The organism is Bacteroides sp. HMSC067B03 (assembly GCF_001811315.1).
Lineage (GTDB): Bacteria > Bacteroidota > Bacteroidia > Bacteroidales > Bacteroidaceae > Bacteroides > Bacteroides faecis.
Window position 1 is genome coordinate 106,106 of the sequence record NZ_KV804369.1, and the last position, 57,671, is coordinate 163,776.

Sequence of the window (57,671 nt, forward strand, 5' to 3'; positions counted from 1 at the left end):
TAGGGTCGCGAGTTCGAGTCTCGTTTTCCGCTCAAGATAAAGAGGTTGTCGGTCGATAAGACTGGCAACCTTTTTTTTGTTTCTGCACTTTCTTTCTGATCCCTGTTCTTGAGGAAATTCCAGGGATAAACTCCCGTTGTTGTCCGACAGGTATCTTTTGAATTTTATTGGAAGTTTACCGGACTATTTTATCAATAGTTTGGATAGAAAAGCGTAATTTTGCAATCACAAAAGTCGACGTACTTCCCCCAAAAAGAGTGTCATCGACTCACACAGACCTATAATTAATTTAAGAACTTGTGATATGTTAACACAAATCATTAATGCACGCATCCTGACCCCTCAAGGTTGGTTAAAGGATGGGTCGGTACTTATTCGTGATAATAAAATTCTGGAAGTGACCAACTGCGATCTGGCAGTTATCGGAGCAAAACTGATTGATGCCAAGGGCATGTATATCGTTCCGGGAGGAGTGGAAATTCATGTTCATGGAGGTGGTGGAAGGGACTTTATGGAAGGGACCGAAGAGGCTTTCCGGACAGCAATTAAAGCTCACATGCAACACGGAACTACCAGTATTTTTCCAACTCTCTCTTCTTCTACTATTCCTATGATCCGCGCAGCTGCAGAGACTACCGGGAAAATGATGGCAGAACCGGACAGTCCCGTACTCGGACTACATCTGGAAGGGCATTACTTCAATATGGAAATGGCCGGCGGACAGATTCCGGAGAATATCAAAGATCCCGATCCGGAAGAATATATCCCTTTACTGGAAGAAACTCATTGTATCAGGCGTTGGGATGCGGCACCGGAACTTCCGGGTGCCATGCAGTTCGGAAAGTATATCACTGCAAAAGGTGTATTGGCATCTGTGGGACATACGCAGGCTGAGTTTGAAGATATCCAGACTGCGTATGAGGCAGGATATACGCATGCTACCCATTTCTACAATGCGATGCCGGGCTTTCACAAACGGAAGGAATATAAGTATGAAGGTACAGTAGAAAGTATTTATTTGATTGATGATATGACAGTGGAAGTCGTAGCTGATGGCATTCATGTGCCTCCTACCATTCTTCGTCTGGTCTATAAGATAAAAGGAGTAGAGCGTACGTGTCTGATTACTGATGCGCTGGCTTGTGCGGCAAGTGACAGTCAGACGGCTTTTGATCCGCGTGTAATTATCGAAGACGGTGTGTGTAAACTGGCCGACCGTTCTGCCTTGGCAGGAAGTGTAGCGACAATGGACCGTCTGATTCGTACGATGGTACAGAAAGCTGAGATTCCTCTGGCGGATGCTGTGAGGATGGCTTCAGAAACTCCGGCTCGTATCATGGGGGTACTCGACCGCAAAGGTACGCTGGAGCGTGGCAAAGACGCAGATATTATTGCCCTGGACAGAGATCTGAATGTAAGGGCAGTCTGGGCGATGGGACAATTGGTAGAAGGTACAAACAAGCTGTTTTAACGACTAAAAAAAGAAAACGATGTTAACTCAAATAATCAACGGAAGAATACTTACTCCGCAAGGCTGGCTGAAAGACGGCTCTGTTTTGATTTGTGATGGAAAAATATTGGAAGTAACCAATAGTGATCTGGCAGTTATCGGTGCAACGGTGATTGATGCCAGAGGTATGACGATTGTACCGGGATTTGTCAGTATGCATGCGCACGGTGGCGGTGGTCATGATTTTACCGAAGCGACGGAAGAAGCTTTTCGTATTGCAGCAACTGCTCATTTAAAACATGGGGCTACCGGTATATTTCCTACTTTGTCATCTACCTCGTTTGAGAAGATATATCAGGCGGTCGACGTTTGCGAAAAACTGATGAAGGAACCGGAGTCACCGATTCTCGGCCTGCATATCGAAGGCCCTTATCTGAATCCGAAGATGGCAGGAAGCCAGTATGACGGCTTTCTGAAAACTCCTGATGAGAATGAATATATTCCGTTGTTGGAGCATACTTCTTGTATCAAGCGTTGGGATATCAGTCCCGAACTGCATGGTGCGCATGATTTTGCGAAATATACTCGTTCAAAAGGGATTATGACAGCTGTTACTCATACGGAAGCTGAATATGATGAGATTAAGGCGGCGTATGCGGTAGGATTCTCGCATGCTGCTCATTTCTATAATGCGATGCCCGGTTTTCACAAGCGTCGTGAATACAAATATGAAGGTACGGTAGAGAGTGTATATCTGACAGATGGAATGACGGTAGAAGTTATTGCAGACGGTATTCATCTGCCTGCTACTATTCTGAAACTGGTTTATAAACTGAAAGGAGTAGAGAATACCTGTCTGGTGACTGATGCGTTGGCCTATGCTGCTGATGAAGGGAATGAGCCGATTGATCCGCGTTATATCATTGAGGACGGAGTATGCAAGATGGCGGATCATTCTGCATTAGCTGGTAGTTTGGCGACTATGGATGTGCTGGTTCGCACCATGGTGAAGAAGGCGAGTATTCCTTTGGAAGATGCCGTGCGTATGGCTTCCGAAACTCCTGCCCGTCTGATTGGGGTAAATGATCGGAAAGGGGCATTGTCCAAAGGTAAGGATGCTGATATTGTGATACTTGATAAGGAATTGAATGTGCGGTGTGTCTGGTCGATGGGAAAAGTTGTTCCGGGGACTGATAAGCTGCTGCATAAATGACAAGTGTTATCTGTGTGATATTCTGATTATAGGACATCGCATGGAATTGAAATATCATACCCTCTAGCTGTTCCATGGCTTGATTTTGTATTAATTGTACCTGATGTCCTATTTAAAAAAAGAAAGTCCGAATCTTTGAATTGCAAAAAGCAATTGGGATTCGGACTTTTTCAGTAAGAAAAGTAGTTATGTGAGTACTCTATATTCTATTTTATCATGAAAATAGAGTTGCTTCTATCAGTTCTTTCAATTGAACCTTATTCATTGTGCCGAGTTTCATTATCGGTTTGCCATTCACCGGACAAAGTAAAAGGTTGGGAATTGTTCGAATCTTGAATGCGCTTTCCAGTTCTTCTTCCTGATCTACGTCTACCTTATAAATATCCAGTTTGTCTTTATATTCTTCTGCTAATTGGTCTAATATGGGCGATAATGACTTGCAATAACCACACCACGGAGCATGAAAATCGACTAAACAAGGTTTATCCCCTTTGAATTCCCAATTATCCGGATAAGATTGATAATCAGCAACTTTTTCAACAAAATTTTCTTTGGTTAAATTTATAATTTTCATATTTTCTGTTTTTAATGATTCATTGATCCTTTCTACTTTGCAAAGATAGGGGGATTGTAGAGAAAGGGGGATAGCTATTCTTCCTGTTGTGTTTACAATTTTTCCTTTCCTGATATTTTCTAATCAATTTCTAATCTGAAATGAGAGCCTTATAATCGCTTTTATCCGGCTCTCCCGTTGCAGAATTGTACTTTTGTCGCGAAACAAAATTAAGGTAACAAAGAGATTGTGATGAACAGAGCATTTTTTATTTTACTCTTTCTTCTCTTGTCAGGGAGGATGTGTGCGCAACAAGTGGCAGGCACATTGACACTGAAAGAAGCAGAGCGACGTTTTTTAGAACGCAATTTATCGCTGATAGCCGAGCGGTATAATATCGACATGGCACAGGCGCAGGTATTACAAGCCAAATTGTTTGATAATCCGGTCATTTCGTTGGAACAGAATGTCTATAACCGATTGAACGGAAAGTATTTTGACTTTGGAAAAGAAGGGGAAGCTGTTGTCGAAATAGAACAAGTGATTCATCTTGCCGGACAACGGAACAAGCAGGTCAGGCTGGAAAAAATCAATAAAGAAATAGCCGAATACCAGTTTGAGGAAGTAATGCGTACGCTCCGTCAGGAACTCAATGAAAAGTTTGTAGAAGTCTATTTTCTCTCCAAATCCATTGGCATTTATGAAAGGGAAGTAAACTCCCTGCAAACCCTTCTGGCCGGAATGAAAATTCAGCAGGAAAAGGGTAACATCTCCTTGATGGAGATTTCCCGTTTGGAATCCATGCTCTTCTCCTTAAAGAAAGAGAAGAATGAGCAGGAGAATGATTTACTGACTACCAGGGGCGAACTGAATTTGCTGCTGAACCTTCCGGGGGATACACAGGTTCAACTCTCGTTGGATGAAGAAGTACTGCAACAGCTGGATCTGTCTCAATTGTCATTTGCAGACCTGAAAGCCATCATCAATGAACGCCCTGACCAGAAGATAGCCCGCAGCACCGTAAATGCCTCCCGGGCAAATCTGAAACTGCAAAAGTCAATGGCTTTTCCGGAGTTCTCGGTGAAGGGAAATTATGATCGTGCCGGAAACTTTATCAATGACTATTTCGCAATAGGGGTCAGTCTGTCCGTACCTATCTTCAACCGTAATCAGGGAAATATCAAAGCTGCACGTTTCAGTATCCAACAGGCGGGAGTAGAGCAGGAACACGCTGCCAATCGTGCCGATATGGAACTTTTTACTGCTTATACCTCACTGGAAAAAGCCATTCAGCTCTATCAGTCTACTAATATGGACTTGGAACGTAACTTCGAGAAGCTGATAACAGGAGTCAATGAGAATTTTACTAAAAAGAATATCAGCCTGCTTGAATTTATAGACTATTATGACAGCTATAAAGAAACTTGTATCCAACTGTATGAGATAAGGAAAAACGTATTTCTTGCTATGGAAAACCTGAATACAGTTGTCGGACAAAATATATTAAACTACTAATAGACGATTAAAGATTATAATCCATAAATTATCAAAGACTATGAACTGGAATAAATTCCTTCCTTGCATATTGCTTAGCAGTCTCCTGGGAGCATGCTCCGGAAAAGGAGAACAACCGAATGTAGAACCGATCACACTCTGCCTGACGGATAGTTTACTGAGAATTGTATCCGTCGACACCGTACATGTGCGGGATGTGATTGATGAACTGACATTGAATGGACGGGTTACTTTTAATCAGGATCAGGTGGCAAATGTGTATCCGATGTTCGGAGGAACCGTGACAGAGCTGCATGCTGAAATAGGAGACTTTGTGCACAAAGGAGAAGTATTAGCGGTCATCCGTAGCGGGGAAGTGGCAGATTATGAGAAACAGTTGAAAGAAGCGGAACAGCAGCTTTTGCTGGCCCGCAGAAATATGAATGCTACACAAGATATGTACACGTCCGGCATGGCATCAGATAAAGATGTGCTTCAGGCAAAACAGGAACTGACGAGTGCCGAAGCGGAAGAGAGGCGAATCAAGGAAATATTCTCCATTTATCACTTCTCCGGAGATGCTTTTTATCAGCTTAAGTCTCCCGTGTCGGGCTTTATTGTTGAGAAGCAGATCAGCAGGGATATGCAGTTGCGCCCCGATCAAGGCGACGCGTTGTTTACGATTTCCGGTCTGTCGGATGTATGGGTTATGGCGGATGTGTATGAGAGTGATATCAGTAAAGTGTCCGAAGGAGCTTCAGTGCGTATCTCTACACTGGCTTATCCTGAAAAGACCTTTACGGGTAGCATTGATAAAGTTTATCACCTGCTGGACAGTGAAAGCAAAACGATGGGAGTACGTATCAAACTAAAAAATGAAGGTTATTTGCTGAAGCCGGGTATGTTTACAAATGTAACAGTAAAATGTAAAGCGGAAGATACTTCCATGCCGCGCATTGACTCTCATGCACTGGTGTTTGAGGGAGGAAAGAACTATGTAGTGGTGGTAGAACCGGACCAGCATCTGCAAATAAAAGAAGTAGATGTCTATAAGCAACTCAGTAAGGAATGTTATATCCGCTCCGGTCTTTCCGAAGGCGACAAGGTGTTGAATAAGAATGTATTGTTGGTATATAATGCCTTGAATGTAGATTAAAACAAGAGAAAAGTATGCATAAATTCATCGATAATATAGTAGCTTTCTCGCTGAAGAATAAGTTTTTTATTTTCTTCTGTACAGTAATAGCCGTGATAGCCGGAGCTGTCTCTTTCAAACATACTCCGATAGACGCTTTTCCGGACGTGACAAATACGAAAGTCACAATTATTACTCAATGGGCGGGACGCAGCGCGGAAGAAGTGGAGAAGTTTATCACAATTCCCATTGAGATCGCCATGAATCCCGTACAGAAGAAAACGGATATTCGTTCGACCACCCTTTTCGGGCTTTCTGTAATCAATGTGATGTTCGAAGACCGTGTGGACGACTTTACTGCCCGTCAGCAAGTCTATAACTTACTGAACGATGCTGATCTGCCCGAAGGAGTAACTCCGGAAGTGCAACCTTTGTACGGGCCTACGGGAGAAATTTACCGTTATACATTGCGCAGCGATAAACGCAGTGTCCGTGAATTAAAAACGATTCAGGACTGGGTGATTGAAAGGAATCTCCGTTCGGTATCGGGTGTTGCCGATATTGTGAGCTTCGGTGGCGAGGTGAAGACCTTTGAGGTAAGTGTAAATCCTCACCAGTTGATTAATTATGGAATTACTTCCCTTGAACTGTATGATGCGATAGCCAAAAGTAATATTAATGTTGGCGGAGATGTGATCACGAAAAGCTCGCAAGCCTATGTGGTTCGTGGCATCGGTCTGATTAATGACTTGGATGAGCTGAGAAATATCGTGGTTAAGAATATCAATGGAACTCCGATTCTGGTAAAGAACCTGGCGGAAGTTCATGAATCCTGCCTGCCCCGTCTCGGACAAGTGGGGCGAATGGATGAGAATGATGTTGTTCAAGGCATTGTGGTGATGAGAAAGGGAGAGAATCCGGGAGAAGTGATTGCGAATCTGAAAGATAAGATAGCTGATTTGAATCAGAACGTACTGCCGAAAGATGTACAGATCGTACCGTTTTACGATCGTGAGGACTTGGTAAACCTGGCTGTGAAAACAGTAACACATAACTTGATTGAAGGTATATTACTGGTTACGTTTATTGTTTTAATTTTCATGGCAGATTGGCGGACGACCGTGATTGTTGCGGTGATTATCCCATTATCCCTGTTATTCGCGTTTATCTGCTTGCGTGTAATGGGAATGTCCGCCAATCTGCTTTCTATGGGTGCCATTGACTTTGGTATAATCATTGACGGGGCAGTAGTGATGGTAGAAGGGGTATTTGTCGCCTTGGACAAGAAAGCCCGACAAGTAGGAATGCCGGCTTTTAACGTAATGTCCAAAATGGGATTGATCCGGCATACCGCCAAAGATAAGGCGAAAGCGGTGTTCTTCTCCAAACTGATTATTATTACCGCCTTGATTCCTATTTTCTCTTTTCAGAAAGTAGAAGGAAAAATGTTTTCACCTTTGGCATATACGTTGGGTTTTGCTTTGCTGGGAGCGCTTATTTTCACGTTGACATTGGTACCGGTCATGTCCTCCATGTTGCTGAAGAAGAATGTACGGGAAAAAAACAATCGTTTTGTCCATTTTATCAATACCGGGTGTACAGCCCTTTTCGACACTTTTTATGCCCATCGGAAACTAACAGTCGGGCTGGCAACTGTCATAGCAGGGGTAGGTCTGTGGCTTTTTTCCTTTCTTGGAACGGAGTTCCTGCCGCAGTTGAACGAAGGTTCTATTTATATCCGTGCCACTCTTCCGCAGAGCATATCACTGGATGAATCTGTCACTCTTGCAAATAAGATGAGACATAAATTACTGACTTTTCCCGAAGTCAGACAAGTATTGTCGCAAACCGGACGCCCGAATGATGGTACGGATGCAACCGGATTCTATAATATAGAATTCCACGTCGATATTTATCCCGAAAAAGACTGGGAGAGCAAACTCACCAAGTTGGAACTGATTGATAAAATGCAGGATGACTTATCCATTTATCCGGGAATTGACTTTAACTTCTCACAGCCGATTACAGATAATGTGGAAGAAGCGGCCTCCGGTGTGAAAGGTTCTATTGCGGTGAAAGTGTTTGGTAAAGATCTTTACGAATCGGAGAAGTTCGCTGTTCAGATTGATAAGATTCTGGCTACGGTTCAAGGAATAGAAGATCTCGGAGTGATCCGGAATATCGGTCAGCCGGAACTTCGTATTGAGTTGAATGAACGACAGTTGGCACGTTATGGAGTTGCTAAGGAAGATGTTCAGTCCATCATTGAAATGGCTATTGGCGGAAAGTCAGCTTCGCTGTTGTATGAGGATGAACGGAAATTTAATATCATGGTAAGATATAGCGAAGAGTTTCGTCAGAATGAAGAGGAAATCGGTAAAATACTGGTTCCTGCGATGGACGGAACGATGGTGCCTATCAAAGAGCTGGCAGATATCACGACGATTACAGGACCGTTGTTGATTTTCCGTGATAATCATGCCCGTTTCTGTGCCGTCAAGTTCTCGGTGAGAGGACGTGACATGGGTACGGCGGTTGCCGAAGCGCAGAAAAAAGTAAATGCTTCCGTACATTTGCCGGCAGGATATTCGTTGAAATGGACGGGTGACTTTGAGAATCAGCAGCGTGCAACGAAACGTTTGGCACAAGTAGTCCCTATCAGTATCGCCATTATTTTTATTATCCTGTTTATTTTCTTCTCTAATGCGAGGGATGCGGGACTGGTATTGCTCAATGTGCCGTTTGCTGCTGTGGGAGGTATCGTAGCCCTTCTGATAACAGGGTTCAATTTTTCTATATCGGCAGGTATCGGTTTTATTGCCCTGTTCGGTATCTGTATACAGAATGGAGTTATCATGATTTCCGATATCAAGGCAAATCTGAAATTAGGTTCCCCCTTGCCCGATGCTACCAAAGAAGGAGTCCGTTCACGCATCCGTCCCGTGATTATGACGGCGGCTATGGCAGCTATCGGCCTGATGCCGGCGGCTATGAGCCATGGCATCGGTTCGGAATCACAGCGTCCGCTGGCGATTGTCATTATCGGAGGATTGATAGGAGCGACCTTCTTCGCCTTGTTTATCTTTCCGCTGATTGTGGAAGTGGTATACGAACGAATGCTGTATGATAAGAATGGAAAATTATTGCAAAGACGTATCTAATTCATTTTCTATTCTTTCTATGAGAAAAACGGTCATAAATTAAATTTTAATTTTGTTTTCAGTAGGTAGAAGTGAGGAAGGGACAAAAGTAGGTTGAATCAGAAGATCACCCGTACTTTTGTTCCTTTTTCTATTTCCGAAGATATTTCCAGCCTGGCATTGTAAGCTGATATTATTTTCTGAGTCAGACTAAGGCCGATGCCCTGACCTGCGTAGTCATGGGTATTGCTGCCCCGATAGAAAGACTGGAATATATGTTCTATTTCTTCCGGGGGAATGCCGATACCCTGATCTTTTACTTCAAGAACGAGGTGCCGGTCTTCCTGTCGGAGAGTGATGTCTACTTCTTTTTCAGAATATTTGCAGGCGTTATCAATGATATTTTTCAAAGCTATCTTTAGCAGATAGGGATTTGCTTTTACAGTGGCAGCTTTATTCATTTCTCCGTCATGGAGCCGGATTCTTTCGTTAGTTCCTGTCAGGCCTTTCAACATATCCGGCAGAGACAGTTCTTCTATATTGCTTTTTAGAAGTTCCTCGTCCTGACGTGAAAGGAAAAGAAGATGGCGGATCAAGTTGGAGAGCCGCTTGCTTTCTGACGAAATTCGTTGCAGAGCTTCCATATATTCTCCGGTACTTCTTTCTTTCAGCAGGCTGATTTCGCATTCTCCCTGTATGGCGGTTATCGGATTGTTCAGTTCATGGGAGGCATGGCTGACAAAGGACTTCTCGGCTTTGAAAGCGCTATCCAGACGGTCGAGCATGCTATTCAGGGTTTTTATCATGTCTTCCAGTTCATCGTTATTACCGGTTGTTCTTAACCGGCGGTTCAGGCTGTTAGCCCGTATCCTCTTCAATTCTTTCAGTATATGCTGCAAGGGAACAAGGATACGACCGGAATAGATTTTTCCGACTAGATAAATCAAGATGGAACTGAATAAGACCAGAAAGATGGAAAGGAGCAGCAAGTGTTCTTTAATTTCCGCTCCGTATACATTTCGAGACATAACGAGAACGATGAAATTTCCCTCATTATCGGGATAATAAAGGGCAGCTCCCAACTGATCTTTGTATTTAAAAGAAAAAGGTATGCTGTCTTCACCGGCTATGAGGAGTGCCTGCTGATGTTGAGTAAGATATTTATTCAGCGTGTCCCGCACTTCGGAGAGGCTGTCCATGTTTAAAAGAATCTCATGGGCTTCGGGCAGGAGTTCGTCATATTTGCGTTGGATAATCTGATAGCTCTGTTCGTCTACTTCATCTTTTTCCCAATGCTTTTGTGCAGTCAGATATGCTTTCTCGCGGAGATAGGAGGCGTAGAGCTTATTGATAAACTGCGTACTGAAAAGATAGAATACGGCAATAATGATGATAGTCGTCAGTACACTGAGCAACGTATAGAAGAGAGCTATTTTAGAACCTATTTTCATGTCCGGATTGATAGAGTGGATAATGTTCAGGCGTTCATGATATATCCTAATCCTACTACTGTATGAATCAGCTTTTTATCGAAGTCGCGATCTATCTTCACCCGTAGATAATTGACGTATACGTCTACAATGTTGGTATTCGTATCAAAGTTCTTGTCCCATACGTCTTTGAGCAGTGTAATGCGTGATAGTGCTACTCCCTGATGCGTCATGAAATATTCGAGCAGGCGGTATTCTTTTACGGTGAGATCGATATCCACGTCTCCTCTTTTTGCTCGCCTAATGTTACAGTCCAATACCAGATTGTCACAAGTCAGCTGATTGGCTGCCGTCTCTTTATTTCGTCGCAACAAAGCCTTGATACGTGCCTCCAGTTCTTGAAAGCTGAAAGGCTTGACGAGATAATCATCTGCTCCTGCATCCAGTCCCTTTACAATATCTTCCGTCGTTCCCAAAGCTGTCAGCATAATGACCGGTGTCTGATAACCGAACCTCTGGCGGTAAAGATGGCAAAGTTCGAGTCCGTTTATTTTCGGCATGATAATATCCAGAATAATGAGATCGAAAGGTTCTTCCTGAAGGACTTTCCACCCCGTATTTCCATTGTGACAGACAGTTACCGAATGTCCGAATTCTTTTAGTCCCCGTTCGATAAAGGAGGCGATATTGACTTCATCTTCTGCTAATAGTATCTTTGCCATAAATCTACATTGTTTAGATGCAAAGATACTTTTTCTTTGCATCTGAAGAAAGAAAAATGGCATACATTTAAGTGTTTCTTCTTTCTGAACTGTATTATCTATACCGATGGCGAAAAGGCTGTTTCGTTTATACCGCTTTAGAGAAAACGAGGTGAAGATTGTTGAAGGATAGCAGGTTGAAAATAAAGTTGGTTAGGTTAGAAAGAGAAAACGGTGGACAGAGCTTTGGGCCTGTTCACCGTTTTTGATTCTTGTTGTATGTTCAAATGCAATTTGTCTTGTTCAAAGGAGATGTTATCCTTTCGCTTCCTGATACATAAAGCGTTTGATTGATTTCTTCGCAGTCTTTTCAAATTCTTCGAAGTGGATTTTTACTTTGCTTATCTGAGAGTAATTGGGCAGCTGCTGATTCAGTTCAATACGGTTGGCTTCCATTACTTTTACGATATCAGTCTGTTGCAGGCCATGAGCAAAAGCGTCGTCAAAGTCCGGATAAATCAGCGCTACCAGTTTATCATGCTGTAAAACGATCAGTGACTCCGCTACATAAGGCATATTGTTCAGTTTACTTTCTATCTCTTCCGGATAAATGTTCTGTCCACTGGAAGTCAGGAGCAGATTTTTGCTGCGGCCCCGGACAGTCACATAGCCTTCGTCGTCGATTGTTCCTAAATCGCCTGTGTGAAGCCATCCGTTTGCATCGATAATCTGTGATGTAGCTTCCGGGTTTTTATAATATCCCAGCATCATATTCGTTCCTCTGCATACGATTTCTCCGGCGTGTGTTTTAGGGTCCGGTGAGTCGATGCGGACTTCCATCCGGGTAGTCGCTTTTCCACAGGAAGCCAGTTTCAGTGTCTCCCAGCGGCTGGAACAAATAATCGGACCACATTCAGTCATACCATAAGCGATGGTGTAGGGGAAACCTATCTTTTTGAGGAAGGCTTCTACCTCGGCATTAAAAGGAGCACCGCCAATGATGATTTCATCGAAGTTCCCACCGAAAATTTCCATAGCAGCCTGTCGGGCCAATGATTTGATTTTATCGTTTACAATGGGTACTTTGAGCAATAGTTTTCCGATTTTGCTGTCTACCTTCGGAAGAATATCCTTTTTGATAATCTTTTCTACAATCAGGGGTACACAAGAGATTACTCTGGGTCTTATTTCCGAAAAAGATTGCGCAATGATCTTCGGAGACGGCATGCGCGTCAGGAAATAGATGTGTGCACCGGCAGAGAAACCATATAAAAAGTCGTATACCATGCCGAAAACATGCCCCATCGGAAGCATGGAGACGATGTGATCTCCCGGTTTCACAGGGAGCATTTCGAAACAGTATGCTACGTTCGACCAGATGCTGCGATAGGGGAGCATGACGCCTTTAGAATATCCGGTAGTGCCGGAAGTATAATTGATGATAGCCAGTTCCTCCGGACGGTCTTTCCGATAACAGATATGTTCGGGACGGAAATTCTTTGGATAACGCTGGCCGTAAATAGCGTTTCGGTGTTCGAAGGCATAAGTCAGCTTTTCGTTGCGTGATACCAATGCGGAGAAATCGGTGAGGGAAGCGATCCCTTCCAGCAACGGCATTGCATCTTCATTCAGATTTTCCCATGCCTGGTCGCCGACAAAGAGTAGCTTAGCCTCGGAGTGGTTGACGATATTATGAATATTATCCGCTTTGAACTCATGTAGAATAGGAACAATGACGGCTCCATACGTAATGGTAGCTAAGAAGGTAACCGCCCAATGGGCACTGTTTCGTCCACAGACAGCTATTTTATCACCCGGCTGAATACCGGCACTTTCCAGAACAATGTGAAACTTGGCTATCTTACGCGCTACATCCTTATATTGAAGCGTGATTCCTTTGTAGTCTGTCAATGCATCTTTATCCCAGTTTTTGATGATGCTTTGTTCAATATAATCAATGAACTGATGTTCTTGTTCCATTCGAATTTTGCACATTTGATTTAAAATTGCGCAAAAATAACACTTCATTAACGAAAACCGAAGTTTACAATCAAGTTTTACGGTTAATTAACGGGGGAGGGTTGAACTTCTTTTTTCAATTATTTTCCCGTTATGGATGGAGATTCCGGTTGGAGGCAATGGAGGAGGCGAGTTCTCTTTTCCGGAAGGGGCTGATATACAAAATTATGGTGTCACTATACCGTCAGTATAGTGACACCATCTGTTGCATATAGTGATACTATCCGGATACGATAGTGTCACCATAATAAATATCAGGATTCACTGCTATTTTCTTCCTCTTCTTTAGACTTTTCGGAAATAAGCAGCAATTTATCATTCACATGTAGTTTCAGTGTTCCGTTAGGAATCAGAAATTCATCTCCGCGCTTCACAATCATCACCAATGTGCCTTTGGGGAGATTCATATCTTTCAGTGTATCTGCTTCTTCCAGCATTTCCTGTGTGATAGTCATATCCCTGAGGTCTGTATCAATCTCTTCCGGAAGTTCCACTCCGAAGTCATTGCCCGTTTTCTCCAGCGGTTTGGATAAATTCAGCAGGCGGGCAACGAAAGAAACGGTCGTTCCCTGCACAACCAGTGAGACGATTGTGATAAAGAATACGATATTAAAGATTATATTCGAACCTTCGACTCCCGCAACTACTGGATAAGTAGCGAAGATGATGGGAACTGCTCCACGCAATCCTACCCAAGATACGAACAGCCGTGATTTCATGGTTATTTTCCGGAAGGGAAGCAAACAAAGGAATACACTTAGCGGACGACCGATCACAATCATAAAGACACCGATCAACAAAGCTACTGCTGCAACCTCCAGCATTTCGTGAGGGTTGACGAGAAGACCGAGGCAAAGGAACATGATGATTTGAAACAACCAGGTAAGTCCATCCATAAACGTATAAATGTCTTTGCGGTGCATGATCTTATTGTTTCCCACCATGATACCTGCGATGTATACGGCAAGGTAACCGTTACCTTTTAGCAAATCAGTGATGGAAAAGGTGAAGAAAACAAAAGCCAGCAACAGGATAGGGTACAATGCCTGATTGTCAATGTTGAGCTTGTTCAGCATGCGGATAGCCAACTTTCCGAGCACATATCCGGCAGCCGCGCCGACTATAAACTGAATAATGAAAGAAGCGGCGATAGCCCCGACTCCCATACCTGCCGATTGGATAAACTGTATCAGGACAATGGTAAGCATGTAAGCCATCGGGTCATTACTTCCACTTTCCAATTCCAGCATGGGGCGGAGGTTATGTTTCAGATTCATTTTCTGTGAACGCAGGATGGCAAATACCGAAGCAGAGTCCGTAGATGACATGGTGGCTGCCAGTAACAATGAAGTAGTGATAGGCAGATAGATATTCGTCCAGCTCATTCCGGACAACCACCAGATAAATAATCCGGTAAAAAGAGCGGTTAGTAGCACTCCGACGGTAGAAAGCACGATACCTGGACCTAAAATGGGTTTGATTTCTCTGAATTTTGTATCCATACCTCCCGAAAACAGAATGATGCTCAGGGCGACCATACCGATGAATTGTGCATCTTTGGCGTCATGAAACTGGAGTCCGAGTCCGTCACTTCCGAACAACATTCCCACGACGAGGAACAGTAATAAGGTGGGGACTCCGAAGCGATATCCGGTTTTTCCGACAACGATACTAACGAAAAGTAAGATAGAACCAATAAGTAGGGTGTTTTCTGCTGTAAATATCATAGGCAATCTATTGTTAAGTTATAAAAAATGTCGTATGAGCTCTCACTGTGCGAAGTTACACATTATTTAAAACAAATAAAGAGTCTTTTTGGATGTTTTTTGATGGAAAAAGGTAGTTAAATTGTCTAAAAAGATTAATTTTGCACTCAATTAATCTACATCATACTTATGGATTCAAACAATCTTACTCCTTTACGGAAAGGGGTGGTAGGGGTACAATTCTTGTTTGTAGCTTTCGGAGCTACGGTGCTTGTACCGTTATTAGTGGGGCTAGACCCTTCCACCGCTTTGTTTACAGCCGGTATTGGTACACTTATCTTTCATGCGGTCACGCGGGGGAAAGTCCCCATCTTTTTGGGAAGTAGTTTCGCATTTATTGCTCCGATAATAAAGGCGACAGAACTTTATGGTCTGGCGGGTACTTTATCCGGAATGCTGGGTGTCGCACTGGTTTATTTCGCAATGAGTGCGCTGGTCAAATGGCAAGGGGTGAGGGTGGTTGAACGTTTGTTTCCTCCGGTAGTCATTGGTCCGGTTATTATTCTGATCGGTTTGTCGCTTGCCGGTACGGGAGTGGAGATGGCGAAGGAAAACTGGGTGCTGGCTTTGTTGTCGCTGGTTACTGCGGTTGTCGTTTCGATGAAGGCAAAAGGGCTTTTGAAGTTGATTCCTATCTTTTGCGGTATTATTGTCGGCTATCTGGCGGCATGGCTTTTCTATGATCTGGATTTGTCCGGTGTCAGAGATGCGGCCTGGATCGGGTTACCGCAGTTTGTATTTCCCAAGTTCTCATGGGAGCCGATCTTGTTTATGATTCCGGTAGCCATTGCTCCGGTGATAGAACATATTGGAGATGTATATGTGGTAAATACGGTTACGGGAAAGGATTTTGTGAAAGACCCCGGTCTGCATCGTACTTTATTGGGGGATGGGCTGGCTTGCCTTTTTGCCGGATTGGTGGGTGGTCCTCCGGTGACGACTTATTCGGAAGTAACGGGAGCCATGTCATTAACGAAAATTACGAATCCGCAAGTTATCCGGATTGCAGCCATATCCGCTATCTTGTTCTCCGTCATCGGCAAAATCAGTGCGTTGCTGAAATCAATTCCGAGTGCAGTATTGGGAGGAATAATGCTTTTGCTTTTCGGAACAATCGCCTGTGCCGGAATTGGTAATCTGGTCAATAACTGCATTGATTTGAGTCGTACAAGGAATATTATCATTGTTTCTCTGACGCTGACCGTCGGTATCGGTGGGGCTGTCCTCACTTGGGGAGACTTTTCATTGTCCGGTATCGGACTGGCTGCTTTGGTCGGAGTTCTTCTCAATTTGATATTGCCGAAAGATGATTGATGCTGCCTTTTAATTAATAATTATTAGGCGCGGATTACACAGATGATGCAATTCGCACCTTTTTATATTTAATAGTTAAGGTTTAGCTGGTAAATCTTGCATTTATGACAAGAACTTCATGATATCTTCGTCCACAGTACTGATACCACCGATTCCGAATTGTTCGACCAATACATTTTTCACGTTCGGTGAAAGGAAGGCCGGAAGAGTAGGGCCCAGATGAATATTCTTCACTCCCAGTGCCAGCAATGCCAACAAAACGATTACTGCTTTCTGCTCGTACCAAGCGATGTTATATACGATAGGAAGTTTGTTAACGTCGTCCAATCCGAATATTTCTTTCAGTTTCAAGGCGATGACAGCCAACGAATAGCTATCATTACATTGTCCTGCATCCAGTACACGGGGGATGCCGTTGATGTCACCTAAAGCCAGTTTGTTATATCTGTATTTGGCGCAACCGGCAGTCAGGATCACTGTATCTTTCGGAAGTTTCTCTGCAAATTCGGTGTAATATTCACGGCTCTTCATGCGTCCGTCGCATCCTGCCATTACGAAGAATTTGCGGATTGCTCCACTTTTGACGGCTTCTACCACCTTATCTGCCAGAGCTACTACTTGTGCATGGGCAAATCCTCCGATCAGTGTTCCGTTCTCAATCGCTGTTGGCGGCTGACATTGCTTGGCGTGTGCGATCAGTGCGGAGAAATCTTTCGGTTTTCCGTCTTTACGTTCGGGGATATAGTGTGCACCATCCAGTCCGCAGGCTCCGGTGACATAGATACGGTCTTTGTAAGTAGCGTTGGCACGTGGAGGAACGATACAGTTGCTGGTAAACAAAATCGGTCCGTTGAAGCTTTCAAATTCTTCTTTCTGTTTCCACCACGCGTTTCCGTAGTTTCCTGCCAGATGTTTGTATTTTTTTAGTTGAGGGTAATAATGCGCCGGAAGCATTTCGCTGTGGGTATAGATGTCTATCCCTGTTCCTTCGGTCTGTTCCAGCAATTCTTCGAGATCCTTCAGGTCATGGCCGCTGATAAGGATACCCGGATTGTTGCGCACACCGAGATTAACTTCTGATATTTCCGGATTTCCGTAGCTGCTTGTGTTGGCTGCATCCAGCAGAGCCATTGCGGAAACTCCGTGTTTACCTGTGGTCAGTGTAAGTTGAACCAGTTCTTCCATCGTAATATCATTGCGGGTGAGTTCGGCTAATGCGTGCTGCATAAAGGCAAAGATTTCTGATGATTCGTGTCCCAGATTATGCGCATGCTCAACGTAAGCTGCCATTCCTTTCAGTCCGTAATGTACAAGTTCTTTCAGAGAGCGGATATCTTCGTTGGGTGTGCGAAGTACTCCTACTGTCTTGGCTTTTTCTTCGAACTCATCTTCACTTCCATCCCATAGGCATTCGTCGGGAGCATTGGCAATGGTTACTTTGCTGCCAAGTTCTTTTTTCAGCAGCAATCCTTCTTTTATTTTCCTGATGATAGCCGTTTTATCAAAATTGGCGTTGGTGATAGTGATAAACAGGGCATCGTAGATAAATTTGTCTGCCTGTTCGGAAGGTTGTCCTTCCTGACGCAGATGTTCGTTGTACACAGCAATTCCACGTACTACAAAGAGCAAAAGATCTTGCAGGTTAGCCACTTCGGATGTTTTTCCGCATACTCCTTTTAAGGTACAACCTGTACCCATTGCGGTCTCTTGACATTGATAACAGAACATACTCATAACTTTTACGTTTTTAATTAGTCTTCTTGAATATGAACGCAAAAGTAGGGGGAAAGTTTGAGGTAAGTTTGTAACCAATGTTACATTGGCCGAAAAAAAATCAGATGCTATGAGCTAAATTATTTTAGCTATAATCATATTCCGATTAGCTATAATGAAAACTAGATTAGCTATAATGAAACCGGAGTAAATTCTTGGTTATTGAATCAGCCGGATCAGCTGTTCTTTCTGTAAAATAGTGATCTGTTTGCGGTCGGCTGTGATCAGGCCGTCATCCTGCATGTGTGACAGCTCACGTGCCAGAGAGGGACGGGAGACACCGAAGTAATCGCTCAACTCCTGTTGCGAACGGTCGAGGGTGATCTGCAGCTGTTGCTGTTGTTTGTGCAGCCGGAGCAGATAGGATGCTATCTTTTGCCGGATGGTCTTGAAAGACATAAAGAAAAGTTTATCCGACAAGGTACGGGCATAATTGGCAGATAGATTCATATAGTTCTCCAGAAACTGCTCGTTCTTGCGGAAGAGTTCCAGTACGCTCGATTTGGGGATTTCGATTACTTCCGTCAGTTCGTTAGCGGTCACTTCTACCGGAAAACGGTTCTCTTCTCCGAAGAGGAAGAGAGGAGCAAGGGCCCTTGGTGCGGCAATGTCTTCTACTTTGATGAGTCTTCCGGAATAGTCTATCATTTCGCCGCGTACACTCCCTTTGGTCAGTATCATGAGACGGTTGCACACATCTCCCTGTCGTGCCAGAATTTCTCCTTTCTTATAAGAACGGGTATGAAAACTGATCTCTTCCAGATTGGCGGATAACTTTTCCGGAGTGATTCCCCGGAACAATGGGTTATTGATGAGTGCAGGTGTCATAAGCTTATCTGTTATTTGAATTTTAATATGAATTTTGTTTCCTTATTGTCCGGCAGCAAGATGAGGCTTCCACCGGAAAGCCGCATAATCTGACGTGAAATACTAAGTCCGATTCCGCTGCCTCCTTTTTTGGTGGTGAAGAAAGGGATAAAAATATGTTCCGCAATTTCCGGCGGAATAACGGGACCGTTATTCTTTATTTCAATCAGTACCTCTTCTGTTTCATTGCAATATACCTGAATATCGATTTGTCCGTCCGGCTGATTACCGATTGCCTGAATCGCATTTTTCAGAAGGTTAATGACTACTTGTGAGATCAGATTTTCATCTGCATATAAAATCAGGTCGGCTGGATCGATCTTCGTATGGAATGTGATATGGTCACAGGGATTCTGATGACGGGCAAGTTCTACCATTCGTTCGATGAATGCTTTTAAGTAAAACAATGAAGGCTCCGGAGTCGGTATCCGTGTGAATTTGCGGTAGGATTCCACGAAAGCAAGCAGTCCTTTTCCCGTTGTACTGATGGTCTGTAATCCGTGGCTGATTTCTTCGTCTTTGTCCTCTACCATCGAAAGGAGCGTATCGCTGAGGGAGGTGATAGGAGTGACGGAGTTCATGATTTCGTGAGTCAGTACACGGGTCAGGCGAATCCATGAATCTATTTCTTTCTCGTCCAGTTCTATATTAATATCATTCAGCGCAAGGATACGCAAATGTTCTTTGTGCACATTGATTTCTGATACACGGATGGATAGATTGACCGTTCCCCGTTCATTATGAAACACCACCTGTAATTTGTCTCCGGGATGGCAGTTCTCCATTTTCTCCATCAGCGTGGTGTCTACTTTACTCAATTGCCGGACATGTGTGAATACATTGAGTCCCAAAAGCCGGAGGGCCTCCTTGTTCTTCTGATAGACTGCTCCGTTGTCATTGAGCACCAGTAACCCCGTGCTGACAAAATCAAGAATCAGTTCGTAGTATTTTTCCTGTTGGGCAGTTTCTGCTTTTACATTATATAAGATGCGTCCCACCCGATTGAGTGCCCGGTTGATCTGTTTGCTTTCGGGAGTGCCGGACTCTTCGGGGAAGCGGAAGGCACTGTCATTATTCTCCAAAGCGTCGATCATGAAAAGCACCTGCTTGATGTGCAGGCGATAAAGACGGACTTGCCAGATGATACTTAAAACCAGCAGACAGCTACTGATGCCGAGCCAGATATAAGACTGATACACACCAAACCAAACGGTTGCCAGACAGCAAATGACCGTCAGGGATACCCTAAACCAATATTGGTTGGCTACTTGTTGTAGAATCCGGTTCATAATCCGAACTTTTTCATCTTGTTATAGAGAGTCTGACGGGTAATTCCCAGTTGCGCGGCTACTGCCGAGAGGTTTCCTGCACAGGTATCCAGTGCTTTACGTATCATTTGTATCTCCATCTCTTCCAGTGTGGAAATATCCTTTTCGGAAGTTTCTGTCTTTCGGGTGGATAACTGGAATAATTCCGCCGGAATTTGCAATCCGTCGTTAATGATGACCACCTTTTCGATGGCATGTTCCAACTCTCGGATATTCCCGTACCATGGGTACGCAATGAGTTTTTCCTTGGCTGCCGGGCTGAATTTCATCGGTTCCTTATCGTATTGTTTGCAGAAACGGATGATAAATCTTTCGGCAAGCGGGATAATATCTTCTTTTCGTTTCCGCAAAGGAGGTATTTCGATATGAATGGTGTTGATTCGGTAGAGTAAGTCTTCCCGAAATTCTTCCCGGTCCACCATTTCCTGCAGGTTACGGTTGGTAGCGCATATCAGGCGGATGTCGATAGGAATCGGAGTGTTGCTTCCCACCCGTACGATGCTTCTTCGTTGGATAGCTGTCAGCAGTTTAGCTTGCAGATGATAGGGCAGGTTCCCTATTTCATCCAGAAACAAAGTGCTGTGATCGGCAGCCTCAAATTTTCCTGTCCGGTCGGCATGCGCATCAGTGAAAGAGCCTTTTACATGACCGAAGAGTTCGCTTTCAAATAAAGATTCAGTGATCGCTCCCATGTCCACAGCGATCATTTCTTGTTGTCTGCGGTTGGAAAGAGCATGAATTTCGCGGGCAAGCATTTCCTTCCCTGTTCCGTTTTCACCTGTAATCAGGATATTGGCATCTGTGGTGGCTACTTTCTCTATCAGCATTCGGAGCTGCTGCATCGGTTTGCTTTCTCCCCAGTAGATCGGCGGAGTGTTGACAGGCTCCTTTTTGTTTCCCGTTTTTCGTCCATGCTGTGCGGACGAGGCGGCAGCCTGCAATGTTTCTACCAGTTTCTGATTGTTCCAAGGTTTGACGACAAAGTCCGAAGCTCCTTCTTTTATACCCCGGATGGCAAGATCAATATCCGCATAAGCGGTAAAAAGTACGACGGGAAGTTCCGGTCGTACTTTCTTTATTTCGTGCAGCCAGAACAATCCTTCATTGCCGGTATTGATGCCCGAAGTGAAATTCATATCCAATAGTACCACTTCCGGCATCTCTTCCCGTATCACGGTGGTCAATGTGACCGGTGATGACAGCGTGACAACCTTTGAAAAATAGTTTTTTAAAAGAATTTGTACCGCAGTCAGCACTCCTTTGTTATCGTCTACAATGATGATTGTTCCTGATTTACTCATGTCCGAATTGGTTTGTACGCTACAAACTTACGAAAAAGTAATTCATAATTCAAAATTCGGATTTGAATTTATAACCATTGGAACTTTAATCCGAATGATAAACTTAGATAATCGCGGGGACGGAGATAGCTATTCGTTACGGCGCTGATGAGGTAAAGGTCGCATGTGCTTATCTCGTAGAAGAAAGTCACGGACTTTGCCAGAAACCTGCGGTTCGGGTCAATATCATAAGTCAACCGTTGTCCCAGGAAAACATGAATACGCACTTTGCTTGAAAAGCCGTAGTATCCCTTCGGATAACGTTCAGGCTCACTTACCCAGAACTGGTTGCCAAACACGGTATTCAGATACAATCCGCAGGCGAGAGGTTCTGTGGAGAATCCTTTTCCCAGATTGATGCTCCAAGGCATATAGTTCTGTTTCAGCGTCATGGTCACTTTGGCCTTTTTGGACGAATACTTCGGGATGAATCCGAGCAGTAAATCTGTTTCCCACTGATTTCGTTTTCCGTAATCCCATCCGGTACCGAACGAGATTAATCCCATATTTCCCGCATACTGTATTTTAGAGTGAGTCGGGATAATCCGCTCCCAGTTTCTGCGGAAGCGATGGACACGTCTGTCATAACCGGTACGGAGAACCGGTTGCGGTACATAAGGTAGTACTGTGTCTGCTTTGACTATTGTAAACGCGGAATCGCCTTCGTGAAAGGCTATAATGGAATCTGCCTTGATCACCAGTCTCAGTGAGTCAGGTTTGTAGTTATTGATAATTGTATCTGTCTTGCAAGTAGCCGATATCAGGCCGGGAAAGAGCAGGAGCGTAGTCAGCACTCCTGTGCGGATGATATATTTAGTATTCAACCAGTTCATATTCGTATTTTTCCGGGGTTATAGTAAATACCAGATAACTGCGACTTTTCATGCAGTCACTGACAATATAATGCACATCATCATCGAAAAGGACTCTGTCGTCGAACCCGTGATTGTGGGCAGCCGTGCAGAACTGTAGTCCCGGATATTGGGTGACATAGTACTGGAATGGCTTTGCCACATTATCATTGAACACGTCTGCAAATGGATGCGCGTGCATACTGACTACGGTTTTTTCAAACTCATCAGCCCTGGCTGTCAGTTCCTCTTCCATAAAACTGAAATTGGGAATAGGTTCCGAATAATCGTATTCCAGCGCATTAGTATTGAGGCAGACAAATTTTACATTGCCTGCGATAAATGAGAAGTTGGCAGGTCCGAAAACAGCCTGATAAGTTTCTGCTCCGGTGCCCAGACAGTCATGATTCCCGATAAGGGCGACATAAGGTACTTTTAGTCCGTTCATGATATCCCGCTGCCAAAGAAATTCTTTAGTCAGTCCGAAGTCACTCATATCTCCTCCGTGAATGACAAAGTCGATATCATCTCTCTTATTGACCTCTTTTACAAAGTCTTCGGTCTCGTCATACCATCGCTGTGAATCTCCCATAGTGATAAAACGGATGGTTGTTTTTCCTTTACACTTAGCTTCTATTTGTTCAATGTTATGAGCATTTACATCTGTCTCTCCACTGATACGTACATCGTAGGGATGATAGTCTATCAGGTCACATCCTGTCAGAAGCAGGCAGGTCAGGAGAGTGTACAAATTCTTGTTTACCATAAATAGAATGATTTATTTAATTGAAAACTTGATGCGAAGATAGAGTTTTCCGATGACATTGAAATACATTAAAGTCGGAAATAGGAAAAATAGAACAATAAATGGGCGAAAATGTATACTTTCCGTTGGACAGTAAACAGGAAGGATTTCTGTCTAATAATTAGACGGGAGTGTCTAATTATTAGACAATGGGTAGTACTGTCGAAACATATAAATAGTTGTGAATGAATACTCTTGCTATTGTGGCACGCTATCTGCATTGCATTATGATGAAAAATAGGAATAAGCATGAGACAAATTTATTATGTAATTGTTTATCTTAGTGACCGTTTGGTGTGAAAGAGGTTTGATACGGAGAATCCGGTCAACAGTATAAAGAACGAATAAAGAAAGAATAGAAAGTGAAACAACATAATAAAGAAATAAAATGATACAGATTGAAAACATTAGTAAAGTATTTCGTACTACTGAAGTAGAGACGGTTGCATTAAATCACGTGAACCTTGAAGTTAAACAAGGAGAGTTTGTTGCTATCATGGGGCCTTCGGGCTGTGGAAAATCCACTTTGTTGAATATTCTGGGTTTATTGGATAACCCTACAGAAGGTTCTTACCAGCTGATGGGAGAGGAAGTTGCCGGATTGAAAGAGAAGGAGCGTACCCATGTCCGTAAAGGCAAATTAGGCTTTGTATTCCAGAGTTTCAACTTGATAGACGAACTGAATGTCTACGAAAATGTAGAGCTTCCGCTTACTTATCTGGGTATTAAATCCTCCGAGCGCCGCCGTATGGTGGAAGATATTCTGAAAAGGATGAATATCAGCCATCGGGCCAAACACTTTCCGCAACAGCTGTCCGGTGGTCAGCAGCAGCGTGTTGCTATCGCTCGTGCGGTAGTGACTAATCCGAAGCTTATCCTTGCCGATGAGCCAACAGGTAATCTGGATTCAAAGAACGGAGCGGAGGTAATGAATCTGCTGACGGAACTGAATAAAGAAGGTACCACCATCATTATGGTGACTCACTCACAACATGATGCGAGCTTCGCACACCGTACCATACATCTGTTCGACGGAAGTGTAGTGGCAAGTGTAACAGCATAAACCGAAACGACAATGAGACAAATCTATTATAGCATCCGGACTTTATTGCGTGAACGGGGCACGAATATCATCAGGGTAATTTCTCTTTCGCTGGGACTTACCATCGGCATTTTGCTCTTCTCGCAGATTGTGTTTGAATTGAGTTATGAACGTTGCTATCCGGAATCGGAACGTCTGGCGATTGCACGTTGCCTGACGACTAACCTTAGCACGGGGGAGAAAATGGGAGACGACGGCGACAACTTTGATTATACACTTTTTGATGTGGTTGCACCGACTTTGGCGCAGGATATGCCCGAAGAAATTGAGTTTGCCAGTTGCGTCCTCGCAGAACAATGGATGAGTATATATTATGAAGATAAATTATTATCGGACATCAACTATATATACGCTGATACTTGTTTCTTCCAGACTTTCGGTATACCTGTCTTAAAAGGAAATCCGAAAGATATGATTATGCCGGGAAGTGTGTTTGTGTCAGAACACTTTGCCCGTGAAACATTTGGAGATGCAGATCCTATCGGCAAAATTCTTAAAGCAGACAGGCAAAATGATTTTACGATTCGTGGTGTGTACAGAGATGTGCCGGAGAATACGATGCTCACTCATGACTTTGTTGTTTCCATCCATCGGGATGGGGGATATCAGGGAGGCAATGGCTGGAAGGGAAATGATATCTTTTACACTTTTCTTCGCTTGCGTGATGCTGCGGATATTGATAAAGTGAATGACAAGATCCAGCGGGTAATCGAAAAATATACGCCTGCCCGTTTTGACGACTGGAAATTAGATTTCAATGTCATCCCGTTAGTGAAGTATCATGTGGAATCTTCCGATGTGCAGAAGCGCTTGGTCATATATGGATTTTTGGGGTTCGCTATCTTTTTTGTCGCCATCATGAATTATATGCTGATATCTATCGCTACCCTAAGTCGTCGTGCCAAAGGGGTGGGTGTGCATAAATGCAGTGGTGCCAGTGCCGGAAATATCTTCGGCATGTTTTTGGCGGAAACAGGAATCCTTGTTGTCATATCTGTACTTCTCAGCCTTCTGCTGATAGTCAATGCACGTGAAATAATCGAAGACCTGCTTTCCGTCCATCTGTCTTCACTTTTTACATGGGAGACACTATGGGTGCCTTTGCTTACGATCGTGATCCTTTTCCTTTTGGCGGGTGGCATACCGGGACGGTTGTTTTCGCGCATACCAGTCACACAGGTGTTCCGCCGTTATTCTGATGGTAAGACAGGTTGGAAACGTTCGTTACTGTTTATACAGTTCACGGGTGTCTCTTTTGTTTTGGGATTACTGCTGGTTACGCTTCTGCAATACAACCATCTGATGAGCCGTGATATGGGGATAAACGTTCCGGGATTGGTTCAGGCAGGAACATGGTTGCCGAAAGAAAGCGTAGAACATGTTACCGATGAACTGCGTCGCCAGCCTATGGTAGAAGGAGTGGCTGTTGCTACAAACGGAGTAATCGGACAATACTGGACACGCGGACTGATGAGTAATGACGGTAAAAGAATCGCTACACTTAACTTTAATTATTGCAGTTATAACTATCCCGAAGTAATGGGAATAAAGATTATCGAAGGCAGCACTCTTAAGAAAAAGGAAGATTTATTGGTGAATGAAGAGTTGGTACGTTTGATGAAGTGGACAGATGGGGCAGTAGGAAAGAAATTAAATGATATAGAGGGTACGATTGTCGGTGTCTTTCGGGATGTTCGCAATTATAGCTTCTTTTCAACTCAGGCACCTATTGTCTTGATAGGATCAGAAAATGCCAATCAAGTATTTGATGTCCGTTTGAAAGAGCCGTATGATGATAATCTGAAACGTCTGAATGAGTTTACCGATAAGACATTTCCGAATATAGCCATGCATTTCAGTTCTGTGGACAGTATGATAAAGGATATATATAAAAGTGTATATCGCTTCCGTAATTCAGTCTGGATTACTTCAAGCTTTATTCTGCTGATTGTAATTATGGGCTTGATCGGCTATGTGAATGATGAAACTCAACGTCGAAGCAAAGAAATAGCTATCCGGAAAGTGAATGGAGCCGAAGCCTCTCATATTTTGCGCCTGTTGATACGCGAGATTCTGTATGTATCCGCATCTTCCATATTGATTGGTATCATTGCTTCCTATTTCGTAGGAAAGGCATGGCTTGACCAGTTTGCCGAACAGATTTATCTGAACCCGTTATTGTTTATAGGTACGGCGCTGTTTGTCTTATTGCTGATTGTTGTTTGTGTTGTGCTGAAAGCATGGCACATAGCCAATGAGAATCCGGTAAATAGTATCAAGAGCGAATAGAAATATAAGAATATTATTATCTTTCAGGCACGGATTAATACGGCTTCTGCGATGAATGCATCTTTTAGAAAACGTGTTAATTCGTGCTTGAACATTTTTTATTATGATATATCTTCTGATGCAGTGTTAATTTGATTTATTCCGCTACCTTATTTGCTATCGGATGTTCCTTCGATACCTTCTTTATATAAATCATCAGACTGATAACAGCAGTGACGAACGCCAGTGCATCCGATACCGGCATACTGATCCAGACACCTTTCAAGCCCCACCATTGCGGGAAGAGTAACAAGCAAGGCAACAGATAAAGCAACTGTCGTGTCAGCGAAAGGAAAATACTGATTTTTGCCTTGCCGATGCTCTGGAAGAAGTTGCCAATCACAATTTGTGCTCCCACAAACGGGAACATAAGTACTGCCAGACGGATTCCTTCTACTGCCAGATTTATCAATTCATCACTATCTGTGAAAAGTGCCGATACCGCATGAGGGAAAAATTCGCAGATCACAAAACCACTGCTGGTAATCACTACACCGGAGATAATTCCCAATCGTAGTGTCTGTTTTACCCGGTCTATCTTCTGTGCTCCGAAGTTGTAGCCTACAATAGGTTGCATTCCCATAGTCAGTCCCAACACAATCATTACGTAGAGTGTCAACAGGCGATTGATAATGCCGTAAGCACCGATAGCCATGTCGCCTCCGTATTCCTGTAAGCTGTTATTGACTATGATAACGATAGCACAAGCGCAAACATTCATCAGGAAGGGAGACATGCCGATAGCGAAAATACTTTCTACAATTCTTCGTTTTACCTTCCAGATCTTTCCCTCAAAATGAACCGTGCTCTCCTTCTTGCAAAAGTGGCTTAGTACCCACACCATACCGATCAGCTGTGAGATGAGCGTTGCCGTAGCGGCTCCTCGCATTCCCCATTCAAAATGAAATATAAAGATGGGAGCGAGGATGATATTGGCTACTACCGTTACCATCGAAGTAAGCATCGCCTTCTTCGGATATCCGGTAGCACGCATCACATTGTTCAAACCGATCATCGTATAAGTGATCGGAGTTCCCAGCAGAATCACTTGCATAAAGCTGCGTGCGTATGGGAGCGTGTCGGGACTCGCTCCGAAGAAAATCAGTATGTTGTCGAGAAAGATAAAAGACAGTATGCCGAAGAAAAAAGCATTCGTGATGCAGAGCATCAGTGTGTGCGACAAGATTTCCGTAGCTCCTTTCATATCCTTCTGTCCCAGACGGATAGAAGCAATGGTAGAGCTGCCTGCAGATACCAGCGTACAGAAAGCGACTACCAGATTCATCAGGGGAAAGCTGACCGCTAATCCGGCAATAGCCATCGGTCCCACACCGTGTCCGATGAAGATGCTGTCGATAATATTATAAATAGACGTGATCGTCATCCCAATGATGGCGGGGATGGAATATTGCAACAGTAGCTTACCGATGCTTTCTTTTCCTAATATGTGCGGATCGTTTTTGCTCATGCGCTCGTATGGATTGTTGGATGAAAACGAATGTTACGTTTTTTTAAGTGGGGTAAAGGTACGAATTATTTGCCTGATTCGATGATTATTCGGAACTTTGCACAATTCAATACACAAGGTTTAACGTTTTAGGTAAAAAGAAAGAGTAAGTATGGATACAACAAAGACAATTGCGGCACTGTTTGATTTCGATGGTGTCATCATGGATACGGAAACGCAGTACACTGTTTTCTGGGATGAACAAGGGCGTAAATATCTGAATGAACAAGACTTCGGACGCCGTATCAAGGGACAGACGCTGACCCAGATTTACGACAAATACTTCTCGGATCAGCCGGAGGCTCAGCAAGAGATTACAGCCGGGCTCAATGTCTTCGAGAAAAGCATGTCTTATGAATACATTTCCGGTGTGGAAGCTTTTATCGCCAATCTTCGGAATCACGGGGTGAAGATAGCTGTAGTCACCAGTTCCAACGAAGAGAAGATGCAAAACGTTTACAATGCCCATCCCGAATTTAAAGGAATGGTAGACCGTATCCTGACCGGAGAAATGTTTGCCCGCTCCAAACCGGCTCCCGACTGTTTCCTTCTCGGTATGGAAATATTCGGTGCTACTCCTGAAAACTCTTATGTGTTCGAAGACTCCTTCCACGGTCTGCAAGCCGGAATGACTTCCGGTGCTACCGTTATCGGTCTTGCCACTACCAATACAAGAGAGGCCATTACCGGAAAAGCACACTATATTATAGATGACTTTTCGGAAATGACCTTCGAACGGTTACTGACCATACATCGCAAATGATGAAAATCAGTATACAGCAGTGCACGTAATGCTTTATGCTATCTGCGTGCACCTCTGCCTTATCTCATCAGCTTATGCCTTTTTCATTTTCAATTCTCTTTTTTATTTGGTTTGAATCATGAATCCCCTGATTCATATAGAGAAAAAACAGTTCAAAATTCCTTTTGTTTTTTGTCGGAGTCTTTATCTTGAGTGATTCTTTTTCGTTTTCTTTCTCACTTATGGAAGAAATGTTATAACTTTACCCCAATTTTTGATAACGTTCGCGTTGTCAGAAGCTCTTTATCTTTTAATTATTAATTTAAAATTTGAAAAGACATGGCTGGTTATATATCAGATGACACAAGAAAGGTGACTACTCATCGCTTGGTTGAAATGAAACAGAGAGGCGAAAGAATATCTATGCTTACTTCTTATGATTACACGATGGCACAAATCGTAGATGGTGCGGGAATGGATGTGATTCTGGTGGGCGACTCCGCTTCTAATGTAATGGCAGGTAACGTGACTACATTGCCTATTACTCTTGATCAGATGATTTATCACGCAAAATCAGTCGTACGTGGCGTAAAACGTGCTATGGTCGTAGTCGATATGCCTTTCGGATCTTATCAGGGAAACGAAATGGAAGGTCTTGCTTCTGCCATCCGCATAATGAAGGAAAGTCATGCCGATGCTTTGAAACTGGAAGGTGGAGAAGAAATCATCGGTACGGTGAAACGCATTATCAGCGCAGGTATTCCGGTGATGGGCCATTTGGGGTTGATGCCTCAGTCTATTAATAAATATGGTACTTATACAGTGCGTGCCAAAGACGAGAGCGAGGCTGAAAAGCTGATTCGCGATGCCCATCTTCTCGAAGAGGCAGGTTGCTTTGCCATCGTGCTCGAAAAGATTCCGGCAACTTTGGCTGAACGGGTAGCTTCGGAATTGACGATACCTATTATCGGTATTGGTGCCGGTGGTCATGTAGACGGACAAGTGTTGGTCATCCAGGATATGCTTGGAATGAACAATGGATTCCGTCCCCGCTTCTTACGTCGGTATGCAGACCTTTACACAGTGATGACTGATGCGATCAGCCGTTATGTGTCCGACGTGAAGAATTGCGACTTCCCCAACGAGAAGGAACAATATTAAAACAATATATGGCAGTTAAATTGTGGACAGTTCATTTTATGCGGATATGCGTAGCTAATTTGCTGTTGTTTATCTCTTTGTATATCCTGTTTCCGGTGCTTTCCGTTGAGATGGCCGACCGTCTTGGGGTACCGGTAGCACAGACAGGGGTTATCTTTCTTTTTTTTACATTGGGAATGTTCCTTATCGGTCCGTTCCATGCTTATCTCGTAGATGCCTACAAGCGTAAGTACATGTGTATGTTCTCTTTTGCCCTGATGGTAGCGGCAACGGCAGGATATACCTTTGTGACCAATGTAACGGAACTTGTCTTGTTGAGCACCGTACAAGGATTGGCTTTTGGAATTGCTACCACCGCAGGAATCACACTTGCCATTGATATAACGAACGCTACACTTCGCAGTGCCGGAAATGTCAGCTTTTCCTGGATGGCACGTCTGGGGATGATTATCGGTGTTGTTCTGGGTGTCTGGCTCTATCAGAGCTATTCATTTAAAAACCTGCTGTCCGTGTCGGTGATCACCGGAATAGCAGGTGTTTTGATGGTAGCCGGAGTATATGTGCCTTTCCGTGCCCCGATCGTTACCAAGCTCTATTCCTTCGACCGCTTCCTGCTGTTGCGGGGATGGGTACCTGCTATCAACATGATTCTGATTACTTTCGTACCGGGATTGTTGATTCCGCTCGTACATCCTTTCCTCAACGATTTCGTACTGGGGAATAGAGGAATACCCATCCCATTCTTTGTCGGTACAGGAGCCGGATACCTTGCCTCCTTGTTGCTGGCACGTCTGTTTGTTCTGAAGGATAAGACATGGCGGCTGGTGCTTGTAGGAATGATACTGGAGATTGTAGCTATCACTCTGTTGGCTTCCGGTTTTCCGGTAGGTGTTCCTTCCATCCTTCTTGGATTAGGTTTGGGACTGGTGATGCCGGAGTTTCTGGTCATGTTTGTGAAGCTGTCCCATCATTGTCAGCGAGGTACGGCAAATACCACTCATCTGTTGGCCAGCGAAGTCGGATTCTCATCCGGAATAGCCGTTGCGTGCTATTTCGATCTGGAAGCAGATAAGATGCTTTATACCGGACAAGTAGTAGCTGTGATCGCTTTGATTTTCTTTATACTGGTTACTTATCCTTATTATAAGAACAAGAAAGTAAGATGATTTAAATGAAGAATGAAGAATTACTTTGCAGCATAATAGCGCAGCCCATTCTTCATTCCTCATTCTTCATTTTTTTAGTTTCTGCTTACCTGTTTTACTCCTTTCACTGTCCTCAACTTCTTGATGAGTGCTTCCAGTCGTCCGGTATCACCTACCATTACCGTTAGTGTTCCGGAGAATAATCCGTCGTTGGAATCGATTCCGATGGATCGCAGACTGATTCCATTCTCTTTAGAAATGATAGAAGTAATATTGGTAACAATCCCAATATCATCGTGACCTACCACACGCAGTGTGATAGGATACTGTGTGCCGACTGATTTTCCTGCCCAACGTGCTTTTACAATCCGGTATCCGAACCGTTCGCGCATCTGATTGGCATTCGGACAGTCCGCCCGATGAATTTTGATACCTCCGCTTACTGTCACAAATCCGAATACATCATCTCCGTAAATCGGATTGCAGCATTTGGCAAGTTTAAATTCCAGTCCTTTCAGATTCTGATCGATGACAAGCACATCCTCTTTGGAGGTGACCTCTTCTTGTGTTGTCTGCAAATTATATCCTTCGGCACTGCGATAAACGATCTCATCATGCGTGTCATTCTCCCGTCTCTGCTGTTCGAGGTATTTATCCAGAATATCGTTGACATCCAGTGTCTCATCTGCAATCTTCTGATAAAACTCTGTCACATTTTTGAAGCCCAGACGCTTGATAAGACGCATCATCGTAGCTTCGTCATATTCCATCTTCCGGTTTTTGAACTTCCGTTCCAATGTCTCTTTGGCGAAATCGTGCTGGCGTGCTACCATCTCCTTAAGTGCCTGACGTATCTTGGTGCGGGCTTTGGAAGTCGTCACGATGTTCAGCCAGTCCTGCTTCGGAGTCTGGGTATTCGACGTCATGATTTCCACCTGATCACCGCTGTTCAGTTTCTGCTTTAACTGTACGTTCTTGCCGTTTACTTTTGCTCCGATACACTTGCATCCCAGTTTACTATGAATATGGAAAGCGAAATCGAGTACGGTAGCCCCTTTGGCAAGCTTGAACAAGTCTCCTTTCGGTGTGAATACGAATACTTCATCTTCGTAAAGGTCCATTTTAAACTGGTCCATCACTTTCAAAGAGTCGTTATCTGCATTTTCAAGAGCTTCGCGTACTGAAGTCAGCCATTCGTCCAGTCCTGTTTCACCTTTGATGCCTTTGTATCTCCAGTGTGCGGCGAGTCCCCGTTCTGCGATCTCATCCATTCGCCGGGTACGAATCTGTACTTCCACCCATCTGCCTTCCGGCCCCATCACAGTGATATGCAACGATTCGTAACCGTTGCTTTTCGGAATTGAAAGCCAGTCCCGCAAACGTTTCGGATTGGGCTGATACATATCCGTAACGATAGAGTATACCTGCCAGCATTCCTGCTTCTCTTTAGCCGGGTCCGGTTCGGAATCCAGAATGATACGGATAGCGAACAAGTCATAAATTCCTTCGAACGGAGTCTTCTGCTTCTGAATCTTGTTCCAGATGGAATGAATCGATTTGGTACGTCCTTTGATGTCGAACTTCAATCCGGCTTCCTTTACCTTCTTCTGGATAGGGTCGATAAAGGAGGCGATATACTTATCACGGGAAGCCTTCGTTTCGTTGAGCTTCTCCTTTATATAATAGTAAGTTTCCCGCTGTGTATATTTCAGCGACAAGTCTTCCAGTTCCGATTTCAGCTTGTAAAGTCCCAGCTTGTGTGCCAGCGGAGCATACAGATAAGCTGCTTCGTTCGCCACTTTTACCCGGTCTTCTTCGTTGCCTGTATCCTTGATCTGGCGCATCACGTTCACACGGTCTGCAATCATGATCAGAATGACGCGCATATCTTCGGCAAAAGAGAGCAGGAGATTGCGGAAGTTTTCCGATTCAATCGCCGGACTTTTGGAGTACAGTTCGTTTGTTTTCACCAGTCCTTTGATGATACTGCCTACATCTTCGCCATATTCGGCATTCACATCCTCAATCGACAGGATATGTGCCTTCACGATTTCGTGAAGCATAATGCCGATGAGACACGAACCTTTCATTCCGATTTCTTCGGCTACGATAACCGCCGTTTGTAAATCTCTGATGACGGGATTCATCCCGAAGTTATTGCGTTGCAGCCCGTTACATTGGGCAGCTTTGATAAGATGTTTCTTTAATTTTTGGCAATCCTTCCAGAAAATCGTATCTCCGGCAGATTGCAACAGATGCCTGTAGAGTGAAAAAAGCTCCTTCTTTTCCTCTGATGTAAAAAAGTCGTCCATATTCAATCTTGTTAATTCGACGTAAAATTACTTTTTTTCCCGGTTATTCGGCAAGAAGTAAATAACATTTTGTATTTTTGGGCATCAATTAATAAAAATAGATATTATGATAACGACACAGGACAAAGAGTTGCTTGCCAAGAAAGGCATCACGGAAGCGCAGATAGCAGAACAGCTGGCTTGCTTCCAGACAGGTTTTCCTTATTTGAAACTGGATGCTGCCGCTTCCATAGAAAAAGGCATATTGGCTCCTGACGCAGAAGAACAAAAAGTATATCTGGCTGCATGGGATGCTTATAAAAATACGGATAAGATCATCGTGAAGTTTGTTCCTGCTTCGGGCGCTGCCAGTCGTATGTTCAAGAATCTGTTCGAGTTTCTGTCCGCAGAGTATGACAAACCTACTACAAAGTTTGAGCAGGCATTCTTCGACGGAATCAAGGATTTTGCTTTCTATGACGACTTGAATGTAGCTTGTCAGCGTACAGCCGGAAAAGATATTCCGGGATTGATGGAAGAAGGTAATTACAAAGCTGTAGTAGCTGCCCTTCTCGAAACTGCCGGACTTAACTACGGAGCACTTCCGAAAGGTCTGCTCAAATTCCATAAATATCCCGAAGGTTCACGTACTCCGCTTGAAGAACACCTTGCCGAAGGTGCTATGTATGCAGCCGGAAAGAGTGGCAAAGTCAATGTACACTTCACCGTTTCTACCGAACACCGTGAACTCTTCAAGAAACTGGTGGAAGAGAAAGCCGCGGCATTCGGCAAACGTTATGGAGTAGACTATTACATTACCTTCTCCGAGCAGAAACCGAATACCGATACCATCGCCGCCGATATGGATAACCAACCGTTCCGTGACAACGGCAAACTCCTGTTCCGTCCGGGTGGTCACGGTGCGCTGATCGAGAACCTTAACGATCTCGATGCCGACATTATCTTCATCAAGAATATCGACAACGTAGTACCCGATAAACTGAAAGCCGACACCGTTACTTATAAGAAACTGATTGCCGGCGTACTCGTGTCCTTGCAGAAGAAGGCATTCGAATACCTCGAATTGCTCGACAGTGGAAAGTATACACATGAGCAAATCATGGAAATTCTCCAGTTCCTGCAAAAACAACTTTTCTGCAAGAATCCCGAAACGAAGAACCTCGAAGATGCCGAACTGGTGATCTACCTGAAGAGCAAACTGAACCGTCCGATGCGTGTATGCGGTATGGTGAAGAATGTAGGCGAGCCGGGTGGCGGTCCGTTCCTTGCTTATAACAGCGACGGAACTATCTCCCTGCAAATCCTCGAAAGCTCTCAGATCGATATGAACGATCCTGCCAAAAAGGAAATGTTCGAAAAGGGTACGCACTTCAATCCGGTAGACTTGGTTTGTGCCGTACGTGACTATAAAGGTCACAAGTTCGATCTGGTGAAATATGTAGATAAAGCGACAGGCTTCATCTCTTATAAATCGAAGAACGGAAAAGACCTGAAAGCTCTAGAACTCCCCGGTTTGTGGAATGGTGCTATGAGCGACTGGAATACCGTATTCGTAGAAGTCCCTCTGACCACTTTCAATCCGGTGAAGACAGTGAACGACCTGTTGCGTGAACAGCACCAGTAAGAAGATACCGCGTTTGACTGATGAAATATGTAGTTAGGCACGGATTACGCGGATTACACGGATAAAGAGTTGGGTTCTATATAAAAATAGGATCATAAAAGAAATCCGTGTAATCCGCGTAATCCGTGCCTAAATCTAATTGCAACATAATTTTAAAGAGTGTTTAGGATGAATCAGATAGAAAAGATCATCGACCTTGCTACATGGAACAGAAAAGAGCATTTTGAGCATTTCAGCGCATTCGATGATCCCTTTTTCGGAGTGACGGTCCATGTAGACTGCACCCGTTCTTATGAGGAGGCAAAAGCAAAAGGCGTTTCCTTCTCCCTTTTACTACTACATCGTATTATCACTGCCGCAAGCAAAGTCGAAGAATTCCGTTACCGTATCGAAGGAGACAAAGTGGTCTGCTATGACAGTCTGCTTCCCGAAGCGACGGTAGGGCGTGCCGATCACACGTTCTCTTTTGCCGCCTTTGAGTACGATCCGGATGAACTCACTTTTATTCGCAAGGCAAAAGCCGAAATGGAGAGGCTGCAAGGTACCACCGGGCTCAATAAAGGAGGTACTTTCCATCCCAATGCCATTCATTACTCAGCTGTTCCCTGGCTGGCCTTTACCGACATGAAGCACCCCACAAATATGCGTTCGGGTGATAGTGTCCCCAAAATATCTACCGGAAAATACTTTCGGGAAGGCGAGAAACTGATGCTTCCCATTTCCGTCACTTGTCATCACGGACTGATGGATGGTTATCATGTTGCCAAATTTATTGAAACGCTTGATTTATGAAACTGTCAGGAGGCCCCGGAGACTAATATGTCGACACTATGAGAAACGCGATTGAGAGATGGAAAGCCATCGTTCTTTGTTCCGTTATGTTTTGCCTGCCGGAAGTTGTTCTGGCAGAGCAAGGAACTTCCTGTGACAGTGTACCGCACCCATCCGGATATGCTGAAAACCTTTTGCGCAGCGGAAGTTATTCAAGATATCCGGAACTCACGGAAAACGTGGGAAGTGCCGGAGTATACATCCCGCATCGTTTCATCCATCGTTTGGGGATAGAGGCCCGTCCGCAATATGTATTTCCTACCAATCCTTTCCTGCAAGGAGAGAACGAGCGTTGGAAGCCGGTTCAGGCATCGTTTGCCGCTCATCTGAAGTACTCGTTCAAGTTTCGTCCCAACACTTGTGCCGACCGTATTTACGGTGGAGCTTATCAAGGCGTCGGTGTATCTTTTTCGACTTTTGGCGATAAGAAACAGTTGGGCGATCCTTTCTCTTTCTATGTATTTCAAGGCGCCCGGATCGCTCGTTTCTCCTCCCGTGTCTCGCTCAATTATGAGTGGAATTTCGGTCTGTCCGCCGGATGGAAGCCTTATGACAATTACTATAACACCTATAATGGTGCTGTCGGGTCACGGATGAATGCCTATATCAATGCCGGAGTGTATGTGAATTGGGCGTTTTCCCGTTATTTCGATCTTATAGTCGGAGGTGATTTCACTCATTTCTCCAATGGCAACACTAAATATCCGAATGCGGGAATCAATACTACCGGAGCTAAGATCGGAGTCGTTTACAATTTCAACCGTACGGAAGAAGACCTTTCAAAACCGTTTTGTCAGCCTGTTGTTACCCGTTTTCCCCGTCACATCAGTTATGATGTCGTGCTGTTCGGGTCATGGCGTCGGAAAGGCGTGTGGGTAGGCGAGAAGCAGATAGCGTCTCCCAATGCATATCCGGTTGCCGGATTCAATTTCGCTCCGATGTATAACCTGAGTTATAAGTTGCGTGTAGGTGCTTCGCTGGACGGTGTCTATGATGGCAGTGCCAATGTATACAGAGAAGAATATGGGAGCGGCAGCTCTACCCGTGAGTTTCTGAAACCGGGCATTCAGCACCAATTGGCTTTGGGACTTTCGGCGCGTGCAGAGTATGTGATGCCTTATTTTACGATTGGGGTCGGCATGGGAGCCAATGTGCTCAGTCGTGGAGATATGAGAGGCTTTTATCAGATTCTTGCATTGAAAATAGACATCACCCGCAGCTCCTTCCTTCACATCGGATATAATTTGCAGGACTTCCAGACACCTAACTATCTGATGCTCGGACTCGGTTTCCGTTTTCACAATAAATATCCGAAGGTGCGTCATTAATAAAAAGAAATATACTAATTTTGCATCACTAACATAAAACACTCAAAATAATGAAGAAAATACTGTTGCTCGGTTCCGGAGAATTAGGAAAGGAATTTGTGATCTCTGCACAGCGCAAAGGTCAGTATATCATTGCTTGTGACTCTTATGCCGGAGCACCTGCTATGCAAGTTGCCGATGAATTTGAAATATTCGACATGCTGAACGGTGAAGAATTGGAACGTGTTGTAGAAAAGCATCATCCGGATATCATCGTTCCGGAGATTGAGGCCATCCGTACGGAACGCTTGTATGATTTCGAAAAGGAAGGTATCCAGGTAGTGCCCAGTGCCCGTGCTGTCAACTTTACGATGAACCGTAAGGCAATACGCGACCTTGCCGCTAAGGAACTCGGACTGAAAACAGCCAGATATTTCTATGCCAAGACACTGGACGAGCTGAAAGCGGCAGCCGCTAAAATCGGTTTCCCTTGCGTTGTTAAACCGTTGATGTCTTCTTCCGGCAAAGGACAGTCCCTTGTCAAGAGTGCCGATGAACTTGAACATGCCTGGGAATACGGATGCAGCGGTAGCCGTGGTGATATCCGCGAATTGATTATCGAAGAATTTATCAAGTTCGACAGCGAAATCACTCTGCTTACAGTTACGCAGAAAAACGGACCTACACTGTTCTGTCCTCCCATCGGGCACGTACAGAAAGGGGGAGACTACCGCGAGAGCTTCCAACCGGCACACATCGACCCTGCACATTTGAAAGAAGCCGAAGAAATGGCTGAAAAGGTAACCCGTGCCCTGACAGGTGCCGGACTTTGGGGAGTAGAGTTCTTCCTGAGTCACGAAAACGGGGTCTACTTCTCTGAACTTTCTCCGCGTCCGCATGATACCGGTATGGTAACATTGGCAGGAACACAGAACCTGAATGAGTTTGAACTTCACCTGCGCGCCGTGCTCGGTTTGCCTATCCCCGGCATCAAGCAGGAACGGATCGGTGCAAGTGCCGTCATCCTTTCTCCGATTGCGAGCCAGGAACGTCCCCAATATCGTGGCATGGAAGAAGTAACGAAAGAAGAAGACACTTATCTGCGCATCTTCGGCAAACCGTTTACCCGTGTCAACCGCCGTATGGGAGTCGTGCTTTGCTATGCGCCGCTGAACGCCGATCTGGATGCGTTGCGTGATAAAGCGAAACGAATTGCGGGGAAGGTAGAAGTATACTAAATAAAACAAACAAGAGTGAGTCAAAAGCAAAATTCACTATCCTTTTGCTTTTGATTCTCTTTCTTATTATATTCCTTTATATAGCTAATAATGAAAAACATGAAAGAGACTAAACTATTAGCAGTTACTGCTATTCTATTACTGACTTCCTGTTCGCCTAAAGTGGTCACTCATATTGTAAGAACCTATCCGAATCCCGTTCCGGCAGATTCGGTTTATGTCATCGAACCGGGAGATACAGTTCCCAACACAGCCGAAACACTCGGAAGTGTTTCTGTTGTAGACCGGGGTACATCTAGAAATTGCCGATACGATCAAGTGCTGCGTCTGGCACAAGAAGCCACCGGAAAGAACGGTGGAAACGGGCTCGCCATTACCGAACATGTGAAACCTTCTTTTTGGGGAAGTTCCTGCCATCAAATCAACGCTTTAATGCTTCACCTGACGGATACGAAGGTGAATGCTACCGAAGGAAATCCTGTGCAAGACATGATCGATCTTGGCCGGGTGGCTGTGAGAGAAGAAAAGGAAAAGCGGAGAGCACCCGCCAACACGTTCGAAGCGAGCTTCGGGTATGGTTGGGTGACCAGCAAGATGTACGATGTCAACGGTGCGGCCTTAGACTCGAAAGGAGGAATCGAGTGGAAGCTCGGCTACGAATATACGTGGAGCAACGGTATGGGAATCGGACTGCAATATTCCGGTTTCAGAAAGTCTTTTTCCGATGGAGGAGACATGACGCTTTCTTATATAGCTCCGGAGTGGGTAGGCCGCTCGAAGTTCGACAGATGGATCTTAAAATCGGGGCTTGGAATAGGTGTTTTCCTTTATCATGATCCCCTCTACAATGCTGCCGGATTCGGTTTTCATGCCATGGTGGGAGTGGAGTATATGCTTTCCGCCAATTGGGGGCTCGGTCTGACCCTGAACGGGGTTAGCGGCAGTATGCCCAAGCAGGACTGGATGCTGCTGAAAGAAGATGAACGTTGTGGAATCACCCGCTTTAATCTGCTGGGCGGGTTGCGTTACTACTTCTGAATCTAACTCCTTTTTTCAGGAAGAATATCAACGTTTATACTGTACTTGGATATAAAAAAAGAGAGAGGGCAGAAGTCTGAAACTGCATCCTCTCTCTCACGTTTATAACATTGTTATTTCTCTGGTCTTACAGATTGATCGCATTACCGCCCAACGCTCCCAGCACTGCCGAAGCCACTGCGATGACTACTTTCAAAATGGTATCCCAAAGGGATCTCTTGACTGCCATAACTTTACACACCTCCTTTCCGACTCTTAAAATGATTGATTACTAAGTGAATCATTACTAAATGCTTGGTTGCTCCTGAAAACTTTCCTCCTTTACCTCAAAGCATGGACACGCTTTGATCCACTCTTCCGGTTCGATCTCTCCATTCCCGTTACGGTCCGGTGACAAGTCACGATGACCGCACACCCGGCAACCGGGAAATTTCGCTTGCAACTGATGCACCAGCAGCCGGAGTGCTGCCCGCTGTTCCGGCGTCCGGGTATCTGCCGGGCGTCCCCGGCAGTCCAGCCCGCCTTCGTAGCAAATTCCGATACTCTCCGCATTAAATCCGCGTACATGCGCTCCGATTCGCTCAATAGGGCGGGTGAGAAGTGTTGTGCCGTCCTTGCGGATATAGTAGTGATAGCCTGTTCCGTTGAAACCACGGCGGCGGTGCATCGTGTCCAGATCAAAGGCTGTCAGTTCCTTGTCTTCACGGGTGGCGGAACAGTGAATCACGATCAGACTGATCTTTCTCATGCCTGTTGTACGGTTCATGACCTGCTGCCGCTATACGGTTGGGTCCGGAGCTTCCTCGTCGCCTCCGCCACCTTCGTTTCCACCGCCGCCGGGTTTGTTGTCTTCGCCTGATCCGTCACCTTTCTTCTTTTTCGGAGCTTCGAGGTCGAGAAACTCGATCTTGTCACCGGCACGGGTGGACGTCAGGTTGGGACGGACGCTGCTGGAAGGACGGAAGTTGATTTGTATAGACTTGATATTCTTCACCGTACAGTCTTCTTTGGTGGTTGCTCCCGACGTATGGGCAGAGAGGCTGAATACGCCGAAGTCTCTGATATTAACTGATTTTCCGTCGAAGAGCGCCGCCCGCATTGCTTCCACATAGTTGGTCAGTACGCTTTGGATATCGCCCAGAGAGAGGGAACTCTTGTCTTTCATGATGTAGGCGATGCTGTCGAGGTCTACACTTTGCCCCATCGTCACCAGTTGGGGGTGGTACTTCAGCACCCCGTCAATTTTTCTCGGGTCTTTGCGACCCACTCTTTTAAATGGTATTGCCATGATGATAAATTAAAGTTTATAAATTAATGATTACAGATTGTTGTTTTGACAATCAGTGTCGGGAGAGAGAATGAGCTCTGTTTCTTTCTTTCGATGTGTCAAAGATACTCTGATTTTCCGGGGTAGTTGTATGTACTTTATCGTACTTTGTGTTACTTTTATACAGATCGTATTTACTTTGTTTTCAATTGATTTTATTTTACTTGTTTCCTTGTGTGCGCGAATATGTTTTAGTATATTTGGAGTACGAAAGAACTTAATAACAACGATATGAAAACAGAAAGAGAAGAGGCGGAAGAGAAGCCGTTTGTCATTCGTCCGTATTTGAAGTCGGAGCTGGCTCATAAATACAATCCACATTTGCCATTGATTTATGCCATGCAGAAACTACGGGGATGGATCAGGAATAATAAAGAACTTAATGATGCCATGTATAGCGGTGGGGAAGGGAAAAACGATCATGCTTATAGTACCAGGCAGGTCAGGCTGATCGTGAAGTTTCTCGATGAGCCGTGAATTTGTTTTTCGATGAGTCATCCGTCTGCAAGGAGGAAAATAAATTAGCTATTAGCATATTTCGATTAGCTATTAGCTAATTTGTTTTTGCTAATAGCTAATCCTGATTTGCTGATAGGGCTTATTTCAAAGTCCAGTAAAGTCCGGAAAATCCATATTAGATTTTCAGAATATACGAACCGTGAGCTAATTTGCTGATTCTCCCTGCTTTAATGCCTTTGTTTAATAAGTAATAAACGGTGCTTCTTGAGAGGTTCAATTCCTCTCCCGAAGTACATGCTTCTTGGGCTGAAAAACTCTTTTTGAGTTTCGCCAGAAGTCGCGAGAGATTATCGGGCGATTGTAGCGGTTTTGTATCTTCGGCAGAGCTTTTTACCGAAGTACTGACCAGTTTGCTATGTTCGAAGCAACACAGCACGATGGCGAGCGCCGCTTTGAAATGCTCGTCCGAGCAGTATATTTCGGGCACTTCCATTCTCATGGTTGCTTTGTCGATGGCGGAGAAAATGCAGCAGATGCGTGCCGTTATCACTCCATAACGTTTCACCACACCCAGCAGGTCATCATTACCTAGCAGGTCCGTATCTTTGAGCAGTTGTGTGAAAACCCGGTTGAACTCTCTTTTCTGTGTATCTGTCAGCTTTACTTCCGTAGGAGAATCTTTCAGGAATAAAGCCATCTGTGCGAAGCGCATGGACAACTCGTTAAAGAGATCGTCTGCACGCACCTTTTCCTCTGCAAACACATCCTGCCATGCCGCCGGAAGTCTGAAGGTATTGATCAGAAAGCGGTTGTACAGTCCTGTCTCCATGGTTGGGATGAATAGAATGAGACTGGAGGGAGTGCCGGTGAGAAAAGCCGACAGGGAGGGATATTCGACTTTCAGCGGATGTCGTCCGTTGATCTTGTAAGACGAACTGATCAGCTCGTGCTCGAATGCCTTGCAGAGGATGTCGTCGAAGTGCCCGTAATCTTGGTTGCGGGCTGTGCTGACGCTGCTGGCTTCGGTACTGGTGAGCAGGGAAGAACAACTTTGGTTGTTGATGAGGTGAGTGATGAGCTGCGCCCGGCTGATGTCGGCAGGGATAAGCGGAAATGCCAGCTTCGGTTCCTCCGGTTCGTCCGGCAGGTTAGTGGCGGCAGTATTCTTTTTGCGTGCCGCCTGCAAGGAGAGGGTGTAGTCTCTGAGTGCTTTCTTGTATTCCTTTTCGATCTTCAGGCTTTGCTTCTCCCAATACTCACAGTAGTGCTTGTGCAGGCGGATTCCGTAGCCGATGAGATTCTTGTTGGCACCGGAGGAAGCTACGACGATGCAGTAGATGTTCGGCTGATAATTTCGTCGGTTGTAGCGGATGTTTACGCTGGGGAGCATACTGCTTATAGTGGTAATGCATGACAACAATAGTCCGTCCCTTTCACGCTCGTCTCTTGCGATGGAGACGCACTCTTTAAAGATGGCGGGAATGAAATCGTAAATTTCGCCAGGAAAGGTCGGAGTATGTTCTCTGAGCTCTTCTCCGATGATTTCATCCTCCTTTTCTGCCGGATTTTCGTTTTCTGAAAATCCTATAGGGGACTTTTGGACTTTACTGGAATTTGACGGAGGATTTTCGAAACTTTCCGTCTCTTCCGCAGTCATTACATTCTGGTAAGCTGATTTTACAGTACGTGCGATTTCGGATTCGCGGAAGTTGTCTTCTTCCAGGGTGCGAACCAATTCGGTGGTCAGTTCGTTACGTTCGATGCCGCGTTTGCAGGCAGCGCAACTGAGCCGGAAAACGGTTCCGTTCCGGTCGCCCGTTGCGGCAGGGTAGAGGGTGAGGTATGACTGTACGAAGGGAACGGCAGAAATCCGGTTGCCCGCCTTTGCAGGCGGATGTCCGTTGGAGAAAGAGACGGGAGTGTAGGTGGTGTCAGAACTGGAAGTGTCGGGAGTGTGGGTGATGCGTGGAGTGAGCGCACCGTTCGGCAGAAAGCCGTTGACGGCCTTTGCGTCACCGTTGTAGTATGCTTCCGGGTCGTAGGAACCGAAACAAGGATGAGTGATATCCTTGCATTTTCCGTCAGTCTCTACACCGAGAACGATGGAAACGAGCTTTGCCGTTGCTTCGTAAATGGCAGGATAATCATTTGCTCCGTCGATTTCTATACGAATAAACAGCTTTACCCCACGTCCGGAAATGCTGATAAACGCTCCCAGCACATATTCGAGCAGGCAGGCACGTACGAAAATATCCTTTGTCTGTTCGTCCGTATGGTCGATGTCGATGCAGAGTGCGAGTGATAGGGAGGTAAGGTTGTTTTTTGCGTGTCCCTTGTGGCATACGCCTGCGGGGATGACGCATGCCATGCTGTCTTTGATGGTTTGTGCATCGTGTTTGCGGTCTTTTGCCAAACAATTGCGGTGGCCTTCTACGGGCACTTTCCAATATCCGTTGCGCACCATTGCGAAAAAATCTTCTATGGAAATAGCTGTGGAAGATTTACTCCAAGTGTTGGTAAACAGTGACACTTGGTACATGAACTTTCTCATTTAAAATCAAATATTTTAGTTGCCGGAAGCGGGTGGTGTAGTTATCACGGGCTTCCGGCTGCAAAAATACAACTTTCGTTTTTCTTACCACATCGACTATTTTGACTGTTCTCTATTCCAATCGTCCCATTGGTCTTTCACCATTTCCTCCAGTTTTCCCAGACAGCTCTTGTAGGCTATGGCATGCTTCGGAGAGCGTTCGTCGCGGATTTCGATGCAATGGAACAGCCGTTTCAGCAAGTCCGGACAGCGTGGCATCAACGGTATCTGTTTGATGATCCGTTCTTCTTTGTTGCACTCTTTGATGTCTTTCTCCTGTACGGATTTCCAAATAAACTGTTGCTTGAAAATTTCTTTTGCAAGTGCTTCAAGTAATTCATTTTGAGTAAATAAGATGGGGAATCCGGATAGGTGACATTGAGAGATATCATCTGCTGTCAACGGATTACCTGCTTCATCTACCATCGTTACGTTTAACGTAAAGTTGCCGATTTTTTCGGCAAAAGCCAAAAGGTTTTTTTTACCATAATTTTTAGGATTAATAACGCTGCAAATTTCTTCTTTTTTTATCACATAGAATACTTTATGCTTATTTATCTTCTTCCATTTCTTCCCAATGCGGCAAAATTCTTGAAGTAACGTACCCTCTTGCCGGCTTGCCATACATACAACAGCACATGGTTTAAATTAGCTTTCCCCAAATGCACTTTTTATCTTTGTTAAGGAAGAATAGAAAAAAGAGAAGAGGAAGACTGAAATCGTTTACTGTCAGGAAAGCTTCGTGAATGGCTGTTTTTCTTTTGTGCTCGAACACAAAACTAGTTGTCTGCGCTACTATTTTATCTCTTCTATAAGTGTTTGAATATAACCGTTGAAGAAGAAAACTAAGGGGTAAAATGTAGTTTTCTGATATTTTATAAGTAACAGTCGTGTTTTTCTGTGTAATCGTAATTGAAACAGGTCTGTATTGGTGTGTTTGTAGCCATTGTTGGTCTAATAAGTGTTATTGAACGACAAATAATGAAAAAGGAAGAACAACGATGCCAATTTGTTTCTACATTTGCGCAGTTGTTTATTTAACCATTTCTTTGAAACGCCTGCAAAGCGGTTGTAGAATGCCTGTAAAACATCTGTAAAACGTGGAAAGCAGTTGTAAAAAAGAAAATGTTAAAAAGAAATAGGGCGTGATTGAACAAAAGCTAAATTTAACTGTTTAGTATAATAGATTAAAGTAGATAAAACGCGAAACGTTCCTTGTCATGCTACTAAATTCGATAGGAAAAGAAAGAATAATATAAATAAAGATTGCTTATGTCACAGATTATCGGACATATCTCACAGGTAATCGGTCCTGTGGTTGACGTGTACTTTGAAGGCTCGGATGCAGAGTTAATGCTGCCAAGCATTCACGACGCACTGGAGATAAAGAGGCCAAACGGCAAAATACTGGTTGTAGAAGTTCAGCAACACATCGGCGAAAATACGGTTCGTACCGTGGCTATGGACAGTACCGACGGACTACAGCGCGGCATGAAGGTGTATCCCACCGGAGGCCCGATCACGATGCCGATAGGCGAACAGATTAAAGGACGACTGATGAACGTAGTGGGTGACTCTATCGACGGCATGAAGGCTCTCGATCGTACAGGTGCCTATTCCATCCACCGTGACCCTCCCAAATTTGAAGATTTGACAACTGTGCAAGAAGTACTCTTCACTGGTATCAAAGTAATCGACCTGCTCGAACCGTATGCCAAAGGTGGTAAAATCGGACTCTTTGGCGGTGCCGGTGTAGGAAAGACAGTGCTTATCCAGGAACTTATCAATAATATTGCCAAGAAACATAACGGATTCTCCGTATTTGCCGGAGTAGGCGAGCGTACCCGTGAAGGTAACGACTTGCTGCGTGAAATGATCGAGTCGGGCGTTATCCGCTACGGCGAGGCTTTCAAGGAAAGTATGGAGAAGGGAGACTGGGATCTTTCAAAAGTAGACTATAACGAACTGGAAAAGTCGCAGGTATCCTTGATTTTCGGTCAGATGAACGAACCTCCGGGCGCACGTGCTTCTGTGGCATTGTCCGGACTGACGGTGGCGGAGTCTTTCCGTGATGCCGGTAAGGAGGGCGAGAAACGTGATATCCTGTTCTTTATTGATAATATTTTCCGTTTCACGCAGGCAGGTTCGGAAGTTTCGGCTCTGTTGGGACGTATGCCTTCCGCCGTTGGTTATCAGCCGACGCTTGCCACGGAAATGGGTGCGATGCAGGAACGTATCACTTCTACCCGAAAAGGCTCTATCACCTCCGTACAGGCGGTGTACGTGCCTGCGGACGACTTGACGGACCCTGCTCCTGCAACGACTTTCAGCCATCTGGACGCGACTACCGTGCTCGACCGTAAGATTACGGAGCTGGGTATTTATCCGGCTGTCGACCCGTTGGCTTCTACCTCCCGTATCCTCGACCCGCACATCGTGGGACAGGAACACTACGATGTGGCGCAGCGTGTGAAACAGATCTTGCAGCGCAACAAGGAATTGCAGGATATTATCTCTATTCTCGGTATGGAGGAACTTTCGGAAGAAGACAAGCTGGTAGTGAACCGTGCGCGCCGTGTGCAGCGTTTCCTTTCACAGCCGTTTGCCGTTGCCGAGCAGTTTACAGGCGTTCCGGGTGTGATGGTAGGTATCGAAGATACGATCAAAGGATTCAGAATGATTCTCGACGGTGAAGTAGACTACCTCCCCGAACAGGCATTCCTGAATGTAGGTACCATTGAAGAAGCGATAGAGAAAGGCAAGAAATTGCTGGAACAAGCGAAAAAATAAAAAAAGAATAGGATGAAAGAACTGCATTTGAGTATCGTATCGCCCGAAAAGAGCGTATTCGACGGAGAAGTGAAGATTGTCACACTGCCGGGAACGGTAGGATCGTTTTCTATCCTGCCGGGACATGCGCCTATCGTTTCATCGCTGAAAGCGGGAACGTTGGCTTATACTACGATGGACGACGAGGAGCATACACTGGATATTCAGGGTGGTTTTGTAGAAATGAGTGACGGGGCGGCTTCGGTGTGCGTCTCGTAGCGAAAAGACGAGATAGATTATACGTACAGCAGAAAAACACAATGACATGGTGAACATTAGTAAGACTAAACGGAATTTTATCGGGCTGAATACGCTGTTTGCAATACTGAGCGGAGCGGCGGGTGCACTGATCTTGCATATTGCCCTGCCGGGGCATTATTTCGGAGGATATCCGTTTATACCGGTTTATTTCTATATTTTCGGTTTGTTCAGTATTTATATGTTCGATGCGTGTCGGCGGCATGCTCCGCAGAAGATGTTGCTGCTCTATCTGGCCATGAAAATGATGAAGATGATTCTTTCGCTGATTCTGCTGCTGATCTATTGTCTGGCAGTGCGCGAAGAAGCCAGAGCTTTCTTGCTGACATTTATCTCGTTCTATCTGCTGTATCTGATATATGAAACGTGGTTCTTCTTCTCCTTTGAAGTGAACCTGAAACGGAAAAAGAAAAATAAGAATAAAAATGAAACAGTTGCGTAACATAGTAGCTCCGATATTTCTGCTCTGCCTGATGGCGGTAGCCAGTCTGCCGGCCTTAGCACAGGAACAGCAGGAAGATGTGACCCCGCAGGAGCAGAAGGAGAATACGGTCAATGTAAAAGAGATCGTGTTCGGACATATTGGCGACTCATACGAATGGCATATCACAACGTGGGGTAAAACGCACATTACTATACCATTACCTATCATTGTTTATAGTTCTGCTACAGGTTGGCACACGTTCCTTTCTTCCCGTCTTGCTGAGAATGGCGGCACGTATGAAGGGCTTTCCATTGCTCCCGAAGGAAGTAAGTATGAAGGCAAGCTGGTAGAGTACAATGCAGCCGGAGAGCAGGTTCGCCCGTGGGATATTTCCATAACGAAAGTGACGTTTGCTCTGTTGTTCAACAGTGTGCTATTGCTGGTAATTGTGCTGAGTGTGGCGCACTGGTACAGGAAACGTCCGCAGGGGGCATTGGCGCCGGGCGGCTTCATCGGATTCATGGAAATGTTTATCATGATGGTGAACGACGATATCATCAAGAGCTGTGTCGGACCCAACTACCGGAAGTTCGCTCCGTATCTGCTGACTGCGTTTTTCTTCATTTTCATTAATAACATCATGGGGTTGATTCCGTTCTTCCCCGGAGGTGCGAACGTGACGGGAAACATTGCGATCACGATGGTGCTTGCTATCTGTACCTTCCTTGCAGTCAATATCTTCGGAACCAAGCATTACTGGAAAGATATCTTCTGGCCGGATGTGCCTTGGTGGCTGAAAGTGCCTGTACCGATGATGCCTTTCATCGAGTTCTTCGGCATCTTCACCAAACCGTTTGCCTTGATGATCCGTCTCTTTGCCAATATGCTGGCGGGACACATGGCTATGCTGGTACTGACTTGCCTGATCTTTATATCGGCAAGCATGGGACCTGCGCTCAACGGTACGCTGACGGTGGCTTCCGTCCTGTTCAACATCTTTATGAACGCGCTTGAACTGTTGGTAGCTTTCATCCAGGCATACGTATTTACCATGCTTTCGGCAGTGTTTATCGGACTGGCACAGGAAGGCGCAAAGGTGAAGGCAGAGGATCAATGAACTGAATAAAAAAGAATAGAATGCGATGAATACGTAAAACATACGATTTACGGAACAAACGCGAATAGAGAGCAAATAAATAAACGAGAAAATAAACCATTTTAAAACTGAAAATTATGTTACTATCAGTATTGTTACAAGCCACTGCAGCAGCAGTAGGAGTAAGTAAATTAGGTGCAGCTATCGGTGCAGGTCTTGCAGTAATCGGAGCTGGTTTGGGTATTGGTAAGATTGGTGGTTCGGCTATGGAAGCTATCGCACGCCAGCCGGAAGCCTCGGGTGACATCCGTATGAATATGATTATCGCCGCCGCCTTGATCGAAGGTGTGGCTTTGTTGGCGGTAGTGGTATGTCTGTTGGTGTTCTTCCTCTAATGGATTTCAGTGCTGAAATGTTCAGCTGCGAAATCGTAAATTGTAATTTGTAAAATTGTAAATAAAATTATGTCATTACTATTACCTGATAGTGGCCTGTTGTTCTGGATGTTTGTCGCATTCGGGGTTGTGTTCGTGATATTGGCAAAATACGGTTTTCCCATCATCATCAAGATGGTGGAAGGCCGTAAAACCTATATCGATCAGTCCTTGGAGGTGGCAAGAGAAGCCAACGCCCAGTTAGCTCATTTGAAGGAGGAGGGCGAGGCGCTTGTGGCTGCTGCCAACAAGGAACAAGGACGGATCTTGAAGGAAGCAATGGAAGAACGTGACAAGATTGTTCATGAGGCCCGTAAGCAAGCAGAGATAGCTGCGCAAAAGGAGCTTGACGCAGTGAAACAACAAATCCAGATAGAGAAAGACGAAGCTATCCGTGACATCCGTCGCCAGGTAGCCGTGCTTTCTGTCGATATCGCCGAGAAGGTGCTCCGTAAGAACCTTCAGGACAAAGAATCCCAGATGGGTATGATCGACCGGATGCTGGATGAAGTATTAACCCCTAATAAGAACTAAGTAAAATGGAAGTCGGAGTACTCTCAATGCGATATGCCAAAGCGATGATCGAATACGCGCAGGAGAAAGGTGTGGAGGATAGACTCTACAACGAGTTCTTCATATTATCTCACAGCTTTCGTACCCAGCCGGGTTTGCGTGAGGCGCTTGATAATCCTGTCATCTCAATGAAGGATAAGTTGGTACTGGTATGTACGGCTGCCGACGGTGACGGTAAATCAAGCAGAGAGTTTATCCGTTTCATTACGCTGGTTCTGCGAAACAGGCGCGAAGGCTATTTACAGTTTATCAGCCTGATGTACCTGGACCTCTACCGGAAACTGAAACACATCGGAGTAGGCAAGCTGATTACGGCTGTCCGGGTGGACAAGGAGACGGAAAACCGCATCCGTTCCGCAGCAGCGCATATTCTGCATGCCCAGATGGAACTGGAGACTGTGATTGATCCCTCGATAGAAGGGGGCTTCATCTTCGATATCAACGATTATCGGCTTGATGCAAGCATTGCTACGCAGTTGAAACGAGTGAAACAACAGTTTATTGATAAGAATAGGAGAATTGTATAATGTCTGAAAATATAAGAGTAAGCGAAGTATCCGATATATTGCGCAAGCAGCTCGAAGGAATCAATACCAACGTGCAGCTTGACGAGATCGGTACGGTGCTCCAGGTGAGCGACGGAGTGGTACGTATCTACGGATTGCGGAATGCCGAAGCCAACGAATTGCTGGAGTTTGACAACGGCATTAAAGCCATTGTGATGAACCTCGAAGAGGACAACGTGGGTGCCGTTTTGCTGGGTCCTACCGACAGAATCAAGGAAGGCTTTATTGTAAAACGTACCAAGCGCATCGCCTCTATCCGTGTGGGCGAAGGTATGCTGGGACGTGTTATCGACCCGTTGGGAGAACCGCTCGACGGAAAAGGGCTGATTGGTGGTGAGCTGTACGAAATGCCGTTGGAGCGTAAAGCGCCGGGAGTGATTTACCGTCAGCCGGTGAACCAGCCTTTACAAACCGGTTTGAAGGCAGTAGACGCCATGATCCCTATCGGACGCGGACAGCGTGAGCTGATTATCGGTGACCGTCAGACAGGAAAGACCTCGATCGCGATTGATACGATTATCAATCAGCGCAATAACTTCTTGGCAGGCGATCCGGTGTACTGTATCTATGTGGCTATCGGTCAGAAAGGATCTACGGTCGCTTCTATCGTCAATACGCTCCGCGAGTACGGTGCGATGGATTACACGATTGTGGTGGCTGCTACGGCAGGTGATCCGGCTGCATTGCAGTATTATGCACCGTTTGCAGGTGCTGCCATCGGTGAATATTTCCGTGATACCGGTCGGCATGCGCTGGTGGTGTATGACGACCTTTCAAAGCAGGCTGTTGCCTATCGGGAAGTTTCGTTGATTCTTCGCCGTCCGTCCGGACGTGAAGCGTATCCGGGTGATATCTTCTACCTGCACTCCCGTCTGTTGGAGCGTGCGGCAAAGATTATCAAGGAAGAGGATGTGGCGCGCGAGATGAACGATCTTCCGGAGAGTTTGAAAAGCATCGTGAAGGGCGGTGGTTCACTTACGGCTCTGCCTATCATCGAGACACAGGCAGGAGACGTTTCGGCATATATCCCTACAAACGTGATTTCGATCACCGACGGACAGATATTCCTCGAAACGGACTTGTTCAATCAAGGTGTCCGTCCGGCTATCAACGTCGGTATCTCTGTATCCCGTGTAGGTGGTAACGCCCAGATCAAGGCAATGAAGAAGGTGGCCGGAACATTGAAGATGGATCAGGCGCAGTATCGTGAACTGGAAGCTTTCTCCAAATTCAGCAGTGATATGGACCCTATTACGGCAATGACCATCGATAAGGGACGTAAGAACGCTCAGTTGCTTATTCAGCCCCAATACAGCCCGATGCCGGTGGAACAACAGATTGCTATCCTGTATTGTGGTACGCACGGTCTGCTCCACGATGTTCCTTTGGAAAACGTACAGGACTTCGAACGCAGCTTCATCGAATCTCTGCAACTCAACCATCAGGAAGATGTACTGGATGTTTTGAGAACCGGTGTGATAGACGATAACGTGACCAAGGCTATCGAGGAGACTGCCGCTATGGTTGCCAAACAATATTTATAGAAATGAAGAATGAAGAATTAAGAATGAAGAATGGGCTGCGCTGTCAAAGCGTTGCCATCTTCCTCTTTATTCTTTTCGGTCAGTACCCAAATGGGTACTGCACGGTAAATTCTTCATTCCTCATTCTTCATTCTTAATTTAAAAAGTTATGGCTTCACTGAAAGAAGTAAAAACCAGAATAAATTCGGTAAAGAGTACCCGAAAAATCACTTCAGCAATGAAGATGGTGGCTTCTGCCAAACTACATAAGGCACAAGGAGCCATTGAGAATATGTTGCCTTATCAAAGGAAGCTGAACAAGATTTTGACCAACTTCCTGAGTGCGGATCTTCCCATTGAATCTCCTTACATAAAGGCAAGGGAAGTGAAGCGGGTGGCAATTGTTGCCTTTTCTTCGAATACATCGCTCTGTGGTGCTTTTAATGCGAATGTCATTAAGATGTTGCTACAAACGGTTGGTGAGTTCCGTACATTGGGACAGGACAATATTCTGATATTCCCGGTAGGAAAGAAGGTGGATGAAGCAGCGAAACGTCTGGGATTCCAACCACAGGAAACTTCTGCGACGCTTTCTGACAAACCTTCGTATCAGGAGGCTTCCGAGTTGGCACATCGCCTCATGAAAATGTACATCGCCGGAGAAATAGATCGGGTGGAGCTGATTTATCATCACTTCAAATCAATGGGTGTACAGATTCTGCTTCGCGAAACTTATTTGCCTATCGACCTGACACACCTAGTGGACGGGGAAGAGAAGGAAAAAGAAGAAGAAGTACAAGGAGGAGAAATAGCGAATGATTACATCATCGAGCCCTCTGCGGAAGAACTGATCGCTAACTTGATTCCGACGGTATTGAGCCAGAAACTCTTTACGGCTGCTGTAGATTCAAACGCTTCGGAACATGCTGCACGTACATTGGCCATGCAAGTGGCTACGGACAATGCGAACGAGCTGATTCAAGATTTGACGAAGCAATATAATAAGAGTCGTCAGCAGGCCATTACAAACGAATTGTTGGATATTGTGGGTGGTTCTATGCAGTAAATGTCTGTTGCATGATAATACTATTTTCGGAATCAGTATTCCGTTTTTAATATTTGTGAGGCTGGCAGTGAAATAATCTATATATTTGGAAGTTCCAAGTCTTAATAGCTAACAAAACAAATATATAGATTATGACACACAAGCGATTGTTTAACATTTCAAGTGTTATTGCTACAGCGGCATTTATTAGTGGGCTCTTGGCAGGATGTATGGAGAAAGATTTATATGATCCTAATTATGGGAAAGACCCTGTACCGGACCCTGGCGAATATTTCGGATTTGAAACACGTGGCGATGTGAAGCTTTCCGTAAATTATGACTTACCGGGACTCATTGCACTTCTTGAAGTATATGATGAAGATCCGATGGAAACAGTGGATAATGAATCGGTTAAAAAAGAAGGAATCGAAGCTTTATTCAAAATCTACACAGACAAAAACGGAAAGTATGAAGGAAAAATGAATATTCCGACTTCCGTAGAAAGTATTTATTTGTATACATCAAGTTGGGGAGTACCCCGATGCGTAAAACTGGACTTGAAAGACGGCTTGGCAAGTCTGGATATGAGTAAAATCACCTCTCCATCTGCTAATACAAAGGCAGTAACCCGCTCCTATAATTTTTCAAAAGGTAGTGTACCGTATACTATCAATTCCAGTGCAAATTTATACTCATTGTGTAAGTGGGGAAATTGCGGATTGCTTTCTTACATTGTTGATCAATCGCATCAGTATATTGATGATAATCCCAATCCCGGTTATATTACTCACATAGGAAAGGTAGGGGCTGAAGATATTGGCGTTTTCACCAAACGTATGATGCAATTCTTTGGAAATAGTGCGGATAACTCGGAACTGGTCAGGGAATCCGGAGTGTCAAACAGGCTGTTAAAGGGAAAGTGGGTACCTATACGATAACCAGAACGTTCGACAAGGCTTCTTTCAATAAAGAGAATCTGAAGGTGTATAATCCGTATATTATCGTAGGATATGCTGCAAATCAGAAGAACCGGACGGAAGTGCATTTGCCCAAGCATGAGGCAACAGCTTATGCTGACGCATCGCTTATCGGTTCTGGTAATGATGCTTATTACATTGATAGTGAAGGAGCTTATCCATTTGCTATTGATATTCCGATGTCGGATTTCGTTCCGGTAACGGAGACACATAATATTGATACGGAATACCCTTATTTCAAAGATTGGGCCGACTCTGGAGGTGCGAAACATACGAATTGGTATAAGGAATATCGGTCTCCCCAAAAATAAGAAAATAACTTTAATATAACTGTGACACGACTTTGTGTTCTTATTTGATCCGGTCCTGGTTTTCTTCAAGCGAGAAGAAGCCGGGACTATTTTTTGTTTGTCTGTCCAACATAATTATTCTTTATAGTTAAGAATGCGAATTGGATATATTTCTTACTGACTCTTTGTTTTCTTTATGTTCAGTTTCGGTGGTTGGAATCTATTCAGTACCTTTACCGAAAATTTTAGGAGACATGGAAAATAATCCGGAACTACAACTTGCTTGGCAGTTCATTGAAAATACAGGCACACATCTGTTTCTTACCGGAAAAGCCGGAACTGGAAAAACTACATTTCTAAAACGACTGAGAGAACATACACCCAAACGTATGGTCGTATTGGCTCCCACAGGGATTGCAGCTATCAATGCTGGAGGGGTAACGATTCATTCTTTTTTTCAGTTGTCTTTTGCGCCGTTTGTGCCGGAAACGACTTTCAATTCTGCCCAGATGCACTACCGTTTCAGCAAAGAGAAACGGAATATTATCCGCAGCATGGATCTGCTTGTCATCGATGAGATCAGTATGGTACGTGCAGATTTGCTGGATGCTGTGGATGCGGCTTTACGTCGTTATCGTGACCGTGAAAAGCCCTTTGGTGGGGTGCAGCTATTGATGATCGGAGACTTGCAGCAGCTGGCACCTGTGGTGAAAGACAGTGAGTGGGAGTTGCTGAAGAATCACTATGAGACACCTTACTTCTTTGCCAGCCGTGCATTGAGAGAGACAGTATATATGACGATTGAACTGAAAAAAGTATATCGTCAGAGTGATACTTTCTTCCTTTCTTTACTGAATAAGATACGCGAGAATAAAGCGGATGATGAAGTGTTGAATGAACTGAACCGCCGTTATCAGCCCGGCTTCCATCCCCGGAAGGAGGAAGGCTATATCCGGCTGACAACGCATAACTATCAGGCACAACAGGTGAATGACCGTGAACTGGCATCTTTGCCCGGACGGGCTTATAGCTTTCGGGCTGAGGTAGAGGGAAATTTCCCGGAGTACTCGTATCCTGCTGACGAAGTGCTGACCATCAAGGAAGGTGCACAGATTATGTTCCTCAAAAACGATGTTTCGTCGGAAAAACGATATTATAACGGTATGATTGGCGAAGTGGTAAGCGTAGATGCAAAGGGGATGACTGTATGCGGAAAAGATAGTACGTATGTTTTTCAGTTGCTGCCCGAAGAATGGGGGAATTATAAATATGTGCTGAACGAAGATACAAAGGAAATTACGGAAGAAATAGAAGGAGTATTCCGGCAATATCCCATCCGTCTGGCATGGGCTATCACTATTCATAAAAGTCAGGGCTTGACGTTTGAACGGGCCATCATTGACGCCCGTAACTCTTTTGCACATGGCCAAACGTATGTAGCGTTGAGCCGTTGCAAGACCTTGGAAGGAATGGTACTGGAAACTCCTTTGCGCAGAGAAGCGATAATCAGTGACCGTATTGTAGATGATTTTACGAAGAATGTGGAACAGAATAAACCGGGAAGCAAGCAACTGAATGATATGCAGAAAGCATATTTTTATGATTTGCTGAGTGATTTGTTTAACTTTTATTCATTGGATCAGGCATACAAGCGATTGCTCCGTTTAATGGATGAGGACCTTTATAAACTTTATCCGAAGCAGCTTGCCGAATATAAAGCATTGGCTTCTCACGTGAAGGAAAGAGTAGTGGAGGTTTCCCAGCGTTTCCGCAATCAGTATACGCGTCTGATCAATGAAGGGGAGGATTATGCGACAAATCAGGAATTGCAGCAGCGGATTTGCTCGGGAGCTGCCTACTTCCGTAAAGAGTTAGAGCCTGTCCGTGAGTTGTATGATAAGACGAGCATGCCTCTTGACAATAAAGAATTGCGGAAGCAACTAAATGAGCGTTTGCAGGCATTGGATGATGCTTTATGGATTAAGGAGTCTCTCTTGGAGGCGATGCAGACAGAGGCTTTTACTGTCACGGGCTATCTGAAACGGAAAGCAAAAGTGATGTTGAGTCTTGAAGGAGATACTGCTTCTTCCGGTTCTTCTGCCAAAGCTCCGAAGGAGAAAAGAGAGCGCAAGGAGCGTACCCGAGGCAATTCCGGAAAGGTAAAAGTGGAGGTTCCGACGGATATTTTGCATCCGGAACTGTATCGTGCTCTGTCGGAATGGAGGACGGCAAAGACACGTGAAGTGAGTATGCCGGCTTATGTGATCATGCAGCAAAAGGCACTGATGGGTATTGTAAATCTATTGCCTGATACACCGGGAGCTTTGGAAGCGATTCCTTATTTCGGAGCGAAAGGGGTGGAGAAGTACGGGCTTGAAATTCTGGGTATCGTACGTAAATACATGAAAGAGAATAACCTGGAACGACCGGAGATATTTTCTTCTGTTTCGAATGAAGAGAATGCACGGGAGCAGAAGTTGGCAGCGCAACATCAGGAGAAAAAGGAGAGACAAAAGGAGAAGAAGAAAGATACAAAGCTGGTGAGCTACGAAATGTTCTGTCAGGGGATGACGATCGAAGAGATAGCCAAAGCCCGTGATCTGGTGACCGGGACGATTGCTACTCATTTGGAGCATTATCTCCGTGAGAATAAAATAAAGTTAGAGCAGGTAGTGTCGGCTGATAAGATAAAGAAGGTTCGGAATTATCTGGAAACACATGAATTTATGGGCGTGGTAGCTATTAAAGCCGCATTGGGAGATGAAGTCTCTTATGCTGATATTCGCTTTGTGTTGGCGGCTGCGGGACATTAATAAAATCATTTAAAGAGATATCCCCCTTTCTTATTTCCGGTTTTGAAATTGACAGGAGTAAGAGAGGGGGATGCCTGTATAGTGAGTTACAGGTTATAGGTTACAGAAGAAAGAGACGAATACAGGCACACTGATATCGATCAGAATACCATGTAAAATAGCAATAGGAATCATTTCTTTTCCTGAATATCTGCTGATAGAAGGTAATAATACATCCATTGAATTGACACCGGCTGCTGAAATAGGAGCTAGCTTCCCGAAATACTTCTTGATGAGCGGTGTGCCCAGAAGTGCCATCATTTCACGGAAGATATTGGTGAGCAGGGCAATTGTGCCTAGCTCTGTAGCCAGCTGTATTCCGATGGTCGGTTCTTTAAACTGGGTAATCAGGATGGAAGACAGTGAATAGTATGCGAATCCGCTTCCCACTGCCATACAGTCGAATACACTCCATTGGCTTAGCAAAATACTTGCTAAGGCAGAAAACAGTAAGGTACCGGTGATGGTTCCTAGTGGGATCAACAGCATTTTCGGGTGTAAATGTGAGATGATCGCTTTCAGATTTTTGTTAGAACCGATACTGATTCCTACTTGCAGCATCAATGCGTATAGTATGTACATGGAAACGGTGTGCGTATCAAATTGGAATTTATTAAAAACTCCCATGATGCAGCCTACACAGAAAAAAACAATAACGATGAGACTTCCTTTCATTGTTTACCTCCTTTCTTGAAAAATAGTTGTAATACAAGTCGGGCAGCAAGCAAGCTCCCTAATACGCCGGATACGGCAAGAATGATTGCTTGCCATCCAAACTTACCGAGATTGTTCACAATCAGACTATTGGAACCGATGGACACTCCAAGGATAAAGAGTAACAGGAATATGGTAAGAGAAATGGTCTTTTCTGTCTTTTGCAAAATAGCCCAGTTACGCAATCCGTAGCCGATGCC

49 protein-coding genes (1 of these 49 cut by a window edge) are annotated in these 57,671 nt (G+C 44.7%); 29 read left to right on the forward strand and 20 right to left on the reverse strand.

Annotated elements, in window-relative coordinates; translation table 11 throughout:
- Positions 1-304 precede the first annotated feature (304 nt).
- Entirely contained in the window at positions 305-1,471 is a 1,167-nt protein-coding gene (nagA, locus tag HMPREF2794_RS15495) for an N-acetylglucosamine-6-phosphate deacetylase (protein ID WP_010538223.1), read from the forward strand.
- Positions 1,472-1,490: 19 nt separating this feature from the next.
- The gene (gene nagA / locus HMPREF2794_RS15500) at positions 1,491-2,663 is read left to right on the forward strand and encodes an N-acetylglucosamine-6-phosphate deacetylase (RefSeq protein ID WP_022300961.1); all 1,173 of its coding nucleotides are present in this window, start codon (positions 1,491-1,493) and stop codon (positions 2,661-2,663) included.
- Positions 2,664-2,877: 214 nt separating this feature from the next.
- Here the strand turns inward: nagA (HMPREF2794_RS15500) and HMPREF2794_RS15505 are convergent, their stop codons facing one another.
- Complete coding sequence (locus tag HMPREF2794_RS15505) at positions 2,878-3,237, reverse strand: thioredoxin family protein (RefSeq protein WP_070751837.1); 360 nt, start codon at positions 3,235-3,237, stop codon at positions 2,878-2,880.
- Between the two features lie 231 nt (positions 3,238-3,468).
- Between HMPREF2794_RS15505 and HMPREF2794_RS15510 the strand changes: the two genes are divergently transcribed.
- From HMPREF2794_RS15510 to HMPREF2794_RS15520, 3 genes are read left to right on the forward strand one after another with little or no spacing between them, the layout of a single operon-like run.
- Positions 3,469-4,731 (forward strand): TolC family protein, encoded by a 1,263-nt coding sequence (locus HMPREF2794_RS15510; protein ID WP_070751838.1) that lies wholly within the window; start codon positions 3,469-3,471, stop codon positions 4,729-4,731.
- A 40-nt stretch (positions 4,732-4,771) separates the two neighbouring features.
- The gene (locus HMPREF2794_RS15515; protein ID WP_010538219.1) at positions 4,772-5,866 is read left to right on the forward strand and encodes an efflux RND transporter periplasmic adaptor subunit; all 1,095 of its coding nucleotides are present in this window, start codon (positions 4,772-4,774) and stop codon (positions 5,864-5,866) included.
- Between the two features lie 14 nt (positions 5,867-5,880).
- Positions 5,881-9,006, forward strand: a complete 3,126-nt coding sequence (locus tag HMPREF2794_RS15520; protein ID WP_070751839.1) for an efflux RND transporter permease subunit — start codon at positions 5,881-5,883, stop codon at positions 9,004-9,006.
- A gap of 98 nt (positions 9,007-9,104) precedes the next feature.
- Here HMPREF2794_RS15520 and HMPREF2794_RS15525 read toward each other — a convergent pair whose 3' ends face one another.
- The 4 genes from HMPREF2794_RS15525 to HMPREF2794_RS15540 all read right to left on the reverse strand — a co-directional run bounded on the left by HMPREF2794_RS15525 (position 9,105) and on the right by HMPREF2794_RS15540 (position 14,862).
- On the reverse strand, positions 9,105-10,436 hold the full coding sequence (locus HMPREF2794_RS15525; protein ID WP_022300965.1) for a sensor histidine kinase: 1,332 nt from the start codon (positions 10,434-10,436) through the stop codon (positions 9,105-9,107).
- Positions 10,437-10,462: 26 nt separating this feature from the next.
- Positions 10,463-11,137, reverse strand: coding sequence for a response regulator transcription factor (locus HMPREF2794_RS15530; protein WP_070751840.1), 675 nt, complete (start codon positions 11,135-11,137; stop codon positions 10,463-10,465).
- 294 nt (positions 11,138-11,431) lie between these two features.
- Positions 11,432-13,096, reverse strand: coding sequence for a long-chain fatty acid--CoA ligase (locus HMPREF2794_RS15535; protein ID WP_010538215.1), 1,665 nt, complete (start codon positions 13,094-13,096; stop codon positions 11,432-11,434).
- Between the two features lie 293 nt (positions 13,097-13,389).
- Entirely contained in the window at positions 13,390-14,862 is a 1,473-nt protein-coding gene (locus tag HMPREF2794_RS15540) for a potassium/proton antiporter (RefSeq protein ID WP_010538214.1), read from the reverse strand.
- 168 nt (positions 14,863-15,030) lie between these two features.
- Between HMPREF2794_RS15540 and HMPREF2794_RS15545 the strand changes: the two genes are divergently transcribed.
- Positions 15,031-16,215 carry a uracil-xanthine permease family protein gene (locus tag HMPREF2794_RS15545; RefSeq protein WP_010538213.1) on the forward strand — a complete coding sequence of 395 codons (1,185 nt, stop codon included), beginning with the start codon at positions 15,031-15,033 and terminating at the stop codon, positions 16,213-16,215.
- A 102-nt stretch (positions 16,216-16,317) separates the two neighbouring features.
- On the opposite strand, the gene hcp is transcribed toward HMPREF2794_RS15545, so the two are convergent.
- The 6 genes from hcp to HMPREF2794_RS15575 all read right to left on the reverse strand — a co-directional run bounded on the left by hcp (position 16,318) and on the right by HMPREF2794_RS15575 (position 23,140).
- The gene (hcp, locus tag HMPREF2794_RS15550; RefSeq protein ID WP_022300968.1) at positions 16,318-17,949 is read right to left on the reverse strand and encodes a hydroxylamine reductase; all 1,632 of its coding nucleotides are present in this window, start codon (positions 17,947-17,949) and stop codon (positions 16,318-16,320) included.
- Between the two features lie 198 nt (positions 17,950-18,147).
- Positions 18,148-18,816 carry a Crp/Fnr family transcriptional regulator gene (locus tag HMPREF2794_RS15555; protein WP_022300969.1) on the reverse strand — a complete coding sequence of 223 codons (669 nt, stop codon included), beginning with the start codon at positions 18,814-18,816 and terminating at the stop codon, positions 18,148-18,150.
- A gap of 11 nt (positions 18,817-18,827) precedes the next feature.
- Positions 18,828-20,144: a sensor histidine kinase gene (locus tag HMPREF2794_RS15560; protein WP_022300970.1), complete on the reverse strand. Its 1,317-nt coding sequence runs from the start codon at positions 20,142-20,144 to the stop codon at positions 18,828-18,830.
- A complete protein-coding gene (locus tag HMPREF2794_RS15565; RefSeq protein WP_010538209.1) occupies positions 20,141-21,484 on the reverse strand; it encodes a sigma-54-dependent transcriptional regulator in 1,344 nt (447 codons plus the stop codon). The genes HMPREF2794_RS15560 and HMPREF2794_RS15565 overlap by 4 nt, the downstream gene beginning before the upstream one ends.
- Positions 21,485-21,552: 68 nt before the next feature.
- A complete protein-coding gene (locus HMPREF2794_RS15570) occupies positions 21,553-22,356 on the reverse strand; it encodes a hypothetical protein (RefSeq protein WP_010538208.1) in 804 nt (267 codons plus the stop codon).
- Positions 22,337-23,140 (reverse strand): metallophosphoesterase family protein, encoded by an 804-nt coding sequence (locus HMPREF2794_RS15575; protein ID WP_010538207.1) that lies wholly within the window; start codon positions 23,138-23,140, stop codon positions 22,337-22,339. The genes HMPREF2794_RS15570 and HMPREF2794_RS15575 overlap by 20 nt, the downstream gene beginning before the upstream one ends.
- Before the next feature lie 427 nt (positions 23,141-23,567).
- On the opposite strand from HMPREF2794_RS15575, the gene HMPREF2794_RS15580 reads away from it, so the two are divergent.
- Positions 23,568-24,242, forward strand: a complete 675-nt coding sequence (locus HMPREF2794_RS15580; RefSeq protein ID WP_010538206.1) for an ABC transporter ATP-binding protein — start codon at positions 23,568-23,570, stop codon at positions 24,240-24,242.
- Positions 24,243-24,254: 12 nt separating this feature from the next.
- Positions 24,255-26,570, forward strand: coding sequence for an ABC transporter permease (locus tag HMPREF2794_RS15585; protein ID WP_010538205.1), 2,316 nt, complete (start codon positions 24,255-24,257; stop codon positions 26,568-26,570).
- Positions 26,571-26,706: 136 nt separating this feature from the next.
- Here HMPREF2794_RS15585 and HMPREF2794_RS15590 read toward each other — a convergent pair whose 3' ends face one another.
- Positions 26,707-28,077 (reverse strand): MATE family efflux transporter, encoded by a 1,371-nt coding sequence (locus HMPREF2794_RS15590; protein WP_010538204.1) that lies wholly within the window; start codon positions 28,075-28,077, stop codon positions 26,707-26,709.
- Positions 28,078-28,228: 151 nt separating this feature from the next.
- Here HMPREF2794_RS15590 and HMPREF2794_RS15595 point away from each other — a divergent pair, with 151 nt between their 5' ends.
- The 3 genes from HMPREF2794_RS15595 (at position 28,229) to HMPREF2794_RS15605 (ending at position 31,185) form a co-directional block, all read left to right on the forward strand.
- Positions 28,229-28,879 (forward strand): HAD family hydrolase, encoded by a 651-nt coding sequence (locus HMPREF2794_RS15595; RefSeq protein WP_010538203.1) that lies wholly within the window; start codon positions 28,229-28,231, stop codon positions 28,877-28,879.
- 318 nt (positions 28,880-29,197) lie between these two features.
- Positions 29,198-30,019, forward strand: coding sequence for a 3-methyl-2-oxobutanoate hydroxymethyltransferase (gene panB / locus HMPREF2794_RS15600; RefSeq protein WP_010538201.1), 822 nt, complete (start codon positions 29,198-29,200; stop codon positions 30,017-30,019).
- Between the two features lie 8 nt (positions 30,020-30,027).
- A complete protein-coding gene (locus HMPREF2794_RS15605; RefSeq protein ID WP_010538200.1) occupies positions 30,028-31,185 on the forward strand; it encodes an MFS transporter in 1,158 nt (385 codons plus the stop codon).
- 74 nt (positions 31,186-31,259) lie between these two features.
- Here the strand turns inward: HMPREF2794_RS15605 and HMPREF2794_RS15610 are convergent, their stop codons facing one another.
- A complete protein-coding gene (locus HMPREF2794_RS15610) occupies positions 31,260-33,476 on the reverse strand; it encodes a RelA/SpoT family protein (RefSeq protein WP_070751843.1) in 2,217 nt (738 codons plus the stop codon).
- 106 nt (positions 33,477-33,582) lie between these two features.
- Here HMPREF2794_RS15610 and HMPREF2794_RS15615 point away from each other — a divergent pair, with 106 nt between their 5' ends.
- From HMPREF2794_RS15615 to HMPREF2794_RS15635, 5 genes are all read left to right on the forward strand, one after another.
- Complete coding sequence (locus tag HMPREF2794_RS15615) at positions 33,583-35,100, forward strand: DUF4301 family protein (protein WP_022302204.1); 1,518 nt, start codon at positions 33,583-33,585, stop codon at positions 35,098-35,100.
- A gap of 168 nt (positions 35,101-35,268) precedes the next feature.
- A complete protein-coding gene (locus tag HMPREF2794_RS15620; RefSeq protein ID WP_022302203.1) occupies positions 35,269-35,892 on the forward strand; it encodes a chloramphenicol acetyltransferase in 624 nt (207 codons plus the stop codon).
- Positions 35,893-35,930: 38 nt separating this feature from the next.
- Positions 35,931-37,259: an acyloxyacyl hydrolase gene (locus HMPREF2794_RS15625; protein ID WP_022302202.1), complete on the forward strand. Its 1,329-nt coding sequence runs from the start codon at positions 35,931-35,933 to the stop codon at positions 37,257-37,259.
- Positions 37,260-37,309: 50 nt separating this feature from the next.
- Positions 37,310-38,476 carry a formate-dependent phosphoribosylglycinamide formyltransferase gene (gene purT, locus HMPREF2794_RS15630; RefSeq protein ID WP_070751845.1) on the forward strand — a complete coding sequence of 389 codons (1,167 nt, stop codon included), beginning with the start codon at positions 37,310-37,312 and terminating at the stop codon, positions 38,474-38,476.
- 99 nt (positions 38,477-38,575) lie between these two features.
- The gene (locus HMPREF2794_RS15635) at positions 38,576-39,514 is read left to right on the forward strand and encodes an outer membrane beta-barrel protein (RefSeq protein ID WP_070751847.1); all 939 of its coding nucleotides are present in this window, start codon (positions 38,576-38,578) and stop codon (positions 39,512-39,514) included.
- Between the two features lie 127 nt (positions 39,515-39,641).
- Here the strand turns inward: HMPREF2794_RS15635 and HMPREF2794_RS29005 are convergent, their stop codons facing one another.
- The 3 genes from HMPREF2794_RS29005 to HMPREF2794_RS15645 are packed head-to-tail and all read right to left on the reverse strand — an operon-like array spanning position 39,642 to position 40,802.
- Positions 39,642-39,743, reverse strand: coding sequence for a smalltalk protein (locus tag HMPREF2794_RS29005; protein WP_022302200.1), 102 nt, complete (start codon positions 39,741-39,743; stop codon positions 39,642-39,644).
- A 57-nt stretch (positions 39,744-39,800) separates the two neighbouring features.
- Entirely contained in the window at positions 39,801-40,262 is a 462-nt protein-coding gene (locus tag HMPREF2794_RS15640; protein ID WP_055269459.1) for an N-acetylmuramoyl-L-alanine amidase, read from the reverse strand.
- Positions 40,263-40,292: 30 nt separating this feature from the next.
- Entirely contained in the window at positions 40,293-40,802 is a 510-nt protein-coding gene (locus HMPREF2794_RS15645; protein WP_022302198.1) for an HU family DNA-binding protein, read from the reverse strand.
- Positions 40,803-41,072: 270 nt separating this feature from the next.
- Between HMPREF2794_RS15645 and HMPREF2794_RS15650 the strand changes: the two genes are divergently transcribed.
- Positions 41,073-41,318 carry a DUF4248 domain-containing protein gene (locus tag HMPREF2794_RS15650; RefSeq protein ID WP_010538191.1) on the forward strand — a complete coding sequence of 82 codons (246 nt, stop codon included), beginning with the start codon at positions 41,073-41,075 and terminating at the stop codon, positions 41,316-41,318.
- Positions 41,319-41,475: 157 nt separating this feature from the next.
- Here the strand turns inward: HMPREF2794_RS15650 and HMPREF2794_RS15655 are convergent, their stop codons facing one another.
- The gene (locus HMPREF2794_RS15655) at positions 41,476-43,851 is read right to left on the reverse strand and encodes a DUF3987 domain-containing protein (protein WP_081030816.1); all 2,376 of its coding nucleotides are present in this window, start codon (positions 43,849-43,851) and stop codon (positions 41,476-41,478) included.
- A 96-nt stretch (positions 43,852-43,947) separates the two neighbouring features.
- Positions 43,948-44,424, reverse strand: a complete 477-nt coding sequence (locus HMPREF2794_RS15660; RefSeq protein ID WP_224207167.1) for a hypothetical protein — start codon at positions 44,422-44,424, stop codon at positions 43,948-43,950.
- 738 nt (positions 44,425-45,162) lie between these two features.
- On the opposite strand from HMPREF2794_RS15660, the gene atpD reads away from it, so the two are divergent.
- The 12 genes from atpD to HMPREF2794_RS15715 all read left to right on the forward strand — a co-directional run bounded on the left by atpD (position 45,163) and on the right by HMPREF2794_RS15715 (position 56,718).
- Complete coding sequence (gene atpD / locus HMPREF2794_RS15665; RefSeq protein WP_055269438.1) at positions 45,163-46,680, forward strand: F0F1 ATP synthase subunit beta; 1,518 nt, start codon at positions 45,163-45,165, stop codon at positions 46,678-46,680.
- 12 nt (positions 46,681-46,692) lie between these two features.
- Positions 46,693-46,938 carry an ATP synthase F1 subunit epsilon gene (gene atpC / locus HMPREF2794_RS15670; protein ID WP_010538187.1) on the forward strand — a complete coding sequence of 82 codons (246 nt, stop codon included), beginning with the start codon at positions 46,693-46,695 and terminating at the stop codon, positions 46,936-46,938.
- Positions 46,939-46,984: 46 nt separating this feature from the next.
- Positions 46,985-47,419, forward strand: a complete 435-nt coding sequence (locus tag HMPREF2794_RS15675; RefSeq protein ID WP_010538186.1) for a hypothetical protein — start codon at positions 46,985-46,987, stop codon at positions 47,417-47,419.
- Positions 47,403-48,518: a F0F1 ATP synthase subunit A gene (gene atpB / locus HMPREF2794_RS15680; protein WP_010538185.1), complete on the forward strand. Its 1,116-nt coding sequence runs from the start codon at positions 47,403-47,405 to the stop codon at positions 48,516-48,518. Before HMPREF2794_RS15675 ends, atpB begins: the two co-directional genes overlap by 17 nt.
- Before the next feature lie 116 nt (positions 48,519-48,634).
- Complete coding sequence (atpE, locus tag HMPREF2794_RS15685; RefSeq protein WP_004295758.1) at positions 48,635-48,892, forward strand: ATP synthase F0 subunit C; 258 nt, start codon at positions 48,635-48,637, stop codon at positions 48,890-48,892.
- Positions 48,893-48,961: 69 nt separating this feature from the next.
- Entirely contained in the window at positions 48,962-49,465 is a 504-nt protein-coding gene (atpF, locus tag HMPREF2794_RS15690) for a F0F1 ATP synthase subunit B (protein ID WP_008761391.1), read from the forward strand.
- A gap of 5 nt (positions 49,466-49,470) precedes the next feature.
- Positions 49,471-50,031, forward strand: coding sequence for a F0F1 ATP synthase subunit delta (locus HMPREF2794_RS15695; protein ID WP_010538184.1), 561 nt, complete (start codon positions 49,471-49,473; stop codon positions 50,029-50,031).
- A complete protein-coding gene (atpA, locus tag HMPREF2794_RS15700; RefSeq protein WP_010538183.1) occupies positions 50,031-51,614 on the forward strand; it encodes a F0F1 ATP synthase subunit alpha in 1,584 nt (527 codons plus the stop codon). Before HMPREF2794_RS15695 ends, atpA begins: the two co-directional genes overlap by 1 nt.
- A gap of 148 nt (positions 51,615-51,762) precedes the next feature.
- Positions 51,763-52,659, forward strand: a complete 897-nt coding sequence (locus HMPREF2794_RS15705) for a F0F1 ATP synthase subunit gamma (protein ID WP_010538182.1) — start codon at positions 51,763-51,765, stop codon at positions 52,657-52,659.
- A gap of 131 nt (positions 52,660-52,790) precedes the next feature.
- Positions 52,791-53,576: a hypothetical protein gene (locus HMPREF2794_RS15710; protein ID WP_022300872.1), complete on the forward strand. Its 786-nt coding sequence runs from the start codon at positions 52,791-52,793 to the stop codon at positions 53,574-53,576.
- Positions 53,558-53,926 carry an LruC domain-containing protein gene (locus HMPREF2794_RS29950; RefSeq protein WP_022300873.1) on the forward strand — a complete coding sequence of 123 codons (369 nt, stop codon included), beginning with the start codon at positions 53,558-53,560 and terminating at the stop codon, positions 53,924-53,926. The genes HMPREF2794_RS15710 and HMPREF2794_RS29950 overlap by 19 nt, the downstream gene beginning before the upstream one ends.
- 233 nt (positions 53,927-54,159) lie before the next feature.
- On the forward strand, positions 54,160-56,718 hold the full coding sequence (locus tag HMPREF2794_RS15715; protein WP_010538181.1) for a helix-turn-helix domain-containing protein: 2,559 nt from the start codon (positions 54,160-54,162) through the stop codon (positions 56,716-56,718).
- Positions 56,719-56,811: 93 nt separating this feature from the next.
- On the opposite strand, the gene HMPREF2794_RS15720 is transcribed toward HMPREF2794_RS15715, so the two are convergent.
- On the reverse strand, positions 56,812-57,432 hold the full coding sequence (locus HMPREF2794_RS15720) for a LysO family transporter (RefSeq protein WP_008761396.1): 621 nt from the start codon (positions 57,430-57,432) through the stop codon (positions 56,812-56,814).
- Positions 57,429-57,671, reverse strand: partial view of a LysO family transporter gene (locus HMPREF2794_RS15725; protein ID WP_070751848.1) — the 3' portion only. Its footprint extends 36 nt past the window's final position; the window shows 243 of its 279 coding nt (coding positions 37-279); the start codon falls outside the window, past its right edge — the gene reads right to left on this strand; its stop codon occupies positions 57,429-57,431. The genes HMPREF2794_RS15720 and HMPREF2794_RS15725 overlap by 4 nt, the downstream gene beginning before the upstream one ends.

Coding starts and splice junctions, on each gene's coding strand:
- HMPREF2794_RS15515 (WP_010538219.1), top strand. CDS start 4,772: ATGAACTGGAATAAATTCCTTCCTTGCATATTGCTTAGCAGTCTCCTG.
- atpD (WP_055269438.1), top strand. CDS start 45,163: ATGTCACAGATTATCGGACATATCTCACAGGTAATCGGTCCTGTGGTT.
- HMPREF2794_RS15505 (WP_070751837.1), bottom strand. CDS start 3,237: ATGAAAATTATAAATTTAACCAAAGAAAATTTTGTTGAAAAAGTTGCT.
- atpC (WP_010538187.1), top strand. CDS start 46,693: ATGAAAGAACTGCATTTGAGTATCGTATCGCCCGAAAAGAGCGTATTC.
- HMPREF2794_RS15645 (WP_022302198.1), bottom strand. CDS start 40,802: ATGGCAATACCATTTAAAAGAGTGGGTCGCAAAGACCCGAGAAAAATT.
- HMPREF2794_RS15625 (WP_022302202.1), top strand. CDS start 35,931: ATGAGAAACGCGATTGAGAGATGGAAAGCCATCGTTCTTTGTTCCGTT.
- HMPREF2794_RS15520 (WP_070751839.1), top strand. CDS start 5,881: ATGCATAAATTCATCGATAATATAGTAGCTTTCTCGCTGAAGAATAAG.
- atpE (WP_004295758.1), top strand. CDS start 48,635: ATGTTACTATCAGTATTGTTACAAGCCACTGCAGCAGCAGTAGGAGTA.
- HMPREF2794_RS15590 (WP_010538204.1), bottom strand. CDS start 28,077: ATGAGCAAAAACGATCCGCACATATTAGGAAAAGAAAGCATCGGTAAG.
- atpB (WP_010538185.1), top strand. CDS start 47,403: ATGAAACAGTTGCGTAACATAGTAGCTCCGATATTTCTGCTCTGCCTG.
- HMPREF2794_RS15715 (WP_010538181.1), top strand. CDS start 54,160: ATGGAAAATAATCCGGAACTACAACTTGCTTGGCAGTTCATTGAAAAT.
- HMPREF2794_RS15615 (WP_022302204.1), top strand. CDS start 33,583: ATGATAACGACACAGGACAAAGAGTTGCTTGCCAAGAAAGGCATCACG.
- HMPREF2794_RS15530 (WP_070751840.1), bottom strand. CDS start 11,137: ATGGCAAAGATACTATTAGCAGAAGATGAAGTCAATATCGCCTCCTTT.
- nagA (WP_022300961.1), top strand. CDS start 1,491: ATGTTAACTCAAATAATCAACGGAAGAATACTTACTCCGCAAGGCTGG.
- atpA (WP_010538183.1), top strand. CDS start 50,031: ATGTCTGAAAATATAAGAGTAAGCGAAGTATCCGATATATTGCGCAAG.
- HMPREF2794_RS15695 (WP_010538184.1), top strand. CDS start 49,471: ATGGAAGTCGGAGTACTCTCAATGCGATATGCCAAAGCGATGATCGAA.
- nagA (WP_010538223.1), top strand. CDS start 305: ATGTTAACACAAATCATTAATGCACGCATCCTGACCCCTCAAGGTTGG.
- HMPREF2794_RS15535 (WP_010538215.1), bottom strand. CDS start 13,096: ATGGAACAAGAACATCAGTTCATTGATTATATTGAACAAAGCATCATC.
- HMPREF2794_RS29005 (WP_022302200.1), bottom strand. CDS start 39,743: ATGGCAGTCAAGAGATCCCTTTGGGATACCATTTTGAAAGTAGTCATC.
- purT (WP_070751845.1), top strand. CDS start 37,310: ATGAAGAAAATACTGTTGCTCGGTTCCGGAGAATTAGGAAAGGAATTT.
- HMPREF2794_RS15595 (WP_010538203.1), top strand. CDS start 28,229: ATGGATACAACAAAGACAATTGCGGCACTGTTTGATTTCGATGGTGTC.
- HMPREF2794_RS15575 (WP_010538207.1), bottom strand. CDS start 23,140: ATGGTAAACAAGAATTTGTACACTCTCCTGACCTGCCTGCTTCTGACA.
- HMPREF2794_RS15570 (WP_010538208.1), bottom strand. CDS start 22,356: ATGAACTGGTTGAATACTAAATATATCATCCGCACAGGAGTGCTGACT.
- HMPREF2794_RS15620 (WP_022302203.1), top strand. CDS start 35,269: ATGAATCAGATAGAAAAGATCATCGACCTTGCTACATGGAACAGAAAA.
- HMPREF2794_RS15585 (WP_010538205.1), top strand. CDS start 24,255: ATGAGACAAATCTATTATAGCATCCGGACTTTATTGCGTGAACGGGGC.
- HMPREF2794_RS15720 (WP_008761396.1), bottom strand. CDS start 57,432: ATGAAAGGAAGTCTCATCGTTATTGTTTTTTTCTGTGTAGGCTGCATC.
- HMPREF2794_RS15605 (WP_010538200.1), top strand. CDS start 30,028: ATGGCAGTTAAATTGTGGACAGTTCATTTTATGCGGATATGCGTAGCT.
- HMPREF2794_RS15560 (WP_022300970.1), bottom strand. CDS start 20,144: ATGAACCGGATTCTACAACAAGTAGCCAACCAATATTGGTTTAGGGTA.
- HMPREF2794_RS15635 (WP_070751847.1), top strand. CDS start 38,576: ATGAAAGAGACTAAACTATTAGCAGTTACTGCTATTCTATTACTGACT.
- HMPREF2794_RS15510 (WP_070751838.1), top strand. CDS start 3,469: ATGAACAGAGCATTTTTTATTTTACTCTTTCTTCTCTTGTCAGGGAGG.
- hcp (WP_022300968.1), bottom strand. CDS start 17,949: ATGAGTATGTTCTGTTATCAATGTCAAGAGACCGCAATGGGTACAGGT.
- HMPREF2794_RS15640 (WP_055269459.1), bottom strand. CDS start 40,262: ATGAGAAAGATCAGTCTGATCGTGATTCACTGTTCCGCCACCCGTGAA.
- HMPREF2794_RS15555 (WP_022300969.1), bottom strand. CDS start 18,816: ATGACACCTGCACTCATCAATAACCCATTGTTCCGGGGAATCACTCCG.
- HMPREF2794_RS15710 (WP_022300872.1), top strand. CDS start 52,791: ATGACACACAAGCGATTGTTTAACATTTCAAGTGTTATTGCTACAGCG.
- atpF (WP_008761391.1), top strand. CDS start 48,962: ATGTCATTACTATTACCTGATAGTGGCCTGTTGTTCTGGATGTTTGTC.
- HMPREF2794_RS15565 (WP_010538209.1), bottom strand. CDS start 21,484: ATGAGTAAATCAGGAACAATCATCATTGTAGACGATAACAAAGGAGTG.
- HMPREF2794_RS15610 (WP_070751843.1), bottom strand. CDS start 33,476: ATGGACGACTTTTTTACATCAGAGGAAAAGAAGGAGCTTTTTTCACTC.
- HMPREF2794_RS15655 (WP_081030816.1), bottom strand. CDS start 43,851: ATGAGAAAGTTCATGTACCAAGTGTCACTGTTTACCAACACTTGGAGT.
- panB (WP_010538201.1), top strand. CDS start 29,198: ATGGCTGGTTATATATCAGATGACACAAGAAAGGTGACTACTCATCGC.
- HMPREF2794_RS15650 (WP_010538191.1), top strand. CDS start 41,073: ATGAAAACAGAAAGAGAAGAGGCGGAAGAGAAGCCGTTTGTCATTCGT.
- HMPREF2794_RS15675 (WP_010538186.1), top strand. CDS start 46,985: ATGGTGAACATTAGTAAGACTAAACGGAATTTTATCGGGCTGAATACG.
- HMPREF2794_RS15545 (WP_010538213.1), top strand. CDS start 15,031: ATGGATTCAAACAATCTTACTCCTTTACGGAAAGGGGTGGTAGGGGTA.
- HMPREF2794_RS15580 (WP_010538206.1), top strand. CDS start 23,568: ATGATACAGATTGAAAACATTAGTAAAGTATTTCGTACTACTGAAGTA.
- HMPREF2794_RS15525 (WP_022300965.1), bottom strand. CDS start 10,436: ATGAAAATAGGTTCTAAAATAGCTCTCTTCTATACGTTGCTCAGTGTA.
- HMPREF2794_RS15705 (WP_010538182.1), top strand. CDS start 51,763: ATGGCTTCACTGAAAGAAGTAAAAACCAGAATAAATTCGGTAAAGAGT.
- HMPREF2794_RS15540 (WP_010538214.1), bottom strand. CDS start 14,862: ATGATATTTACAGCAGAAAACACCCTACTTATTGGTTCTATCTTACTT.